Annotated in this window: 52 protein-coding genes, 1 tRNA gene, 1 pseudogene and 1 riboswitch (1 of these 55 running past the window's edge); of the genes and pseudogenes, 31 read left to right on the top strand and 23 right to left on the bottom strand. The window is 71.1% G+C overall.

Features of this window, described 5'->3' with window-relative positions; all coding sequences use genetic code 11:
* The 7 genes from ABD299_RS13880 to ABD299_RS13845 form a co-directional block, all read right to left on the bottom strand.
* A protein-coding gene (locus tag ABD299_RS13880; protein WP_344262061.1) for an MFS transporter crosses the window boundary here: on the bottom strand, positions 1-400 show its 5' portion. 1,037 nt of this gene lie to the left of the window's left edge; only the first 400 of its 1,437 coding nucleotides appear in the window; it begins with the start codon at positions 398-400; the stop codon falls past the left edge of the window.
* A gap of 59 nt (positions 401-459) precedes the next feature.
* A complete protein-coding gene (locus ABD299_RS13875) occupies positions 460-1,173 on the bottom strand; it encodes an HAD family hydrolase (RefSeq protein ID WP_344262058.1) in 714 nt (237 codons plus the stop codon).
* Positions 1,170-2,117, bottom strand: a complete 948-nt coding sequence (locus tag ABD299_RS13870) for a pseudouridine-5'-phosphate glycosidase (protein WP_344262056.1) — start codon at positions 2,115-2,117, stop codon at positions 1,170-1,172. Before ABD299_RS13870 ends, ABD299_RS13875 begins: the two co-directional genes overlap by 4 nt.
* Positions 2,118-2,260: 143 nt before the next feature.
* A complete protein-coding gene (locus ABD299_RS13865) occupies positions 2,261-2,635 on the bottom strand; it encodes an ectoine synthase (protein WP_344262054.1) in 375 nt (124 codons plus the stop codon).
* A gap of 18 nt (positions 2,636-2,653) precedes the next feature.
* Complete coding sequence (locus ABD299_RS13860; protein WP_344262053.1) at positions 2,654-2,902, bottom strand: phosphopantetheine-binding protein; 249 nt, start codon at positions 2,900-2,902, stop codon at positions 2,654-2,656.
* A gap of 473 nt (positions 2,903-3,375) precedes the next feature.
* Positions 3,376-3,984: a hypothetical protein gene (locus ABD299_RS13850; protein WP_344262049.1), complete on the bottom strand. Its 609-nt coding sequence runs from the start codon at positions 3,982-3,984 to the stop codon at positions 3,376-3,378.
* 63 nt (positions 3,985-4,047) lie between these two features.
* Positions 4,048-4,935, bottom strand: a complete 888-nt coding sequence (locus ABD299_RS13845; RefSeq protein WP_344262047.1) for a hypothetical protein — start codon at positions 4,933-4,935, stop codon at positions 4,048-4,050.
* Positions 4,936-5,114: 179 nt separating this feature from the next.
* On the opposite strand from ABD299_RS13845, the gene ABD299_RS13840 reads away from it, so the two are divergent.
* On the top strand, positions 5,115-5,330 hold the full coding sequence (locus ABD299_RS13840; protein ID WP_344262045.1) for a hypothetical protein: 216 nt from the start codon (positions 5,115-5,117) through the stop codon (positions 5,328-5,330).
* 18 nt (positions 5,331-5,348) lie between these two features.
* Here the strand turns inward: ABD299_RS13840 and ABD299_RS13835 are convergent, their stop codons facing one another.
* The 4 genes from ABD299_RS13835 to ABD299_RS13820 form a co-directional block, all read right to left on the bottom strand.
* The gene (locus ABD299_RS13835; protein ID WP_344262043.1) at positions 5,349-8,468 is read right to left on the bottom strand and encodes an AfsR/SARP family transcriptional regulator; all 3,120 of its coding nucleotides are present in this window, start codon (positions 8,466-8,468) and stop codon (positions 5,349-5,351) included.
* A 189-nt stretch (positions 8,469-8,657) separates the two neighbouring features.
* A tRNA-Leu gene (locus ABD299_RS13830) sits at positions 8,658-8,745 on the bottom strand.
* Positions 8,746-8,871: 126 nt separating this feature from the next.
* Positions 8,872-9,537, bottom strand: a complete 666-nt coding sequence (locus tag ABD299_RS13825; protein ID WP_344262042.1) for a YidC/Oxa1 family membrane protein insertase — start codon at positions 9,535-9,537, stop codon at positions 8,872-8,874.
* A gap of 72 nt (positions 9,538-9,609) precedes the next feature.
* Complete coding sequence (locus tag ABD299_RS13820) at positions 9,610-9,912, bottom strand: DUF6412 domain-containing protein (protein WP_344262040.1); 303 nt, start codon at positions 9,910-9,912, stop codon at positions 9,610-9,612.
* Positions 9,913-10,219: 307 nt separating this feature from the next.
* Between ABD299_RS13820 and ABD299_RS13815 the strand changes: the two genes are divergently transcribed.
* The 5 genes from ABD299_RS13815 (at position 10,220) to ABD299_RS13795 (ending at position 13,810) form a co-directional block, all read left to right on the top strand.
* Entirely contained in the window at positions 10,220-10,840 is a 621-nt protein-coding gene (locus ABD299_RS13815; RefSeq protein WP_344262038.1) for a DUF4178 domain-containing protein, read from the top strand.
* Positions 10,837-11,331 carry a DUF2617 family protein gene (locus tag ABD299_RS13810; protein WP_344262036.1) on the top strand — a complete coding sequence of 165 codons (495 nt, stop codon included), beginning with the start codon at positions 10,837-10,839 and terminating at the stop codon, positions 11,329-11,331. Before ABD299_RS13815 ends, ABD299_RS13810 begins: the two co-directional genes overlap by 4 nt.
* A gap of 5 nt (positions 11,332-11,336) precedes the next feature.
* On the top strand, positions 11,337-11,735 hold the full coding sequence (locus tag ABD299_RS13805) for a DUF4247 domain-containing protein (RefSeq protein WP_344262034.1): 399 nt from the start codon (positions 11,337-11,339) through the stop codon (positions 11,733-11,735).
* A 73-nt stretch (positions 11,736-11,808) separates the two neighbouring features.
* Complete coding sequence (locus ABD299_RS13800) at positions 11,809-12,237, top strand: DUF350 domain-containing protein (protein WP_344262032.1); 429 nt, start codon at positions 11,809-11,811, stop codon at positions 12,235-12,237.
* 1 nt (position 12,238) lies between these two features.
* A complete protein-coding gene (locus ABD299_RS13795) occupies positions 12,239-13,810 on the top strand; it encodes a polyamine aminopropyltransferase (RefSeq protein ID WP_425581332.1) in 1,572 nt (523 codons plus the stop codon).
* Here ABD299_RS13795 and ABD299_RS13790 read toward each other — a convergent pair.
* Positions 13,803-14,420, bottom strand: coding sequence for an ATP-binding protein (locus ABD299_RS13790; RefSeq protein WP_344262028.1), 618 nt, complete (start codon positions 14,418-14,420; stop codon positions 13,803-13,805). The two genes, ABD299_RS13795 and ABD299_RS13790, sit on opposite strands and share 8 nt — an antisense overlap.
* Positions 14,421-14,782: 362 nt before the next feature.
* Here ABD299_RS13790 and ABD299_RS13785 point away from each other — a divergent pair, with 362 nt between their 5' ends.
* On the top strand, positions 14,783-15,025 hold the full coding sequence (locus ABD299_RS13785) for a DUF397 domain-containing protein (RefSeq protein WP_344262026.1): 243 nt from the start codon (positions 14,783-14,785) through the stop codon (positions 15,023-15,025).
* A 96-nt stretch (positions 15,026-15,121) separates the two neighbouring features.
* A complete protein-coding gene (locus ABD299_RS13780) occupies positions 15,122-16,045 on the top strand; it encodes a helix-turn-helix domain-containing protein (protein WP_344262024.1) in 924 nt (307 codons plus the stop codon).
* A gap of 66 nt (positions 16,046-16,111) precedes the next feature.
* On the opposite strand, the gene ABD299_RS13775 is transcribed toward ABD299_RS13780, so the two are convergent.
* The 3 genes from ABD299_RS13775 to ABD299_RS13765 all read right to left on the bottom strand — a co-directional run bounded on the left by ABD299_RS13775 (position 16,112) and on the right by ABD299_RS13765 (position 18,602).
* Positions 16,112-16,930 carry an SAM-dependent methyltransferase gene (locus tag ABD299_RS13775; protein WP_344262022.1) on the bottom strand — a complete coding sequence of 273 codons (819 nt, stop codon included), beginning with the start codon at positions 16,928-16,930 and terminating at the stop codon, positions 16,112-16,114.
* Between the two features lie 105 nt (positions 16,931-17,035).
* Complete coding sequence (locus ABD299_RS13770; protein ID WP_344262020.1) at positions 17,036-17,950, bottom strand: alpha/beta fold hydrolase; 915 nt, start codon at positions 17,948-17,950, stop codon at positions 17,036-17,038.
* Entirely contained in the window at positions 17,928-18,602 is a 675-nt protein-coding gene (locus ABD299_RS13765) for a TetR/AcrR family transcriptional regulator (RefSeq protein ID WP_344262018.1), read from the bottom strand. Before ABD299_RS13765 ends, ABD299_RS13770 begins: the two co-directional genes overlap by 23 nt.
* 29 nt (positions 18,603-18,631) lie before the next feature.
* On the opposite strand from ABD299_RS13765, the gene ABD299_RS13760 reads away from it, so the two are divergent.
* The 3 genes from ABD299_RS13760 (at position 18,632) to ABD299_RS13750 (ending at position 21,332) form a co-directional block, all read left to right on the top strand.
* Positions 18,632-19,126, top strand: a complete 495-nt coding sequence (locus tag ABD299_RS13760) for a PH domain-containing protein (protein WP_344262016.1) — start codon at positions 18,632-18,634, stop codon at positions 19,124-19,126.
* Positions 19,123-20,772 carry a PH domain-containing protein gene (locus ABD299_RS13755; RefSeq protein WP_344262014.1) on the top strand — a complete coding sequence of 550 codons (1,650 nt, stop codon included), beginning with the start codon at positions 19,123-19,125 and terminating at the stop codon, positions 20,770-20,772. The genes ABD299_RS13760 and ABD299_RS13755 overlap by 4 nt, the downstream gene beginning before the upstream one ends.
* Before the next feature lie 104 nt (positions 20,773-20,876).
* The gene (locus tag ABD299_RS13750; protein ID WP_344262012.1) at positions 20,877-21,332 is read left to right on the top strand and encodes a Crp/Fnr family transcriptional regulator; all 456 of its coding nucleotides are present in this window, start codon (positions 20,877-20,879) and stop codon (positions 21,330-21,332) included.
* A 65-nt stretch (positions 21,333-21,397) separates the two neighbouring features.
* Here the strand turns inward: ABD299_RS13750 and ABD299_RS13745 are convergent, their stop codons facing one another.
* Positions 21,398-22,204 (bottom strand): hypothetical protein, encoded by an 807-nt coding sequence (locus ABD299_RS13745; protein WP_344262010.1) that lies wholly within the window; start codon positions 22,202-22,204, stop codon positions 21,398-21,400.
* Between the two features lie 355 nt (positions 22,205-22,559).
* Between ABD299_RS13745 and rsgA the strand changes: the two genes are divergently transcribed.
* The 7 genes from rsgA to ABD299_RS13710 all read left to right on the top strand — a co-directional run bounded on the left by rsgA (position 22,560) and on the right by ABD299_RS13710 (position 29,540).
* Positions 22,560-23,654 carry a ribosome small subunit-dependent GTPase A gene (gene rsgA, locus ABD299_RS13740; RefSeq protein WP_344262008.1) on the top strand — a complete coding sequence of 365 codons (1,095 nt, stop codon included), beginning with the start codon at positions 22,560-22,562 and terminating at the stop codon, positions 23,652-23,654.
* A 379-nt stretch (positions 23,655-24,033) separates the two neighbouring features.
* Positions 24,034-25,773 carry a SulP family inorganic anion transporter gene (locus ABD299_RS13735; protein ID WP_344262006.1) on the top strand — a complete coding sequence of 580 codons (1,740 nt, stop codon included), beginning with the start codon at positions 24,034-24,036 and terminating at the stop codon, positions 25,771-25,773.
* Positions 25,770-26,174 carry a pyridoxamine 5'-phosphate oxidase family protein gene (locus ABD299_RS13730; protein WP_344262004.1) on the top strand — a complete coding sequence of 135 codons (405 nt, stop codon included), beginning with the start codon at positions 25,770-25,772 and terminating at the stop codon, positions 26,172-26,174. Before ABD299_RS13735 ends, ABD299_RS13730 begins: the two co-directional genes overlap by 4 nt.
* Before the next feature lie 439 nt (positions 26,175-26,613).
* The gene (locus tag ABD299_RS13725) at positions 26,614-26,976 is read left to right on the top strand and encodes an ArsR/SmtB family transcription factor (protein ID WP_344262002.1); all 363 of its coding nucleotides are present in this window, start codon (positions 26,614-26,616) and stop codon (positions 26,974-26,976) included.
* A gap of 70 nt (positions 26,977-27,046) precedes the next feature.
* Positions 27,047-27,547, top strand: coding sequence for a GH32 C-terminal domain-containing protein (locus ABD299_RS13720; RefSeq protein WP_344262000.1), 501 nt, complete (start codon positions 27,047-27,049; stop codon positions 27,545-27,547).
* Positions 27,548-27,550: 3 nt separating this feature from the next.
* Positions 27,551-28,570 (top strand): carbohydrate kinase family protein, encoded by a 1,020-nt coding sequence (locus ABD299_RS13715; protein ID WP_344261998.1) that lies wholly within the window; start codon positions 27,551-27,553, stop codon positions 28,568-28,570.
* A gap of 352 nt (positions 28,571-28,922) precedes the next feature.
* Complete coding sequence (locus ABD299_RS13710; protein WP_344261996.1) at positions 28,923-29,540, top strand: GTP-binding protein; 618 nt, start codon at positions 28,923-28,925, stop codon at positions 29,538-29,540.
* 9 nt (positions 29,541-29,549) lie between these two features.
* Here ABD299_RS13710 and ABD299_RS13705 read toward each other — a convergent pair whose 3' ends face one another.
* Positions 29,550-29,771, bottom strand: a complete 222-nt coding sequence (locus ABD299_RS13705; protein WP_344261994.1) for a dodecin — start codon at positions 29,769-29,771, stop codon at positions 29,550-29,552.
* An 82-nt stretch (positions 29,772-29,853) separates the two neighbouring features.
* A riboswitch (ZMP/ZTP riboswitch) is annotated at positions 29,854-29,946 on the top strand.
* A 26-nt stretch (positions 29,947-29,972) separates the two neighbouring features.
* Between ABD299_RS13705 and ABD299_RS13700 the strand changes: the two genes are divergently transcribed.
* Entirely contained in the window at positions 29,973-31,424 is a 1,452-nt protein-coding gene (locus ABD299_RS13700) for a glycine hydroxymethyltransferase (protein WP_344261992.1), read from the top strand.
* Positions 31,425-31,511: 87 nt separating this feature from the next.
* On the opposite strand, the gene ABD299_RS13695 is transcribed toward ABD299_RS13700, so the two are convergent.
* Positions 31,512-31,796, bottom strand: a complete 285-nt coding sequence (locus ABD299_RS13695) for a GNAT family N-acetyltransferase (RefSeq protein ID WP_344261990.1) — start codon at positions 31,794-31,796, stop codon at positions 31,512-31,514.
* A 170-nt stretch (positions 31,797-31,966) separates the two neighbouring features.
* Between ABD299_RS13695 and nfi the strand changes: the two genes are divergently transcribed.
* Positions 31,967-32,662: a deoxyribonuclease V gene (gene nfi, locus ABD299_RS13690; protein WP_344261988.1), complete on the top strand. Its 696-nt coding sequence runs from the start codon at positions 31,967-31,969 to the stop codon at positions 32,660-32,662.
* 82 nt (positions 32,663-32,744) lie between these two features.
* Here nfi and ABD299_RS13685 read toward each other — a convergent pair whose 3' ends face one another.
* From ABD299_RS13685 to ABD299_RS13675, 3 genes are all read right to left on the bottom strand, one after another.
* Positions 32,745-33,917, bottom strand: a complete 1,173-nt coding sequence (locus tag ABD299_RS13685) for a saccharopine dehydrogenase family protein (protein WP_344261986.1) — start codon at positions 33,915-33,917, stop codon at positions 32,745-32,747.
* Between the two features lie 92 nt (positions 33,918-34,009).
* Entirely contained in the window at positions 34,010-34,960 is a 951-nt protein-coding gene (locus ABD299_RS13680) for a sterol desaturase family protein (RefSeq protein WP_344261984.1), read from the bottom strand.
* Between the two features lie 90 nt (positions 34,961-35,050).
* The gene (locus ABD299_RS13675) at positions 35,051-36,124 is read right to left on the bottom strand and encodes an aminotransferase class V-fold PLP-dependent enzyme (RefSeq protein ID WP_344261982.1); all 1,074 of its coding nucleotides are present in this window, start codon (positions 36,122-36,124) and stop codon (positions 35,051-35,053) included.
* A gap of 214 nt (positions 36,125-36,338) precedes the next feature.
* Here ABD299_RS13675 and ABD299_RS13670 point away from each other — a divergent pair, with 214 nt between their 5' ends.
* The 3 genes from ABD299_RS13670 to ABD299_RS13660 are packed head-to-tail and all read left to right on the top strand — an operon-like array spanning position 36,339 to position 40,096.
* Positions 36,339-37,154: a hypothetical protein gene (locus ABD299_RS13670; RefSeq protein ID WP_344261980.1), complete on the top strand. Its 816-nt coding sequence runs from the start codon at positions 36,339-36,341 to the stop codon at positions 37,152-37,154.
* Positions 37,151-39,418 (top strand): bifunctional serine/threonine-protein kinase/ABC transporter substrate-binding protein, encoded by a 2,268-nt coding sequence (locus ABD299_RS13665; RefSeq protein WP_344261978.1) that lies wholly within the window; start codon positions 37,151-37,153, stop codon positions 39,416-39,418. The genes ABD299_RS13670 and ABD299_RS13665 overlap by 4 nt, the downstream gene beginning before the upstream one ends.
* A 45-nt stretch (positions 39,419-39,463) precedes the next feature.
* On the top strand, positions 39,464-40,096 hold the full coding sequence (locus ABD299_RS13660; protein ID WP_344261976.1) for a DUF1707 SHOCT-like domain-containing protein: 633 nt from the start codon (positions 39,464-39,466) through the stop codon (positions 40,094-40,096).
* A 32-nt stretch (positions 40,097-40,128) separates the two neighbouring features.
* Here ABD299_RS13660 and ABD299_RS13655 read toward each other — a convergent pair whose 3' ends face one another.
* The gene (locus ABD299_RS13655; RefSeq protein WP_344261974.1) at positions 40,129-40,725 is read right to left on the bottom strand and encodes a helix-turn-helix domain-containing protein; all 597 of its coding nucleotides are present in this window, start codon (positions 40,723-40,725) and stop codon (positions 40,129-40,131) included.
* An 88-nt stretch (positions 40,726-40,813) separates the two neighbouring features.
* On the opposite strand from ABD299_RS13655, the gene ABD299_RS13650 reads away from it, so the two are divergent.
* The 8 genes and pseudogenes from ABD299_RS13650 to ABD299_RS13615 form a co-directional block, all read left to right on the top strand.
* The gene (locus ABD299_RS13650; protein WP_344261972.1) at positions 40,814-41,440 is read left to right on the top strand and encodes an SAM-dependent methyltransferase; all 627 of its coding nucleotides are present in this window, start codon (positions 40,814-40,816) and stop codon (positions 41,438-41,440) included.
* A gap of 38 nt (positions 41,441-41,478) precedes the next feature.
* Complete coding sequence (locus ABD299_RS13645) at positions 41,479-41,979, top strand: DinB family protein (protein ID WP_344261970.1); 501 nt, start codon at positions 41,479-41,481, stop codon at positions 41,977-41,979.
* Between the two features lie 462 nt (positions 41,980-42,441).
* A complete protein-coding gene (locus ABD299_RS13640; protein ID WP_344261968.1) occupies positions 42,442-42,936 on the top strand; it encodes a hypothetical protein in 495 nt (164 codons plus the stop codon).
* Positions 42,937-43,432: 496 nt separating this feature from the next.
* Positions 43,433-44,878, top strand: a complete 1,446-nt coding sequence (locus ABD299_RS13635; RefSeq protein WP_344261966.1) for a DNRLRE domain-containing protein — start codon at positions 43,433-43,435, stop codon at positions 44,876-44,878.
* A 36-nt stretch (positions 44,879-44,914) separates the two neighbouring features.
* Positions 44,915-54,223: a LamG-like jellyroll fold domain-containing protein gene (locus ABD299_RS13630; RefSeq protein ID WP_344261964.1), complete on the top strand. Its 9,309-nt coding sequence runs from the start codon at positions 44,915-44,917 to the stop codon at positions 54,221-54,223.
* Positions 54,202-54,831 carry an SMI1/KNR4 family protein gene (locus ABD299_RS13625; protein WP_344261962.1) on the top strand — a complete coding sequence of 210 codons (630 nt, stop codon included), beginning with the start codon at positions 54,202-54,204 and terminating at the stop codon, positions 54,829-54,831. Before ABD299_RS13630 ends, ABD299_RS13625 begins: the two co-directional genes overlap by 22 nt.
* Before the next feature lie 644 nt (positions 54,832-55,475).
* A complete protein-coding gene (locus ABD299_RS13620) occupies positions 55,476-56,084 on the top strand; it encodes an SMI1/KNR4 family protein (protein ID WP_344261960.1) in 609 nt (202 codons plus the stop codon).
* Positions 56,085-56,108: 24 nt separating this feature from the next.
* Positions 56,109-56,693: pseudogene (locus ABD299_RS13615) on the top strand (transposase family protein); the annotation flags it as partial.
* A 160-nt stretch (positions 56,694-56,853) separates the two neighbouring features.
* Here the strand turns inward: ABD299_RS13615 and ABD299_RS13610 are convergent.
* On the bottom strand, positions 56,854-57,029 hold a 176-nt coding region (locus ABD299_RS13610; RefSeq protein WP_344262200.1), incomplete at its 5' end, for a DUF397 domain-containing protein.

The following is a 57,029-nucleotide window of genomic DNA, read 5'->3' as shown; positions in this document are numbered from 1 at the left end:
ACGTCGTGTTGATCAGCGCGATGATCGCGGGCTGCAGGGCCGCCGCGGCCACGCCCTGCACCGCCCTTGCCACCAGTAGCGTCGGCGTGCCGGAAGCCAGGCCGCCCGCCATGGCGGCGATGCCGAAGAGCAGCATCGCGGCGATGAAGAGTCTGCGGGGACCGAAGCGGTCGGAGGCCCGGCCACCGACGATGAGGAAGCCGGCGAAGAACACGGCGTAGCCGCTGACGACCCACTGGATCGTGCTCTCCGTCAGGTCGAACTCGCCGCCGATGCTGGGGAGCGCGATGTAGACGATGGAGTAGTCGAGCGCGATGAGGAACTGCGCCACGGCGAGAATCGCCAGGGACGCGTTGGCCGAGCGGTGCCGAGCGGCGGCACCGGTGCCCGATGGGGCCATGAGGATCACCCTTGGTCTGAACCGAACGGAAGAGGGGGTCGGTGAGCGGGAACGGGGATTCAGCGAACGGCAGGCGGTCCGGTGGCTGTCAGTCCGGAGGAGGGCCGGTCCGCGCATCCCAGCAGGGCGGGCAGGGCGCCGGCCGAGCCGACGACATCGCGGGCCCCGGCCGTCCGCAGCTCCCCCTCCGTGGCGACGCCGTAGTCGACGCCGTAACCGGTCATGCCGGCGGCCCGCGCCATGCTCATGTCGTCCACCGCGTCCCCGACGACCACGCACCGCCCGGGAGGCGTGTCCAGCGCGGCGGCGGCCAGCAGAGCCAGATCGCCGTGCGGCTTCCCGCGCGCCGCCATCCCGTGGCAGGACAGCGTGTCGAAGGCGTCGGCCAGGCCCGTCGCACCGAGCAGCTCCTCGGCGCTGGTCCTGACCTTGCTGGTGACGATCGCGAGCGGCCGGCCCTGCTCCCGCAGCCGCGCGAGCAGTTCCGGGACGCCGGGGAAGACCAGATCGCGGGCGGTGGGGATCACGGTCTCGGTGAAGAGCTCCCGTGCGCGCCCCACCGCCCGCCCCACATCGCGATGGTCGGCGGGCAGCCCCAGCAGGCCGGCGAACGAGGCGGCCAGTGGCCTGCCGACGGTGGCACGCAGCCGGTCGTCGGCCACTTCCCGGCCGGTCTCCCGCAGCACCGCGCGCAGCACCTGCGTCATCCCGCCGGGAGTGTCCACCAGCGTCCCGTCCAGATCGAAAAGGACCGCTCCCGCCGGCCCGGTCACGCGGCACCCACCGGGGCCGGCCGCCGGCTCATCGCGACGGCCACCTGCGCGGCCAGAGCGCTGGTGGACAGCAGCACCGAGCGGTTGGCCTCGGCCGTCCGCCCCTTGGTGGCCGCCGAGACCTTGCTCAGGATGTGCGGTGTCATCGCCGGCCCGCTGATGCCGGCGCGGGCGGCATCGGTCTGGGTCCGGTGGATCAGACCGTAGATCTCCTCGGACGGCAGGGAGTCCTCCTCGGCGATGGGGTGTGTGACGAGGAAGCCGCCCCGGTTGCCCGCCTGCCAGTGCAGACGGGCGGCCGCGGCCAGCTCGGTGAGGTTGTCGATGCGGCGCGGGTTGCGCTGCCCGCTGGAGACGCAGTAGTAGGCGGGGAAGTCGTCGCAGCGGTAGCCGACGACCGGGACGCCCTGCGTCTCCAGGTACTCCAGGGTGAGGGCGGGGTCCAGCAGCGACTTTGCTCCCGCGCAGACGGTGGTGACCCGGTGCCGGGTGAATTCGATGAGGTCGGCGGAGACGTCGAAGGACTGCTGCGCGCCGAAGTGCACACCGCCGATCCCGGCGACCGCGAAGACCTCGATGCCCACGTGGCCGGCGGCCACCAGAGATGCCGAGACGGTCGTCCCGCCGTGGCCGCCGGAGGCGAGCGCGGGGCCGATGTCCCTGGTGCTGATCTTGGGCATGTCCGGGCTGGTGGCGAACATCTCCAGCTGCTCCGGCGACATGCCGACCGCGAACCTGCCGTTGACGATGGCGGTGCGGGCCGGCACGGCGCCGTTGGCCCGGATGGCGGCATCGATACCGAGGGCGGTCTCCAGGTTCAGCGGGTAGGGAAGGCCCTGCACCACTCCGGAAGACTCCAGCGCCACCACCGGGTGGCCCGACGCCATCGCGTCAGCCACCTCCTCGGAGACCGAGAACAGGGGTGTGGGGTCGGTCACGGGCATGTCGTACCTCCTGGGTCGGGGCGCCGCGAGGGGCGGCGGGAGTGGTGGGCGGCGACCGTGCGCCGTCCGTGGTCGGAGCGCGAGCGGGACCGCCCGGGTGCGGTGTCCCGGAGCAGGGCCGGCCCGTTCGGCGGTTCCGGTATTCAGTAGTGGGAGAACTCGTCGGTGTCGAAGCTGTGCCGCTCGTCGCCCCGCAGGGACGGGCTGAAGACGCTGACCAGCTCCAGGTCGCGGTCGGGGCCGGCGATCAGAAAATGCCGGTCGTGCTGGTCCAGGGCGTACATGACACCGGGCTCGATGTCGTGCGCGGTGCCGTCCTCGGTGATGACCTGTCCACGGCCGGCTATGCAGTAGCAGGCCTCGAGATGCCTTCGGTAGTGAAGCGGGGACTTCGACCCGGCTTTCACCGTGGTGTGGGCCACGGTGAAACCCATCCGGTCGTTCTCGACGAGGAACCGGTAGCTCTCCCCGTTCCCCCAGCTGACACCGGTCATCTCGGACTTGTTGCGAACGATCATGGCGGTCCTCCTGCGGAACTAGACGAAACGTGCTTCGCGAATGAATTCCGCGATGGAATCCACCGAGCTGAACTGGGCGGGAGAGATGTCCTTCTCCATCACCGGTATTCCGTACTCGTCGCCGACCCATGCGATGAGGCGCAGCAGGCCAAGGCTGTCCACCACGCCGGTGTCCAGCAGGTCGAGGTCCGCCGGCAGTTCATCGCTGCTCACGTCGGAGGCGAAACTGGTGATGATGAACCGTGTGATGTCACCTTCAACTGACATGCAAGTCCTCTCGTTCTCCGGAGGGCGGCCGGGGTCCGGGTCCGGGCGGCCGCAGGGCGGGAACGGCGAACGGCCCCTCCGGTGCGCCGGAAGGGCCGTTGACGTCGTGTGGATACAGCTGTGCCGTGAGAAAAGCGTGACACCTCTCCATCGTTTCGGTCAACCCCTTTCCGGGTTTCTGTGGAAGATTTCCTCCTCCTGGGAGGCCGCGTGCGGGCATGCCTTTCAGGCCCGCGGGCGTGCGGGCCTGATATCGGGAGGAAGGGCGTTTCCGGCGGGTTTCCGTTATGAATGAGCTCTGTTCGCTGCGGCGTTTCCGGCGAGGATCCGCAGTTCTTCGAGGTCGTACTCCGCGCGACCGGGACGGCCGTACCGGGTCAGCTTTCCGCGGCTTGCCCATTTCCGTACCGTGGCGGGAGTCACGCCTGCCGCGAGCGCCGCGAGGTCGGTGGGCACCGTCCGGCGGCGGCCGTTCACGCGGTCCCGGCCGGCACCGAGGGCCGGCTCTCCAGCCCCAGCCACTGGGACGGCTGCCAGAGATGGCCCGCGTCGCAGCTCAGCCGGGGACGGCGCCCGGGGCGCTGCGTCGCCCGGACCATCCGGTCACAACCGGGCGCGGGGCATCCGCCCGCGTCCCAGCACCGGACCGGCTCCGGCTCCGTCACCGCGCGTGCGGCCCGGGTGAGTTCCGCGACGCCACGGGCGAAGGAGGGGGCCGATGGCTGGGCCAGCAGCCAGTCCAGTTGCCCGTCCAGGAAAACCACGAGCGGAGCCACCCGGCGGCCGCCGGGAACGGGCAGACATCGCTCCGCGGATACCCGGGCCGACCAGGTGACCAGCGCCCGGAGGATGGCTGTGCGGGTGGCCATCGCGCGCTCGTCCAGGGTGATACCGCCGCGCCGGTTGCCGCTGATCCGCTCGGTGAGCTGAGGCGGAAGGCGGGTCAGTTCGGCCGCGCACCTCTCGTACAGAGCTGTGAGGCTCCGGAGAGATGCCCGTACGCAGCCAGGGCATCCGGTGTCCGGGCCGCAGGTTCCGTTCCGGCAATGGATGGTACCTACCGGTTCCTGCTGTTCCGTCATGCTGTGCTCCTTGTGGGGAAGGGCCGATGGCGCGGGGACGGGAGAACGGGGACCCCGGAGACGTCAGGAAGGGCGGAACGTCCCCAGTCCGTGAAGCAGAGCGGTCCGGTGGATCCGCTGGGCCAGTGTGCGGTCCAGGGCATCGGTGCCCAGCAGCTCCACCAGAAGGATGTGGTCCAGGCCGGTGCGGCCCGGCCTTTCCCCCCGGAGGATCTGACGGAGGTCGGAATCGACGCGTCCGCGCTGTTCCGAGGGGTGGATGCCCGCCTCCGCGTGGTGTACCCGGACGAATCGCCGCTCGCCGGCGCTCCGTAATCGCTCCAGGTCGTCGACGAAGACCCGGCGGACGCCGTGGAGAAGCCCCTCCGGCAGGTCCTGGCCGGAGGCGTTGACCACCACGGCTCCGCTGGCCACGTGGCCGGACCGGAGCCCGGCGGGGTCGGCGCCCGACAAGGCGATGAGGCTGGCGCCGAAGACCGCCTCCTCCATGCGGGGCGTGACGGACAGCCCGATTCCGGCCTGCTCCAGCTCCTCCGCCAGCATCGGTTGGACACTGTCCGCGACCGGGCCTCCGACCGGACAGAGCGTGATGTGGCTGACATCGGGCACGTGCCGGACGATCACCGGGATCAGCAGATCCGCCACCGGCCCCGAGCCGATCACGGACGCGGTCACCACGCCGGGGACCAGCAACTGGCGGGCGGCGAGCGCGGTCAGCGCGGCCGTGCGGCAGGCACGGAGCCCGGCGGCCGGCACGGCGCACCGGGTTCCGGTCCTCTCGTCCCTGAACACGACGTGCTCACCGGCCGGTCCGTACGCGTCCTTCGGCAGGGTGTTCCCGGGGGCGTCCCGGTGGCGGAGCAACTGCTCGACGACGACTTCGAGGAGATCGAGTTTGCGGACGACAGTGAGGAGTTCGTCCGTTCCCAGCCGAAGAATGGGGCCGCTCATACCAGGCTCTTTCTCTCGGGCGCGTCATCTGACGACGACGATGCGCGAGCGGCCTGCCGAAGTTCTCTCGGGTTTCTCCTGACGGGCGGCCGGACCGGGAGAGAACGCCGAGAGACGACCGATGGCGCCCACCCGTCCACTGGAACGTGACCGACACCCGCACTTCACGGAGGAACTTCATGATCCGCACTCGTCAGTTCGCCGTCACAGCCGCCGGTTCACTGTTCTCGGCAGCAGCCCTGGGGGCCGTGCTGATCACAGGACTTCCCGCCGTCGGCGCTGCGACCGGCCAGAGCGCCGCCGGTGGGGGAAGCGCGGTTCTCACCACCGAGTGCCCGCGCGACACCCACTGGATTGCGGAGCTGGGCAAGTGCGTGGAGGACACCCACTGGTGAGTGGCCCCTCCCGGCTCCTCACGGGCGGACCGCTCCTGCTGCGCCGTCCGCCCGGCGGTCGGCCGGCAGGGCGGAACGGGCCGCCCGCAGTTCCGCCAGCACGTGCGCCGCCTCGCGGGAGTCGTTCGCGGCCAGCAGTCGCACCGCCTGCTCCAGGTCCGCCCGTGCCGGGCCGGTCCGCCCCGCGGCGGCTCTGATGTCCGAGAGCAGGATGAGCGTCCTGCTCCGCATGAGTACCGAGCCGAGTTCCCCGAAGAGCCGGTCCGCTTCCGTCAGATGGGCCACCCCGACGGCGTCGTCCCCCCTCGCGGCAGCGATTTCGCCCAGCGTGTACAGAGCCTTCGCCTCGATGAGCTGCTCCCCGAGCCGGCGCGACAGACCCAGGGCGTGGGTCAGTGTCATCTCCGCGGTCTCGGTCCTGCCTTCCCTGTGCCGCAGCACTCCCAGGCCGTAGACCGCGTAGGCCTCCCCGATCCGGTCCCCGGTGTCACGGACGATCCGCAGCACACGGTTCAGGGCCTGCCTGGCGAGATCCATCCGGTGGGTGGCCAGATGGAGTTCGGCGAACCGGTGGACGACCTGGGCCTCGGCGCGCAGACAGGGGGCCTCGCGGCAGATGGCCAGGGCTTCCTCGAGCAGCTGCCGGGCGGCCGCGGTGTCGCCCTCGCTCATCCGGTCGCTCGCCAGGCTGCGCAGGATGTGAGCCTCTCCGATCCGGTCGCCGACGGCCCGCATGGTCTCCAGCGACTCCGCGTACTTCGCCCTCATCGCTGCGACATCGCCCCTCAGCTCGTCGATGTGGGCGGCGTTGCGCAGTACCAGGGCGCAACCGTGCGCGTGGTCCAGGGCCCGGAAGAGGCCCAGCGCGATGGTGAAGCATTCCTCCGCCGAGTCCAGCCGTGTCTGGAACATGTGCAAGGTGCCCAGGGAGTACTGCATGGCAGCTGTGCCGGTGCGGTTGCCCGCCCGTTCGGCGGCCTCCCGGGCGGTGAGTGCGCACTCCAGCCAGTCGTCGAAGTAGCCCTTCATCTCGAACAGGGTCACCGAGGTGAGTGCCAGATCCCAGCACAGCTCGTCCAGACCGGCGTGGGCGGCCTGACGCACCGCGGCGACGAGCGAGCCCCGCTCGGCCTCCCACCACTCGGCGGGATCCCCGGCGGCGTCGGGTGCCTCGCCGCGGGGAGGGCGCCAGCGCGGAGCCCGGCCGTGCAGAATCGTGTAGTCGCCGCCGTACTCCTTGCGGTGGGCCTCCTCGGCGAGGGCCAGCCACGCGCCCAGCAACCGTGTCAGTGCCGCTGCGCTGGGCTCCTCGGGTTCCGCCTCCAGCAGTTTCTCCCGGGCGTAGACGCGGATCAGGGCGTGGAAGCGGTAGCGCGACTGCTGTGAGCCGGGGAACTTCACCACGTCCAGCAGTTGTGCGTCGACCAGGCTCTCCAGTACCTCCTCGGCCTCGCCCAGGGAGCTGTCGAGCAGGGCGGCAGCCGTCCAGCCGGGAAAGTCGGGCGCCTCGACCAGGGCGAAGAGCCGGAACAGCCGCTGTGCCGGCTCGGTGAGAATCCTGTAGGTGAGACCGATGTTCGACCGCAGCTCCAGCCCGTTGTAGGCGAGCTCGTCGAGCCTTCTCGCCTCGTCGCGCAGGCGCCGGACGAGTCCGCCGATCTGCCAGTGCGGACGGGAGGCCAGCCGGGCGCCGGCGATCCGCAGGGCGAGCGGCAGCCCGCCGCAGAAGCCCACGAGCTCCACGACGGCACCGTCCTCCGCCCGCACCCGTTCCGGGCCGACGATCCTGGTGAGCAGTTCGGCCGACCTGTCGACATCGAGCATGCCGACGTCCACCCAGTGGGCGCCGGACAGCGAACCCAGCCGCTCCCGGCTGGTGGTGATCACCGCACAGGTGGGGCTGCCGGGCAGCAGCGGCCGTATCGTGGCCGCCGCCGGAACGTCGTCCAGCACCAACAGCAGCCGCTTCCCGGACACCTTGCTGCGGTACAGCTCCATCCGCTCGTCGGTGTCATCGGGGACCGCGCTGCCCGCCACCCCCAGTGCGCGCAGGAAGCGGGCCAGCAGCCGGGCGGTGCGGTCCTCCCCGCCGGAACCGCTCAGGTCGGCGTAGAGCTGTCCGTCGGGGAAGTGCGCGCTCAGTTCGTGTGCGGCCCGGATCGCCAGGCAGGACTTGCCGCTCCCGCCCTTTCCCGAGATCGCGATGATCGGCATCCCCCAGCGCGCGGAGTGGGTCGCCGAGTCCGTGGTCAGGAGCGCGGTGATCTCGCGCAGCTGCTCGTCTCTGCCGGTGAAGTCCGAGATGCTGGCCGGAAGCTGCTGGGGTATCTGGCTCGGGCCACCAGGAGCGGGGAGCGGGGAGGCGGCTTCCCGGCCGCTGCCGTGGGAGTCGCGGACCGCGGCGGAGGGCAGGTCGAGGGCCGCGTCCCGGTGGAGGATCGCCCGCTCCAGGTCCTGGAGCTCCTGGCCGGGGTCGATGCCGATCTCCTCCACCAGGACCGTCCGGGCGTGACGTGCCGCCTCCAGAGCCTCCGCCTGCCGTCCGGCACGGTAGAGCGCCAGCATCAGGAACCCGTGGAGCTTCTCGCGTAACGGGTGCTCCGCGACCAGCGTCCGTAACTCGCCGCTGAGTTCCTCGTGCCTGCCGAGTACCAGGTCGAGCCGGATCCGCTCGTCGAGCGCCGCCATTCTCCGGTCCTCCAGGAGGGTGGCGCCCCGCTGCACCAGTTCGCTCGTCACTCCGGAGAGGGCCGCACCGCGCCACAGGCCGAGCGCGGTGCCCAAGGTCAGTGTGGCGTCCGCCTCGTCGCCGGCGTCCACCTGCTCCCGGGCCTTCGCCACCAGGGCGCCGAACTGCAGGCTGTCGAGTTCACCCGGGGCGATCTCCAAGGCATAGCCGGGGGAGCGCCGGACGATGACACCGCAGCTGCTGCCGGCTTCGGCCAGGAGCTTCCGCAGCGCGGATATGGAGGTCTGGATCTGGGCGCGGGCGGTGGACGGAGGGGAGGTGTCCCAGACGGCATCGATGAGCTGCTCCACCGGCACCACCCGGTTGGCGTTGAGGGCCAGCAGGGAGAGCACGGTCCGCTGCCTGGGGCCACCGAGGTCGAACGACCGCCGGTCGTTCACGAGTTCCACAGGACCGAGGAGTCTGAGCCCCACTTGTACCCCAGATCAGGCGACGGCACAGCCTCGCGAATTGTATGCTGATGTGCCCGATGAGGACCAGACCCGCTCACCGCTCCCGCGGGCCGTCCGTTCTCCCGCTCCCGCCTCGAAAGGGCCCAAAACGGCGGAAAGACCCCAGATGGACTGGGGTCTTTCCAGTGGTGTCCGAGGGGGGACTTGAACCCCCACGCCCGTAATCGGGCACTAGCACCTCAAGCTAGCGCGTCTGCCATTCCGCCACCCGGACGAGGTGACGCGCGCGGCCCCTGGCCGCGGCGACACCCCAACCATACCAAGCTCCGCGGGATGCTCCGGCCGGGCGTCCGGGGTGACGCTCTGCTCACCGCGGGTGACCGGAGGGCGGCGAGGCGGCTCAGGCCAGCAGGGCTCGCTCGGTGACCGTCCAGGCCAGAGTGGTGGCCAGGTAGAGCCCGGCGGCCAGGGGCACGACCGCTGCGGTGACCAGGCTGCCGAAGGACAGCAGGGGGAGCAGCCGCAGGGGGCCGGTGAGCTCCGGGGAGGCCGCCCTGCGGGCCCGCAGCCAGCTGATCGTGGCCACGGCGCCGATCACGGCGAACAGCGCCAGGAAGACCAGCCCGTGCGGGCCCAGCGGGCCGCCGTCGGACAGGGCGTGGACCCAGCGGCTGCCGAGCGGGGTGCCGAGCAGCGCCTCGTCCAGCAGGCCCGATTCCGGGCGGGTGAACAACTGGAAGAGCACCAGGAAGACGGGAATCTGGAGCAGCACCGGCAGGCAGCCCGCCAGCGGCGAGGTGCCGGTCTCGGCGTGCAGCCGCTGGAGGGCCCGCTGCTGCCGGGCGGGGTCGTCCGGGTGGCGGCGGCGGATCTCCGCGATCCGCGGTGCCAGTGCCGCGCGGGCCTTCTCGCCCCGGATGCCGGCCCGGGCCAGCGGGTGCAGGGCGAGCCGTACGCCCATCGTGCAGGCGACGACGGCGGCGGCCGTCGCCGAGGCTCCGAACAGGGGGGTGAGCAGGTCGGCGAGGCGGGCCAGCAGTTCACCGAGGGTGGTCAGGACAGACATGGGGGAGCCCTCCGCGGGGTCTCGTCATGGGCCGGGAATGGAGTCGGCGTGACGAACCGCGCGGGCGGCGCCCTACGCGGCCGTCCGGAGGGGACGGCCGGGAGCCCGGGGCCGGGGGCGGCCCGCGGCGTCCGGGTCGCGCTGCGGAAGGAAGGCCGTGCGGCGGCGCCGGTCGCGCAGGGCGGTGCGCACCCGGGCGGCCGGCAGCGGAGCCGCGCACCGGGCGGAGAAAAGGGCGCACAGCAGCAGCGCGCCCGCGAGGGTCGCGGTCGCGGCCGCGACGGCCGGTGCGAGCCCGCCCGGCTGGAGGAGCAGTTCCGCCAGCATCAGGAGAACGGCGGCGGAGTGGGCGAGAAGAACCCGGGGGGTGTTCATGCCGTTCCTCCCTCCGCTTCCGCTGTCGCCGCCCGACGGACGTGCCCGCCAGGATACCGGCCGGTGCGCCGGCGTCGGCGGGGGCGCTCGTCCGGGTGCTGCGGACGGCCCGCGCACGGCCCCGGTGTCCGCGGGGCGGGCGTTCTCCCGGCCCTGGGGAACACCCGCCCCCGCCGGCGGCCGGGCGCCGCAGGCTGCCGGAACGTGATCCGGAACAGGGAACCACTGGCCCCCGGACGGCGTGATTGCCGGTGCGTGCGATACTCGTCCGCACATCTGAACGACGGGGGAACGGGGACACATCACCATGGAGTTCGTGCTGACGGTTGCCGTCCTGGCGGGGCTGGCCGCGGCGGTCGTGGTCGTCCTGCGGTCCATGCGCGGGACGGGTCGGACGGAGCCCCCGGTGCCCGCCGATCCTTTCGCCGACGAAGGGGCCACGTCCGGTGATCCCCGGACGCTGAAGGCCGGAGACATGGTCGAGTACCTCGGCGAGCGGCTGTTCGTCCGCGGCTCGCTGCGGCTCACCGAGGGCGGCTTCAGCTGGTCGGAGCACTACCTCGATGCCATGGACGGTCCGGACGGCACCCGGCGCTGGCTATCCGTCGAGGAGGACCCCGATCTGGAGGTCGTCCTGTGGACGCCCCACTCCGATCCGGAACTGGTGCCCAGCCGGAAGGAACTGACGGTCGAGGGCGTCACCTACCGGCGTACCGAGCACGGCACCGCCACCTACAGCTCGGAGGGAACAACCGGTCTCGGCGAGACCGGACGGGTGGAGTACGCCGACTACGAGGGCCCCGGGGGACGAAGCCTGGCCTTCGAACGCTTCATGGGAGCGGAGAGCGGCCGTGGAGGCTGGGAGGCTTCCCTGGGCGAGCGGATACCGAACGGCACGCTGGTCATCTACCCCAGTGGTGACGCGTGAGCGCCGTGGCGCTCGCCGTCCCCTATCTGGACACCGGCGCGGAGCAGCTGGCCTTCGCACTGGACCTGCCGGCCCAGCCGGCCCTCGCGGTGACCGAGGCGGATCTGGGCCGGGGGCGGACCGCCGAACTCAGGCTGCTGGGCGCATCGCACCAGGTGTTCGCCGGGCCCGTCCGCGAGACGGTGGCCTGCCTGCCCGGGTGTCACGGGCCGCTGCCCGCCACGGTGCGCAGCGATGTCCAGGGCTGGGGCTACACCTTCTCCTCGGAGATACGCCAGTACCCGCCGGCCGAGTTCAGCCGGCGGGTGGCGCGGCTGCGGGCGGATCTCGCCGGCCGGCCCGGGGCGCTGTGCGGGGTTTTCCCGGGCTCCCCCGACGCGGTCACCGGCATGTGTGTGACCGCCGGGGCGGCTCCCGGCTGGCGGACCTGGCACGCCTACCCGCAGGAGCACCGGATCGTGTCCACCCGTACCTGCCTGGAGCTGCCGTGAAACGGATGGGACTGCTCGTCGCGCTGCTGATGACGGGGACGCTGCTGACCGGATGCGGCAGTTCCGGCAACGATGTCCCCCGCAGCTGGATCGCCGCCACCTATGACTCCGCTCCGGGCTACAACGCCTGGACCTCCGGCAGGCCGCCCGCGGCCGTGGCGGGGGAGATCGCCGGCCATCGCAGTCCGCGTGCCCGGCGCAACAGCGCCAACAGGCACTACCTGCGCTATCGCGACCACATCGTGGCGGTGACCCCGGGGCTCCGTGGGGGCAGCCGGATCGAGATCGAGACCTACCGCCGGGGACATCAGCGCTGGCACTCCGATGTCGGCAGTTACTGGCCCGCACCCGGCCGCGGCGGCAGCGGCTACCGCGGCGGAGGGCCGGGCTCCGGCGGCAAGTAGGCCGCTTCTCCCGTAGTTCCGCGGCCCGTGCGGGAGCCGGGCCGCACCATCAGAAAGGGACCTCGTGGCAGGTATGTTCGAGACGGCCGGCATCGTCTTGCTGTACGGGCTGGTCGGCGTCGGTGTGATGACGCTGGGGTATCTGGCTCTGGATCTGGTGACCCCGCGCCGCCTCACCCAGGCGGTGTGGACCGAGCGGAACCGCGGCGCGGCCATCGTGCTGAGCGGCCAGCTGCTGGGCGTGGGCATGGTCGTCAGCGCGGCCATCCACGCCAGCGAGTTCCAGAAGGGCCTGGCCCAGGGGCTGGTCAGCACCGCGCTCTACGGCGTCGCGGGCGTGCTGGTGATGACGCTGGTCTTCGCGGTCGTCGGAATCGTCACCCCGGGCCGGATGGGCGCCACGGTCCTGGAGGACTCCGACGGACGTCCGCACCCGGCCGCCTGGGTGCAGGGCGCCCTGTACATCGCCACGGCGCTGATGCTCTCCGCCGCCCTGTCGTGAGCTGAGCGTGAGTCAGGACGCCGCGGGCGCCGCCCTGCGCCCCGGGCCGGCCCGCTTCCTGCTGCTGCTGGCGGTCTTCATCTGTGCGGCCTGCGGCCTGGTGTACGAGCTGGCGCTGGTCGCGCTGGGCAGCTATCTCGTCGGCAACACGGTGCTGCAGACCTCCATCGTGCTGTCGGTGATGGTGTTCGCCATGGGCATCGGCTCGCTGGCCGCCAAGCCGCTGCAGCGGCGGGCGGCCGGTGCCTTCGCGCTGGTCGAGGGGGCGCTCGCGCTGATCGGCGGGCTGTCGGTGCTCATGCTGTACGCGGCCTTCGCCTGGCTGAACATCTACACGGTGGCGATGGTGGCGGTCGCCTTCTGCGTGGGGGTGCTCATCGGCGCGGAGATCCCCTTGCTGATGACGCTGCTCCAGCGCATCCGCCGCCAGGACGCCGGCCGGGCGGTGGCCGACATGTTCGCGGTCGACTACATCGGGGCGCTGATCGGCGGGCTGAGCTTCCCGCTGCTGCTTCTTCCGCTGCTCGGGCAGATCAAGGGCGCCCTGGTGGTCGGCGCGGTCAACGCCGTGGCGGGCATGGTGGTGGTGCTGTGGCTGTTCCGGCACCGGATGCGGCGGGTCGTCCGCGCGGGGCTGTGGGCCGGGATGGCGGGCGTTCTGGCGGTGCTGGGCGCGGCGTTCGTGTTCGCCGACAGCTTCGAGGTGACCGCGCGGCAGCAGCTCTACCGGGACCCGATCGTGCACGCGGAGCGGACGCCGTACCAGGACATCGTGATCACCCGGGCGCCCGGTCTGGCGGGCGGCCCGGACCTGAGGCTGTTCCTGGACGGGGATCTGCAGTTCTCCTCGGTCGACGAGTACCGCTACCACGAGGCGCTGGTGCACCCGGCGCTGGCCGGTGACCGCTCGTCGGTCCTGGTGCTGGGCGGGGGTGACGCCCTGGCGCTGCGCGAGGTGCTGCGCTACGAGGACGTGGAGCGGGTGGTGCTGGTCGATCTCGACCCGGCCATGACGCGGCTGGGGCGCTCCTACGGACCGCTGGTGGAGCTGAACGGCGGCGCCCTGGAGGACCCGCGGGTCACCGTCGTCAACGAGGACGCCTTCCGCTGGCTGCGCGAGGCGCCCCCGGAGAAATTCGATGCGGTGCTCGTCGATCTGCCGGACCCCAAGAGCACGGCGACCGCCAAGCTCTACTCGGTGGAGTTCTACACGCTGATCTCGCGGGCGATGGCACCGGACGGGCGGCTCGTCGTACAGGCGGGCTCGCCGTTCTTCGCCCCGCGCACCTACTGGTCGATCGAGACGAGTCTGCGCGAGGCCGGTTTCGGCACGACGCCGTACCAGGTGGACGTCCCCACGTTCGGGAACTGGGGCTTCGTGCTCGCCGGGCGCCAGGCGGCTCCGCCCGCCCGGCTGGCCGGGCAGGTGCCCGAACTGCGCTTCCTGGACCAGGAGGTCCTGAGCGCGGCCACGGTGTTCCCGCTGGACCGGCGTGCGGAGGAGGTCCAGGCCAGCACCCTGATGCGCCCCAGGGTGCTGGAGTACCGCCGGCAGGAGTGGCGGATCAACTGACCTGGCGGACCTCGGAGGTGCCGCACGCCCCGGTGCCGAGTGCCTTGAGCCAGGACGGACCGCTCAGCAGCTCCAGCAGGAGGAGCAGCCGGGTGAGGGGGTCCCAGCCGACGTCCTGCTCCTCGACGGTGGCCTCCTCGGCCGCACCCGGCGTGGTCAGCAGGGCCCAGACGACCTTGCCGTGCCGGTCCGGGGTCGTCCAGCCCCAGGAGTGGGCGAGAGCCTCCAGGACGTGCAGGCCGCGCCCGGACTCCATGAGGTGGTCCGGGTCCTTCACCACGGGTATTCCGGTGCCGGGGTCGAAGACGGCGCACAGGACGGAACCGCCGCAGTGCACCAGGGTGAGCAGCACGGGCTGGGCCCGGGTGGCCGGCGGCAGCGGACAGTGGTGGGCGGGGGCGGGCAGACCGTAACGCACCGCGTTGGTGACCAGCTCGGAGACGACGACCGCCGCGTCGTCGGTCAGGTCCTCCAGGCCCCAGCCGCGGAGTGTGGAGCGGGTCATGTCGCGCGCGGAAGCCGGAGTGTTGGGCTCACCGCCGAGGGAGAAGGTCGCGTACCCGGCGGCGTCCACCTCGCCCGGGGGCAGTGGGGACGCGGGTCGCCGCACCGCGGATGCGGGGAGCCTCCCGGACGGTGGGAGCAGCGTCAACCCCGCTGGCTTCCATTGAGGTTGAGCTGTCATGACGACCTCCGCAGCGATTCCCTGACCGACCCCTTGGCGGCTGCTCCGCTCGGGTCATCCTCACCGAACCGAACGTGTTCGTGCAAGTACATCTGAAAGAACCGATGCAAGAACGGGTGCAAGAACGGTCTGCAAGGACACCTGTAAGGACATCTGCACGAACGAATGCAAGAACATATGCAAGAACAGATGCAAGAACGCCGGGAGTTGAGGCAGTATGAGACCGGCTCGGCGGCCGCCCGCTACGCGGGGGCCGCGCACGCGCGAAACGGAACGTAGGAGTAGGTATGCCGCAGATCGTCAACGGTGTCCGTGCCACCCGGATCGAGGGCGCGGTCTGGCGCAAGAGCAGCCGGAGCAACCCGAGCGGGAACTGTGTCGAGCTGGCCGGGCTGCCCGGCGGGGGAGTGGCGGTCCGCAACTCCCGGGACCCGGAGGGCCCGGCCCTGGTCTACACGGACGCGGAGATCGAGGCCTTCATCCACGGAGCCAAGGACGGCGACTTCGACGACCTGCTGGTGCGGGGCTGAGGGCGGCCGGTGCCGCAGGGTGCCGGGGCGCGACTGTACGTAGCGCGCGAAGAATGGAAAACTGTGCGGGTACTCAATCCACTCGAGGGACTTGACATGGTGTCAGCACAGTCGGGACGCACGTCGGCGGTACGGGATCTGCTCTCGGACCCTCGCGGCGGGCCCACCGTTCTGCGCATCGTGCTGGGCACTCACCTGCGGCGGCTGCGCGAAGGCTGCAACATCAGCCGCGAGGCGGCCGGTGAGGCCATCAGGGCCTCGCACGCCAAGATCAGCCGGCTGGAACTGGGCCGGGTCGGTGCCAAGGAGCGGGACATCTCCGACCTGCTCACCCTCTACGGAGTGGTCGACCCCGAGCGCCGCGAGATGTTCCTGGCGCTGGCCCGGCAGGCCGGCACGCCCGGCTGGTGGCACAAGTACAGCGACGTGCTGCCCCAGTGGTTCGAGACGCTGATCGGCCTGGAGGAGGCCGCGGCGGTGATCCGCACCTACGAGGTGCAGTTCATCCCCGGCCTGCTCCAGACCCCGGACTACGCCCGTGCCTGTGTCCGGCTGGGTCACCCCCGCGAGTCCGACCGGCAGATCGACCGCCGGGTCGAGCTGCGGATGGAGCGGCAGAAGCTGCTCTACCGACCCAACGCGCCCAAGCTGTGGGCGGTCGTGGACGAGGCCGCGCTGCGGCGCCCGCTGGGCGGCCCCGAGGCGATGCGGGCGCAGATCAAGCACCTGCGCGAGGTCGCCGAGCTGCCCAACATCACGCTCCAGATCGCGCCGTTCAGCATCGGCGGCCTGGCCGCCGCGGGCGGCCCCGTCACCATCCTGCGGTTCCTGGAGCCGGATCTTCCCGACATCGTCTATCTGGAGCAGCTCAACAGCGCCCTCTACCTCGACAAGCGCGAGGACGTGGAGGACTACCTGGCCGTCATGGACAGCCTGTGCGCGACCGCAGAGCCGCACGGCAGGACGCCGGACGTCCTGGACAACCTGAGGTTCCTGGACGGGCTGAAGCGGAGCTCCTGAGGGTGTGCGCCGGACCGGCCGCCGGCCGGCCCGGCGCACACCCTCACCGCGGACGACGGGCCGGTCTCACGGCTTGCGGGCGACGCCGCCGAACTCGATCCACTCGTCGGTGAGCTGGCGGGGCCCGAGCTCGGAGTCCGGACGCCAGGTGCTGATCTCCACCAGCCCCGGGTCCAGGATCTCCAGGCCCGTGAAGTACTGGGAAACCTCGTGACGTTCGCGGACCCGGCCCCAGTTGCCCTGGGTGCTCTTGTCCATGAACGCGCTCATCGACTCGCGCATCTCGGCGCTGTCGCTGACGAGCTGGTTGATGACCAGGAAGCTCCCGGACGGCAGCCGGTCCGCCACCCGGCGCACCAGGGCGCCGGGGTCGTCGGAGTCCGGGATGCAGTGCAGCACGGACACGAACAGGGCGGCCACCGGCTGTCCGAGGTCGATGAGCCGCTCCACCTCGGGATGACCGAAGATCCCGTCCGTGTCCCGCATGTCCGCCTGGATCACTGCGGTGTTCTCGTTCTCCTCCAGCAGCGCCCGCCCGTGCGCCAGCACGATCGGGTCGTAGTCCACATAGACCACGCGCGCTCCGGGGTCCACGCGCTGGGCGATCTGGTGAACGTTGTCCTGGGTGGGCAGGCCTGAGCCGTGGTCCAGGAACTGGCGGATCCCGTACTCCTCGGCCAGCACCCGCGTCGCCCGCTGCAGGAATCGCCGGTTGTTCACCGCCAGCGGCCGGGTGCTGGGGGCCGCTTTCTCCAGCTCGTCGAAGACCGTCCGGTCCACGGCGTAGTTGTCCTTGCCACCCAGTGCGTAGTCATACATCCGGGCCACACTCGGTATGTTGACGTCGATCTGGTGCATCGTTCCCTTGTTGTCGTCCTGGGTCATGGGCGTGCTCGTCCTCCTCGCGGGCGGTGATGATGCGATTACCGGCGCATCCTCGCACGAGTGAACGAGTTTGACGGGACGTCAGCTGAGCAACCCCGGGAACGCTCAGGCCGGGGGCATGCGTTCGTCCAGCCAGGCGAGCAGGTCGGCGCAGACCTCGTCGCGGTTGGTCTCGTTCAGGATCTCGTGCCGGGCTTCGCGGTACGCGCGCCAGGTCAGGTCACGCGTCCCCAGATAGCGGAAGTCCTCCAGCAGTTCGTGGACGAGGATCATGCCGGCGTGGCAGGGGTCCTGGTCGCCGACGGCGATGTGCACCGGGAGGCCGCGTGGGATACGGGCGAGCTGCGCCGGGTCGTTGATCTTGCGGACCCCCAGCACCCAGTCCAGGGCGAGGCCGGTACTGAAGGGGAACCCGCACCGCTCGTCGGCGACATAGGCGTCGACCTCCGCCGGGTCGCGGGAGAGCCACTCGAAGCCGGTGCGGTGCTCGAACGCGTCGTTGAACGAGCCGAACAGCTCCGGGACGAAGGCCGAGGGGGTGTCCCGGCCGGTGCGGGCCGCCTCCTCCTCCAGCTCCCGGACGGCGGAAGCGGTCTCGCATCCGGGCAGGGAGCGGAAGGTGCCCGAGAGGATCAGCCCGGCCAGTGTGCCGCCGTGCTCCTGCGCGTAGTCGCGGGCGAGTTGGGAGCCCATGCTGTGCCCGAGCATCACCACCGGGATGCCGGGGATCCGGTCGCGGGCCCGGTCACCGACCGCCCTGAGGTCGCCGACCGTCGCCCGCCAGCCCGAGTCGCCCGCCACGCCCAGTCCGCCGGTGCCCTCGGCGGTGGCGCCGTGCCCCCGGTTGTCGGAGGCCACCACCGCGTAGCCGTGGGCGTTCAGCACCCGGGCGAAGCGGTCGTAGCGGCCGGAGTGCTCGGCGGCTCCGTGGACCAGCTGGACCCAGGCGCGCGGGGGGCCCGCGGGCAGCCAGGTGCGGGTGGCGATGCGCACGCCGTCAGATGCCGGGGTGTACTCCACGGCCTTCTCCTTCGGGGGAGGGGGGACGGAACAGTCCCCGGGTCAGTGTGCGGGTCACGTGCTCGACGGCCCGGTGCCGGGGCATCGACCCCTCGGTGACGGACTCCCAGCCGGCCGAGGCCATGTACCACAGCGCCCGGACGAACCACTCGGGGTCGTATTCCGGGTCGAGAACCCCCTCGGCGAGACCGCGGCTGAGGAGGTCGGCAACCGGCGCGTGGGCCTCTTCGAAGGCGCGCTCGAAGCCCGCCTCGTCCCATTCGCCTCCCTGCCCCTCGCCGAACAGGAAGGCCATCCGGTCGCTGACCCGGAAGACGGCCTGCACCGCGCGGGGGAAAGCCTCGGCCGGCGCGCCCTGGTCCAGAGCAGCCTCCTCGAACGCCTGCCGGGTGGCCTCGACGGCGTCCCGGGCGAGCTCACGCACCAGGGCGGAGCGGTCGGGGAAGTACCGGTGCAGGGTGCTGCGGCCCACACCGGCGGCCCGGGCCACCTCGCTCAGCGAGGCGGTGCGGTCACGGGCGTAGACGGAGATCGCCGCGTCGAGGATCGCCCGGCGGGTGCGGGCGGTCGTGCCCGGGGCCGTCGAGCCCGGACCGGAACGAGGCGTGCGCGGCATGAGGGCATGGTAGATCACCGTATCGAACTGGAACATGCGTGTCCTTCTGTGGGACAGTCTGTCTCATGAAGGAACAGATACGTCTCCGTCCCCCGCGCCGGCGGGTGGAGCGCAGGGCCGTCCTGTGGTGGACGCTGCGCGCCCTGTTGCCCGTCCTGGCGCTCGCCACCCCCCTCACCTGGGCATACGTGGCCTGGGAGGCGTCCCGTCCCTGGGCCGGGCCGCTGCTCGCCCTGGTGGCGGGCGGCGGCCTGCTGCACACGGCGGTCATGCCTGCCTGGCGCCTGTCGGTCCATCGGTGGGAGGCCACCGACGGAGCCGTGTACGCGCTGACCGGCTGGTTCGTCAGGGAGTGGCGCATCGCCCCGATCTCCCGGGTGCAGACCGTGGACACCGTCCGGGGGCCGTTCGAGCAGCTCCTGGGCCTGGCCACCCTGGTGGTCACCACCGCCTCCTCCAGCGGCGCGGTCCGCATCGGCGGCCTGGATCCGGTGACCGCGTCGGAGGCCGCCGAGCGGCTGACCGAGATCACCCGCCGTACCCCGGGAGACGCGACATGACGGCTGTGCGGCCGGACGGCCCGGTGCGGGAGGACGGCCCGGCGCCGGAGGCCGGTGCGGCACAGCCGTGGCTGCGACTGAACCCCAAGCTGATCTGGGTGGACGCGCTGCGCGTGCTGCTCTCCCTGCTGCCCGCGGCGTTCGCCCTGCTGGTGCTGGACGTGGAGAGCAACGCCGGGGTGGTCGGGTCGGTCGGGGCGATCGCCCTCATGGGTGTCGCCGGTGCGGTCGCGGACCTGGTCCGCTGGGTCAGGACCCGCTACCGGGTGACCGAGGAGTACGTCGAACGCCGCACCGGGCTCTTCGTCCGCAGACACCGCTCCATACGCCGGGACCGGATCCGCAGCGTGGACGCGGAAGCCCGGCTGCTGCACCGGATCACCGGCCTGCGCCGGGTACGCATCGGCGCGGGCCAGGTGGTCACCGCGGGGGAACCGGCACTGGTCCTGGACGCCGTGGACCGGAAGGTGGCCGAGGAGCTGCGCCGGCAGCTGCTCGGCGTCCGCCCCCGGGCGGGTGCGGCGCGGGCGGAGGAGGTGCGGCCGGCGGAGGAGGCCGGACCGTCCGCCCGGGCGCCGCAGCCGGGCGACGCCACCCCGGACGGAGGCCGCGTGCTGGCGGTGCTCCGCTGGTGGTGGGTCGTCTACAACATCGTCGGCGTCTGGGTCTGCGTGGCGGCGGCCGGCGTGCTGTGGGGCGCCTTCTGGACCACCTCCCTTCTCGGCTTCGACGCCGCCGCCTGGATCGGCTCGCTCGCCGACTGGGAGGCGCTCGGACCGGTCCGGACCACCGCCGTCGCCCTGGCCGCCACCGGTGCGCTGGGCGTGCTGTGGATGGCCGGCTCGTTCTTCACCGAGCACGCCCGGTTCCGGCTGGAGCGGCTGCCCGCCGGGGACGGCACCGTGCTGCGAACCACCCAGGGGCTCTTCAAGACAAGGGAGATCACCCGGGACGACAGCCGGCTGCGCGGCGTCAGCATCTCCGAGCCGCTCCTGTGGCGCTGGAGCGGCATGGCCGACACCTCGGTCATCACCACCGGCCTGTCGGTGTGGAGCACCGCCTCCACGGTCCTGCCGCGCGGCCCCCGGCGGGTCGCCTACCCGGTCGCCGCCGAGATCCTCGGCGCACCGCGGAACCCACTGGCCGCCCCGCTGCTTCGCCACCCGCGGGCCGCGCTGCACCGGCGGCTGCTGTGGGCGGTCTCGGCCACCGCGGCCGCCACCGTCCTGATCGCCTGGCTGGGGGCCACCACCGGCTTCGGCGGCCGGGCGTGGTGGATCGCCGCGGCCGTCCTGCTGCCCGCCGCGGCGGGTCTGGCCGTCGCTGCCCACCGGTCGCTGGGCGACGCGGTCGCCGGCGACTACCTGGTGGTGCGGGCGGGAGCGATGACCCGGACCACCTCCGCGCTGCGGCGCGACGCGGTCTGCGGCGTCCGGGTGCGGCAGTCGGTGCTGCAGCGCCGGCTGGGCCTGGCCACGTTCTCGGCGAGTACCGCGGCCGGTTACGGCCGGTACTCGGCGCCGGATGCCGGGGTCCGGCGGGTGGAGGAACTGGCCGCCGCGGTGCTGCCCGAGCACGTGCGGCCCCTGCTGGAGGGCGACCGGGCAGATCACGGCCCGGATCGCAAGGGCCCGGTGGGGGCATAATTGGACCCGAGGGCCTGTTCCTCCCGTTTTCGGATCGTCGCACCATGGTGAGCACGACGTACTGAGGCGGCAGCGCAGTACCGCACGCACGAAGGAGGCGCCCCATGGTCACCACGACCGGACTTCTCGGCAAACTCCCGGCGGAGTACCGTTCCCGTCTGCACGAGCTGGGACGGGAGGTGTCCTTCCCCATCGACACCCGGCTCTTCACCGAGGGTGGCAAGGCGGACCGCTTCTGGGTGTTGCGCACCGGCTCGGTCACCCTGGACGTGCATGTTCCGGGCCGCCGCCCGGTGCCCATCGAGACCCTCGGGCACGGTGAACTGATCGGCTGGTCCTGGCTGTTCCCGCCCTACACGTGGCACCTGGGGGCGCTCACGGCGAGTCCGGTGCGGGCCCTGGAATTCGACGCGCAGGAGGTCCGCGAGCTGTGCGAGCGGGACTCGGGGCTCGGCCAGGCTCTCACCTATGTCTGCGCCGAGGCCATCTCCCACCGCCTCCAGCGGGCCCGGATGCGGCTGGTCGATCTCTACCAGGGCGGGTCCGTCGCCGTCTGGTGACCCGGTCCGGAGAACCCCCGGTGGCCCGCTCGCGGTGCGGGCCACCGGGGCCGGGCCGCTCCGGATCAGTCCTTGTGCACCTTGGTGAAATAGTGCAGAACCGCCTGACCGTAGGCGATCCGGGAGTCGAGCAGCCGGGCGTTCCACCGGTAGCCCGAACGCAGATACCGGAAGTCCAGGGCGTTGCCCACGAACGGAAGGGCCCGGCGCCGCCGCCAGACCACCCGACGCGGAGCGCCCCACACCAGCAGCTCGCTGACCTCGCCCAGGGACACCATGGTCACCAGCAGCGAGCCGGCGAAGAAGAGCAGCCAGAACGGCAGCAGCAGCACGAAGCCGAGCCAGCCGGCCAGTGTGCCGCGGTGGCCGATGAGCGGCGGTCCGCCGTCGGCGGGGTCGATGCGCCAGTGGGAGCGGCGGCCGATCCGCCCCGGAGTGCGGGTGATGCGGCACAGCGCCGCGCCCTGGTCGTCCACCATCCGGAAGGAACCGGGCTCGGCGACGCCGGGCACCTCCGGGGACACGGTGGCCACCGTCTTGCCGTCCATGTCGTGCAGCACCAGCACCGGGTGCGCGGCGAAGGGGTTGCCCGGCCGCGTGCGCGTCTCCACCTCGGCCACCGTGACCTCCGGCAGCGCGGTGCCCGGTCCGGCACCGTCCCGTTTCCCGGGGCGCGGTCCGGCCGCCGGGGTCCCGCCTCCCGGGCGGTCCTCCCGGGGCGGGCCGTCCTGGGCGCACAGCCGGACCCGGCACGCGGCGTCCTCGTGTCGCTGCCGCCCGTCGGGAAGGATGAGGAACTCCTCGCCCTCCGCCCACTCGCCGCTGCGCATGCCGGTGGTCCCGGTGATGTCCACGGTGAAACCTGTCGTCACAGTCCGCTCCCGTTCGGCCCGTTCGGCGTACCGCGCCGATTCTCCCAAGCGTCCGCCGCCACCGGGGCGGTTCCCCCGATCCGCCGAGGTGCCGCGGGAAAAACCCCGTGGACGGGCGCGCGGCCCGTGCTAGCGTGAAGGGCACGGGTGACAACCACGTCGACCGTGACGACGATCTGGGAGGTGAGTTGATGACTGCCGTGAAGGCCGCTGCCGTGCGCAGCGCTCCCCGGACCATCCTCACGTCCCGGGCGCCGGTCTGACCTGACGACCTCCGCTCCCGCCCGAGCCTGCCGGCTCGCGGGAGACGGGACGGGCCTCTCGTCGGCCGGGCCCCTGTTCAAGGGTCTTCACGTTGTCACGTTCTCTCTCTCCCTCTTCCTCCGGAGCCTCCCCGACGCTCGCCGACTACGGCTGGGACACGGCGTGCGAGGACGCCTTCGTCCCACACCGCTCCGCCGGCCTTCTCCCGGCCCGGATCGTCCGGGCCGAGCGCGGCCTGTGCGACGCCGTCACCGATGCCGGACCGGTCCGGGCTCGCATGCGGCCCGCCGGCCCCGACGGCCCGCCACCGGCCACGGGTGACTGGGCCGCCCTGAGCCCTGCCGTCCCCGGTCACCCGCCCGTGGTGGAAGCCGTGCTGGAGCGGCGCACCGCGCTGGTGCGTTCCTCCGCCTCGCGGAACTCGCACGGCCACGTCCTGGCCGCCAATGTCGACACCGTCGCGGTGACGGTGTCGCTGGCGGCACCTCTCAGACACGGACGGACCGAACGCATGCTCGCCCTGGCCTGGGAGTGCGGCGCACAGCCGGTCGTGGTGCTCACCAAGGCCGACCTGTGCCCGGACCCCGGGGCCGCGGCGGCCGAGGTGGCCGGCGTGGCCCCGGGCGCCGACGTCCTGGTCACCAGTGCCGGCACCGGGGAGGGCATGGACACCCTGGCCGCCGTCCTGCACGGCACCGTCGTGCTGCTCGGCCCCTCGGGCGCGGGCAAGTCCACCCTGGGCAACCGGCTGCTGGGCGAGGACAGGCTCGCCACCGGCGCCGTACGCGACACCGACGGCAGAGGGCGGCACACCACCGCGTGGCGGGAGATGGTCCCGCTGCCCGGCGGCGGAGTCCTTCTGGACACCCCCGGCCTGCGGGCGATCGGCCTGCACGACGCCCGGGACGGGCTGGAGATGGCCTTCTCCGACATCGACGACCTCGCTCAGGGCTGCAGGTTCACCGACTGCGGGCACGCGGCCGAACCGGGCTGCGCCGTCCTGGCGGCCGTGGAGGCGGGCGAACTGCCCGGGCGCCGCCTGGACAGCTACCGGCGGCTGCAGCGGGAGAATGCCTGGGCGGCCTCGCGCACGGACGCGCGCCTGCGGGCGGACCGGGAGGCCGTCAGGAAGGACATCTCGCGGAAGATCCGCGCCATCTACACCTTCCGGGAGCGTCAGCGGTGAGCCGTGAACCGACCCCCGTGCCCGGGGGGACCCGCTGGGTGATGGCGCCGGCCCTGGACGGGACCCGCCCGGGCCCCTGCGGAACCATCCGGTATCCGGCCCGCCGCCGTCACTCGCCCTCCCGCCGGGTCCGGGGCTTCCCGCCCCCGGACCCGGCGGCGTATGCAGAATTGCAAAATTCGGCAATTCATAACATGATGCATTGCTGTGTCCGCGGGACAGCCGCGGATGCGTACCACTCGGCCACTGCCCCGACCGCGGGGCGAGAGCAGTAAGGATCTCCGGGCGTGCTCGTTCCGCTGTATCAGGCCAAGGCAGGGTTCTTCTGGATGCGAGGGCCACGGATGCGGGGCCTGCCGGAAGCCGGAGTCACGGCGAAGTGAGCGCGGTTCTTTCCCGGGCGTGGAGCACGGTACGTTCCCTGCTGCCTTCCCGCGCGGACCTGGCCGAGATGGGACGCAGCCCGCGCCGGGACCTGCTGGCAGGGCTGACGGTGGCGATCGTGGCGCTTCCGCTGGCGCTCGGTTTCGGGGTCTCCTCCGGCCTCGGAGCGGAGGCAGGTCTGGTCACCGCGGTGGTGGCCGGGGCGCTGGCCGCGCTGTTCGGCGGGTCAAATCTGCAGGTGTCCGGCCCCACGGGTGCGATGACGGTGGTGCTGGTGCCGATCGTGGCCCAGTACGGTCCGGGCGGCGTACTCGCGGTCGGGCTGATCGCCGGGCTGATACTGGTGGCGCTGGCAGTGGCGAAGGCCGGCCGGTACATGAGCTTCGTGCCGGCCCCGGTCGTGGAGGGGTTCACACTGGGCATCGCCTGCGTGATCTTCCTGCAGCAGGTACCGAACGCTCTGGGGGTGGCCGAGCCGGAGGGCGAGCGGGTGCTGACGGTGGCCTGGCGAGCCCTGCGGGACTTCGCCGCGTCGCCGAACTGGACGGCGCTCGGTCTGGCGGTGGGGGTGGCGGCGCTCATGCTGGCGGGGGCGCGATGGCGTCCGACCGTCCCGTTCTCGATCGTTGCGGTGATCCTCGCCACCGTGGTTGCACAGGTGTTCCGCCTGGACTCCGCCGCTCCCATCGGGGACCTGCCCGCCGGACTCCCGGCGCCGTCGCTGGCGTTCCTCGACGTCCCGGCGCTGGGGTCGCTGCTGGCTCCGGCGCTGGCGGTGGCCGCTCTGGCGGCCCTGGAGTCGCTGCTGTCGGCTCAGGTGGCCGACGGGATGACGGTGGGGCAGAAGCATGACCCGGACAAGGAACTGTTCGGCCAGGGGCTGGCGAACATCGCCGCGCCGATGTTCGGCGGCGTCCCGGCGACGGGCGCGATCGCCCGGACCGCGGTCAACGTCCGCAGCGGTGCCTCCTCGCGGCTGGCCGCGCTTGCCCACGCCGCCGTACTCGCCGGGATCGTCTTCGCAGCGGCCCCGCTGGTCTCCCGGATTCCTCTCGCCGCGCTGGCCGGGGTGCTGCTGGCCACCGCGATCCGCATGGTCGAGGTGGGCTCGCTGCGGGCGATGACCAGGGCCACCCGCTCGGATGCCGCCGTCCTTGTGCTCACGGCCGCCGCCACCCTCGTCCTGGACCTCGTTCTCGCGGTCCTCATAGGGCTGGCGGTGGCCGGGGTGCTGGCCTTGCGGGCGGTGGCCAAGCAGGCCCGGCTGGCCCAGGTCGACTTCCGCCCCGACCTGCCCGGTGAGCACAGCGAGGAGGAGCACGCGCTGCTGGAGCAGCACATCGTCGCGTACCGGATCGACGGGCCGCTGTTCTTCGCAGCCGCGCACCGCTTCCTCCTGGAGCTGTCGGAGGTGGCCGACGTGCGCGTGGTGATTCTGCGCATGTCGCGGATCACGACCATGGACGCGACCGGTGCGCTGGTGCTCAAGGACGCGGTGGAGAAGCTGCACCGGCGCGGCATCGTGGTGATGACCTCCGGGATCCGGCACGGCCAGCGCCGGGTCCTGGAGTCTGTCGGCGTGCTGGAACTGCTGCGCCGGGAGGGCCGGGAGTACGCCACGACGCCGGAAGCCATCGGCGCCGCCCGCGCCCTTCTGCATCTGGACGGGGTGCTGCCCGCACCTCCCGCCCGAGCGCCTGCCCCCGCACCCGTCACAGGAGAGACATCGCGATGAATCCCTCCGATGCCCCGCGTCTGGTGGAGGTCACCGGTGCGGAGGCGCTGTGGCTGCTGGAGAGCGCGGCCCGGGGAAGGCTGGTGTACGTGGAGCGGGGGGCGGTGTGTGTGCGGCCCGCCGTTCACGTGCTGGAGCGCGGGTGGCTTGTCGTCCGTGCGCCCGCGCGGGCCGCCGCGCTCTCCGACGGTGCCGTACTCGCGTACCACACCGACGAGGCGGGGCAAGGCGACGGCACCGGGTGGACCGTCACCGCAGCCGGGCCCGCCGACTTCGTGACCGACCCGCACGAGGCCGCCCACTACCGGCGCACCCTGTGCGGCTGGACGCACGGCCCGCACGACACCCTGCTGCGGATGAGCCCGCGGGTCGTGACCGGCTTCCGTGTCCCGCGGCTCTGACCGCAGGGGGGACAACCTTCGGCGGCTGTCCCCGGAGCCCTCTCAGCGCGAGGCGGCGCCGGAGGGACACGAGCGGCGGGCCGTGACCGCCAGATGGCGCAGCCGGCCCCCGTCGATGGCCACACTCAGCAGACGCTCCTGCCCGCATCGCGGGCACCCCCCGTCCGGACCGACGGCGGCCGGCAAGCACGTGAGACGGCACGCCGGGCATGTCAGCAGCGTTCCGCCCCCGCGCAGACGTGGAATGCGCACCCGCACCTCCTTCGTCGAACTTTCATACTTGCTAATGTTAGCAATTCGAGAGGTTGTCGCGCAGGGAGCGGCGACGCGAGGATGGACCCATGGCGAACACGGTTTTGCGGACGCGACGCGCAGCACACACACGGCGATGGGCCGGCGGGCTGCCGGCGGGGGCCGCCTGCGGCAGGAAGCCGGTCCGGTGACCGCGCCCCTGTACCAGTTGAAGGCGGAGTTCTTCAAGACGCTTGGGCATCCGGTGCGGATCCGGGTGCTGGAGCTGCTGAGCGTGCGCGAGCACGCGGTGGCCGAGATCCTGCCTCAGGTCGGGGTCGAACCGGCACATCTGTCCCAGCAGCTGGCGGTGCTGCGCCGCGCGAATCTGGTGGCGACACGCAAGGAGGGGTCCACCGTGTACTACTCGCTGACGAGCGACCACGTGGCCGAGCTGCTGGCCGTGGCGCGCAGGATTCTGTCCGGAGTGCTGGCCGGGCAGGCCGAGCTGCTGGCCGACCTGCGGGCCGACGGGCCGGCGGGCCCCCCCACGCGGCACGGCTCGCCCTGAGGGCTGTACCCCTGGCGGGCGGCCGTCTTCTCGCGGGATGGGCAGCGCCTTGACCGCAGGAGGTGGCCGGGTGCGGCAGTCACCGGCCCGGGAACTGGCCGGGCTCCGCACCGGTGAGCCGCGCGGAGGGGAGCTGCGGGTGTCCCCCGGAGAGGACACCGGCATCGCGTCCCTGCCGGCCGCCGCCGAACTGGAGCTCCGGGTCGACTTCGGCCGGGACGCCGCGTGGAGTCTGCGGCTGACCGCTCCGGGCGGCGGGGAGCACCTCGGTCTGCTGCTGAGCGACGGCGTGCTGACCGTGGACCGGGACCACGCCTCCCGGGACCCGCGTGCCCGCGGCGGTTCCTACCGGATGCCGCTGCCGGGCTGCCGGCCCCACGGCACCGCCGGGCTGCGGCTGGTCCTGGACCACTCGGTACTCGAACTGTTCACCGACGAGGGGGAGGCTCTCACGCTGCGCTGTTATCCCACCGGGGGGAGCGGCTGGACCTTGCGGTCCCGGGGAGCGGCCGCCGACGATGTCAGGGTCGGATGGCGGGCGTACGAGCTGTGCGTCCCGGAGGAAGGGTGAACCGTGCCGGGCAGCCGTGAGAACCCCGCCGGCCCGCGGGTGACCGTGGTCGGAGAGGCCCTGGTGGACCTGCTGTGGCGCAGCGGCGCACGCGAGGCCCACGCCGTGGCGGGCGGCAGCCCGGCCAACGTCGCGGTCGGCCTGCGACGCCTGGGACGTCCCGTCACCCTCCTCACCACCTGGGGCGACGACCCGCCCGGGGAACTGGTCCGGGACCGGCTGGCGCGCACCGGAGTGGAGGTGGTCCGGGTCCCCTCCGGCTCCCCCCGCACCACCGTGGCGCTGGCCTTCCTCGACGGACAGGGGGCTGCCGACTACGACTTCGTCGCCTCCTGGGACCCTCTCCGGCTGCCGGTGCCCGAGGGCACCGCCGTGCTGCACACCGGGTCGCTCGCCGTCGTGGTGCCGCCGGGAGCGGAGCGGGTGCTGCGGTTGTGCCGGGAGCAGCGGGAGCGGGGCCGGACGATCGTCACGGATCTCAACGTGCGGCCCGCCGTCCAGCCGGACCGTGCCGCCTACCTGACGGCCTGTCACCGGGTCGCGGAGGTCAGCGACATCGTCAAGGCCAGCGACGAGGACCTGGCCTGGCTGCTCCCCGGGCTCTCCGCGCGGGAGGCGGCCCGGTCGCTGCTCGCCCGGGGACCGCGGCTGGCGGTGGTGACCGAGGGCCGCCGGGGCGCCTTCGCCCTGACCACGACGGCGGAGGCCCGGGTGTCCGCGCCCCGCGTCACGGTGGCGGACAGCGTGGGGGCCGGTGACACTTTCCAGGCCGCGCTGCTCGACGCGGTCGCCGCCCGCGGCGGCCCGCCCGAAGGCCCCGGGGAACTGGAGGCCGTGCTGACCCGCTGCGCCACGGCAGCGGCGATCACCTGCACCCGGACCGGAGCCGATCCCCCGACCCGTGAGGACCTGGCGCGGGCCCTGGAGCACGATGTGCGGTCCGTACCCTGTGACGCTCCGGGCCCGGCGGTCACCGACCGAGCCGCCGGGCCCGGCGGGCGGCCGGGCCGTCCGGCTCATTGATCGTTGCGGAAGATCGGGTATACGCTGTGCCGCCTGACCGGGGGGAACGGTGAGCAGCCGGCTTCGGCCGGACATCCGGTGGTGCCCGCGAGGGCATCCCGGACCATGCCGCAGCACCCGTCGCGACACGCATGTGTCCGGTGGTGGTGCGCGGGCCGTCCGGGGGCGGACGCGGAGACCTGCCCCCGTCCGGCCCGGGTGGGGAAAGGCCGGTCTCGCCGCTGTCGGTGTTCGGTGTACGTGAACATGAACATGGACATGGGTGGCTCACCTTCCGGATGCAGCGGCTCGCCGGCCGGTACGGCGAGGTGCCGGGCTCCGCGTCGGGAGACTGGTGCCCGGGAGGTTCTGGATGGACTGCATGCCGGCTTCGGACAAGTCGAGATACCTGAGCGAGGCGGTGCAGCGGGCGGCCAAAATACTCGTGGTGGGGCACTTCGCCGTGGGGAAGACCACCTTCATCGGGACGCTCTCGGAGATCCCTCCGCTGCGGACCGAGGAGAGAATGACGCAGGTCGGTGACCGCATCGGAGAGGTGGAGGGGGCCCCGGCCGCACGGGGGAGCGCGACCGCGGCGAAGTCCACCACGACCGTCGCCATGGACTGCGGCCGTATCACCCTCAGCGAGCGCCTCGTCCTGTACCTGTTCGGCACGCCGGGCCAGCAGCGCTTCGTCCAGGTGTGGGAGGACGTGACCCGCGGGGCCCTGGGCGCGCTCGCGCTGGTGGACCCGCAGCGGCTCCAGGAGTCCTTCGCCGTGATCGATCTGCTCGAGAAGTACGGCGTGCCCTACGCGGTCGCGGTCAACCGGTTCGACGAGTCGCCCCCCTTCGATGCCGAGCAGCTGCGCGAGGCACTGGACCTGCTGCCGGACATCCCGCTGGTGACCTGCGACGTCCGCGACCGGAACTCCTCGGTCCTGGCGCTGATGGAACTCATCGGCTACCTGCAGGAGCGCGCCGAGGACTGACCGCGGTGGTCAGCCGGCCTCGGGTTCCTCCAGCCGGAAGCCGACCTTCAGACCCACCTGGTAGTGCTCGACGGTGCCGTCCGAGATGTTGCCCCGGATCTGCGTCACCTCGAACCAGTCCAGGTGCCGCAGGGTCCGGGTGGCGCGGCTGATCGCGTTGTTCAGGGCGGCGTCCACCCCCTCGTGGGAGGAGCCGACGATCTCCGTCACCCGGTAGGTGTGCTCGGTCATGGCTGCGCCTTTCGCTGCGGTCCGACGTGGGGTCCTGATTCCACGGTGCCCCGGTTCCGGCGGACACGCGAGTGCTACGCTCCCAGCGGGCCGTGACTGGCGCGTCAGGATGGGATGGACCATCGGGAAGCGGCCCTCGCTCCGCGATCAGTTGCCGTGCGCCTGGGCCGTCCCGACGTCTGTGCTGGATGGAGGCCCTTCATGGCTGCTGAACCACATTCCCTCAACAACGAGTCCATGGCGTTCCGGAGTGCCCTCGACGTGGTCCGCGGGGTCGAACCGCGCATCGCCGAGGCGATCGGCGCCGAACTCGCCGACCAGCGGGAATCCCTCAAGCTCATCGCCAGCGAGAACTACGCCTCCCCGGCGGTCCTGCTGACGATGGGCAACTGGTTCAGCGACAAGTATGCCGAAGGGACGATCGGCCGCCGCTTCTACGCCGGATGCCGCAACGTCGACACCGTCGAGTCGCTGGGCGCCGAGCACGCCCGCGAGCTGTTCGGTGCCCGCCACGCCTATCTTCAGCCGCACTCCGGTATCGATGCCAACCTCGTCGCCTTCTGGGCGGTGCTCTCGCAGCGGGTGGAGAGCCCGGCGCTGGAGCGGGCCGGGGTCCGGCAGGTCGGCGAGCTCACCGAGGAGGACTGGGCGGTGCTGCGCCGCGACCTGGGCGGCCAGCGGATGCTGGGCATGTCCCTGGACGCCGGGGGGCACCTCACGCACGGCTTCCGTCCCAACATCTCCGGGAAGATGTTCGAGCAGCGCAGCTACGGCACCGACCCGGAGACCGGGCTGCTCGACTACGACGCGGTGCGGGCCGCCGCCCGGGAGTTCCGGCCGCTCATCCTCATCGCCGGTTACTCCGCCTACCCCCGCAAGGTGAACTTCCGCATCATGCGGGAGATCGCCGACGAGGTCGGTGCCACCCTCATGGTGGACATGGCCCACTTCGCCGGGCTGGTCGCAGGCAAGGTCTTCACCGGCGACTTCGACCCGGTTCCGCACGCCCAGATCGTCACCACCACCACGCACAAGTCGCTGCGCGGCCCGCGCGGCGGCATGGTGCTGTGCGACGACGACCTCGCCCCGCACGTCGACCGGGGCTGCCCGATGGTGCTCGGCGGGCCGCTGCCGCACGTCATGGCGGCCAAGGCCGTGGCCCTGGCCGAGGCCCGGCAGCCGGCCTTCGCCGACTACGCCCAGCGGGTGGTGGACAACGCCCGCGCGCTGGGGGAGGGGCTGATGCGCCGAGGCGCGCGCCTGGTCACCGGCGGCACCGACAACCACCTGGTCCTGCTGGACGTCACCGGCTACGGGCTGACGGGCCGGCAGGCCGAGGCGGCCCTGCTGGACGCCGGCATCGTCACCAACCGCAACTCCGTCCCCCGGGACCCCAACGGCGCCTGGTACACCTCCGGCATCCGGCTCGGCACCCCGGCGCTCACCACCCGCGGCCTGGACACCGCGGGAATGGATCAGGTCGCCGACCTGATCCACACGGTGCTGGACTCCACCTCGCCCGGCACCACCCGGGACGGCAAGCCGTCCAAGGCGAACTACGTCCTGGCCGACGGCGTGGCGGAGCGGGTCGCCGGCCGCTCCGCGGAACTGCTCGCGAAGCACCCGCTGTACCCGGGCGTCGACCTGGGCTGAGCCATGGTGCCCGGCCGGCGCGGATGCCGTGCCGGCCGGGACCGGACCCGCTGTCCCGCTCCGCCTCCTGCCGGCCGGGGGAGGCGGTCAGCTCACCAGCTCCCGGTAGCCCGGGTGCTGCTCGATCCACTCCTTGACGAAGCCGCAGACCGGCTCGACCTTCAGCCCCCGGTGCCGGGCGTCCTCCATGGCGCCGCGCACCAGTTCGCCGCCGATGCCCTGCCTCCGGGAGCTGCGGGAGACGAACGTGTGGGTGTACCGGACGGTGTCGTCGCCCCGCTCGTAGTCCAGGTAGCCGGTCAGACCGCCGTCCGCCCTGGCCTCGAACCGGCTGCGCCCCTCCGCGTCGATGATGCTGACGTCCACGCTCATGTGCTGCGCTCCCCTCGGGTCGATCGGGTGAGGTGCTCCTGTTCGCACGATAAGCCGTTTTCGCCCCCACCTGCCCCCGCCACGACCGGGCGGCGCGTCGCCCGCCGTTCCGCCGCCCCGGGCGCGGGGCGAGGGCCCGCCCCGGCGGACCTGCCGCTAACGTGACCGGGATGACGCCGCACCCGCTCCGTCCCCGCCGCGCGCCAACGACCGAGGAGGAGGCGCTCGCCCTTCAGCGGAAGCTGCGCCGGTATGTGCTGCTGGAGGACTCCGGGCCCGAGCCCGGCACCGCCTCGACGGTGGCGGGCGTGGACGTGGCCTACGACGACGAACGGGACGCGGTAGCCGCGGCGGCCGTGGTGCTGGACGCCCGGACCCTCGATGTTGTCGACGAGGCCACCGCCGTGGGCCGCGTCGCCTTCCCCTATGTGCCCGGGCTGCTGGCCTTCCGGGAGCTGCCCGCCGTGCTGGAGGCACTGAACGGGCTGGCCCGCACCCCGGATCTGGTGGTGTGCGACGGATACGGCTTCGCTCATCCGCGCCGCTTCGGACTGGCCTGCCACCTGGGGGTGCTCACCGGACTGCCGACGATCGGGGTGGCGAAGACCCCTTTCACCTTCCGTTACGAGCCGCCGGGGCACGGGCGCGGCAGCAGTGCGCCGCTCATGGACGGTGACGAGGAGGTGGGGCGGGCGCTGCGGACCCAGGACGGCGTCAAGCCTGTCTTCGTCTCGGCGGGCCACCGCACCACCGCCCGGACAGCGTGCGCCCATACCCTTCAGCTGGCCCGCGACTACCGGCTCCCCGAGACCACCCGCCGCGCCGACCGGCTCTGCCGCCGGGCGCTCCGGGCCCGCCACGTCTGAACGCACCCGGCCGGACCGCCTCTGGAAGGGCAGGCGAGCAGGCCGCCGGAGCCGGTGTGGCCCGCGGCCTGCCCCGTCCCGCTCAGGCCCGCTTCAGCACGCGGAAGGTGATGCCGGCGCGCTCCAGGCGGGCGATCAGCGGCTCGCCCATCGCGACCGCCGTGGTCACCTGCCCGGAGGTGCGGGGCAGGTCGTCCATGGCCAGGCAGAGAGCGGACTCGGCGAGCATCTTGGCGGTCTCCTCGTAGCCGGGATCACCCCCGGCCACCTCGGTGAGGACACGGCGGCCGCCGGCCTCCCCGACGAACCGCGCCGAGAACCAGCTGCGGGAGCGGCGTTCGGGGCTCGGGCCCTGGCCCGAGCCCAGCCGGCCGGTCAGCGCGCGGCGCACGGCGGGGATCTGCGCCAGTACGGCCAGCTTGACGGCCCCGATCATGCCGGCCAGGGCGACGGGGAGCCGTTTGACCGCTGCGAAGTGCCGGTACTGGAAGACCGGCCCGTACGCGTCCAGCGCGGCGGCCGAGCGGCCGACCACCTGGGGGTCGAGGGTCGGCAGCGGCACGCCCCAGGCCCGCAGCACGTGGCTGCGGTGCAGCCGCCCGCGCGGGGTGCGCACGGTGCGCCCTTCGGGGCGCGGGTCAGCCTCCCGCCGCTCCCGGGCGGTGCGGGCCACCTGCTGGGTGCGGGAGAACATCAGCAGCGCCGAGGCCAGGGTGCCGCCGGACAGCATGCCGGACGCCCGCACGTACCCGTCCACCCGGACGGGCTCGCCCTGCGGTAGCTTGCCGAGGGTGTAGAGGACCCCGAGGTCGTAGGGGACGGAGTCGAAGCCGCAGGCGTGCACCAGGCGGGCCCCGGTCTCCTGCGCCCGCCGGTGGTGCCGCAGGTACATGAGGTCGACGAACTCCGGTTCGCCGGTGATGTCGAGGTAGTCCGTACCGGCCTCCGCGCACGCGGCCACCAGCGCGGCACCGTGGAGGATGAAGGGGCCGACCGTGCTGGCCAGCACCCGGGTGTCCTCGGCCACCGCCTTCAGGGAGGCGGGGTCGGTGACGTCGGCGTGCAGCAGCGGGAGCTCCGCGTGGCGCGGGTCGATGGCGGCGAGCTTCTCCCGCAGGCGCTCCAGCTTGCTCCGGTTGCGTCCGGCGATCGCCCACCGGCAGTCGGCCGGTGCGTGGCGGGCGAGGTACTCAGCGGTCAGGGTGCCGGTGAAGCCGGTGGCGCCGACCAGGACGAGATCATGGGTACGGGGCATGAACGCACGCTAAGCAGCGGGAGTTGCCACGTCAACGAACACCCGTGCGCTCCGGCGTGGCGTCGTGCCGCCCGCGGCCGGGCCCACAAGCCTCAGGCCACCGGGGAGCGCCGCTCGGCGGCAGGGGGAGTGGCGGCGGTCAGCGCTTCGCCGCCGGACGGGACGGCCGCCGCGGCCGGTGCCGTGTCCCCCGGGGCCGGGGCACCGGAGAGGGCCCCGGGCTGCCAGCCCGGGCCGCGCAGCAGATACCCGGCGCGCTCCCTCCAGTTGCGGGCCCCGGCGAGGTCCCGGGCGAGGGAGACGTACTCGTGGGTGGCCACCCGCAGCGGGTTGTAGGTGTCGATGTTCTTGGTGAGCCCGTAGACGCAGGGCGCCGTCTCCGGGGTGAACGTCTTGAACAGCCGGTCCCAGACGATGAGGATGCCGCCGAAGTTGCGGTCCAGGTAGCTGCCCTGGGAGGCGTGGTGCACCCGGTGGTGGGAGGGGGTGTTGAAGAGGAACTCGACCGGCCGCGAGAGCTTCCCGACCCGTTCGGTGTGGATGCCGAACTGGTAGACCAGGTTCACCGAGTGGAGGAAGGCGAGGGCCGCCGGGTGGACGCCGGCGGCCACCAGCGGCACGTAGAAGATCCACGAGGACCAGCTCGTCCACGGCTGACGCAGGGCCGTGGTCAGGTTGAACTTCTGGCTGGAGTGGTGCACCACGTGGCAGGCCCACAGGATCCTGATGACGTGGTGGCCCCGGTGCGACCAGTAGTAGAAGAAGTCCTGGGCGACCAGCATCAGCAGCAGCGTCCACCACAGCACCGGGATCTCCAGCGGGGAGAACTCGTAGACCGCCGCGTAGATGACGACCACCGGGATCTTCCACAGCAGGTCGAAGAAGAGGCTGCCGAGGCCCATCGTGATGCTGGTGGCGGCGTCCTTGGGCTCGTATCCGGCGGACCTGTCGTCCGGGCGGAGCCGGTAGCTCACCACCTCCACGACGGTGAGCAGGAGGAAGGCCGGGATCGACCACAGCACGACATCGGGCAGGTTCGGCATGACGGAACCATAGGGCTGGTGCGTGTGCCCTGCATAGATGTCGTTACCGGTCGGTATGCGAGCCGTCGGGGATCCCGGCCTCCGCGGCCCCTACGGCCTCTTGCGCCCCACCGGGCCCGCCAGGGCGTCCAGGGCGCGGTCCACGTCCCCGGCCGTGTTGTACAGGTGGAAGGACACCCGCAGGCTGCCGCCCCGGACAGAGGCGCGCACACCGGCCCGGTTCAGCTCTTCCGCGACGTCACCGGTCCCCGGCACGGACACGATGGGGGAGTCGGCCGGCACCGGCGTCATCCCGAGGTCCGCCAGGCCGGCCCGGAAGCGCCCGGCCAGGGCCAGGTCGTGAGCGGCGATCGCGGACCGGCCGACCCGCTCGATGAGCTCCAGGGACCGCACGGCCCCCAGATAGGACAGGAACGGCGGCCCCTCGTCGAAGCGCCGCGCGTCGGAGGCGAGCACCTTCACCGGGCCGTAGCAGCTGTCCCACGGTTCCTGGCCGGCCAGCCAGCCCGCGTGCAGGGAGCGCAGGCCCCCGCCGTCCTCGGGGACGGTCAGGAACGACGTCCCCCGCGGACACAGCAGCCACTTGTAGGCCCCGCAGACCGTGAAGTCGAAGTCCTCGGCGGACACCGGGAGCCAGCCCGCGGCCTGGGTGAGGTCCACCAGTGTCCGGGCGCCGTGCTGTGCGGCGGCCGTACGCAGCGCCGTCAGGTCCGCGACGCGCCCGTCCAGCGACTGCGCGGCCGACACCGCCACCAGCGCGGTCTCCGGGCGGACCGCGTCGGCGATCTTCTCCAGCGGGACCTGCCGCAGGCGCAGGTCCCCCCGGGTGGTGAACGGCGTCACCAGCGAACTGAACTCGTCCTGCGCCACCAGAACCTCGGCACCCGGCGGCAGCGAACCGGCGACCAGCGCGGTGTGCACCGCGACCGTGGAGCCCGTCGCCACGCGGTGCGCGCCCACCCCCAGCAGCCGGGCGTAGGAGGCCCGCGCCTCCTCCACCGCACGGTAGTAGGCCACCTGGTCCAGCAGCCCGCCGGCCATCTCGTCGGCCGCAGTGCGGATCGCGGTGACGGTGCCGGCCGGCAGAAGCCCGTGCGCCGCGGTGTTGAGGTAGGTCGTATCCGGTGCGAACTGAGGCCGTTCACCCTGCAGAAGTGATTCCATGAGGCGAGTCTGGCCGCCCCGCCCCGGACAGTCCACCGCATATGGGCCCTGCGGCGCCCTGTGGCCGGACGCCGCCGCGGGGACGGCGCCAATGCGCTCCGGAACGAGCTGTGTCCTTTCCGTGACAACGATGCGCTCCCGCAGGCCGGGGGCCGCGGGCTAGGGTGTGGCCGTCCGGAGACGGTCCAAGAGTGCGAGCAAGGGGGCCCCGACCGTGCGGCACGGCAAGTCTGTTCGGGGGATGTGCGCGGCCCTGGCCTCGGCCGCGCTGCTGCTGGGCTGCGGCCCGGGCCCCTCGGCGGACGGCCCGGCCCCGGCCACCCCCGGGACCACCGAGGACACCCCGCCGCCCGCCGGCGCAGCGGGAGACGGCACGGTCCCCCTGCCGGGCGGCGTGCCCGCTCCCGCCACGGACGGCCTGCGCACCCCCCGGAGCGCCGCCGAGGCGCGCGAGGTGGTGCGCGCGGTGGCGGTGGCCCCCGAGGACTTCGGCAGCGGCTTCCGGCCCCAGGACCCCTACGAGGCGGACCCGGACACCTGGGCGGTCCTCGGCGACGACTGCGTGTGGCTCCGCGAGCCGCTGCCGCCGCAGGTGCTGGCCGGACTCACCCGCTACGTCGAGAGCCCCGCCGTCACCGAGGGCGGCGGCCCACTCCAGGTGATGTACTCCATCACGGTCCATGACGGGGAGGACAGCGCCGACGCCCGCATGGCGGACATCCTGGAGGAGGTCCTGCGCTGCCCCGAACAGCAGCTGCGTTCCGACGAACGCGTCACCTCCCTCACCTCCGCCGGGACCTCCGGGGACCACCCCGCCGTGGACGACCTGATCGACGAGCGCGGTCTGTTCCACAGCGATCTCCACGGCGGCCCCTACGCCTACCAGTGGCTGGTCTCCCGGGCCGGTCCCGTCATCGTCGCGCTGTCGGTGAAGGGCAGTGCGGACCACCCCGACCACGCCGCCCTGCGGGAGGTGTCCGGCCCGGTCCTGACCCTCATGCAGGCGGCCATCGAGAAGGAGCTCCGGTGAGCGCCGCCCTCCGTCCGTCCGGAAAGCCGCCGGGGAGGCCGCTGCGCCCCTCCGACCCCTCCCGGATCGACGTCTACCGGCTGCAGCGGCGGCTGAGCGGGGGAGGACCGGGTGTACAGGTGTACCTCGCGCGCTCCCCGGGAGGCGCCATGGTCACCGTGCGGACGATCGGGGGCCACTGGGCCTGCGACCCCGGTTTCCGCACGCGCTTCACCCGTGAGACGGCCGCCGCCAGGGCGGTGCGCCACCCGTTCATCGTGCCGGTCATTGCCGCCGACGCCCTCGCGGCGACGCACCCCGGCTGCCTCTGGCTCGCCTCCCCCTACCTGCCCGAACCCTCCCTCACCACGGTCGTCCAGCGGAACGGAGCCCTGCCCCGCCGGTCGGTGCAGGCGCTGGGCGCCATGCTGGCCGACGCGCTGGCCACCGTGCACCGGGCGGAGATGATCCACGGCGACGTCGCGCCCGACAAGGTGCTGCTGACGGGCGACGGCCCCCGGCTGACGGGCCTGGGCATCGGCGGGGCCCAGCAGGAGATGGCACTGGCGGGCGGCGGCACCGAAGGCGACGCGGGCGCCACCTGCTACCTGCTTTCTCCCGAGCGGGCCGCGGCCGACCCCCCGGGGCCCGGACCGGCCGCCGACATCTTCGCGCTCGGCTGCGTGCTCGCCTACGCGTCGTCCGGACGGCCCCCCTTCCGCAGCGGCAGCACCGAGACCGTCCGGAACCGCCTCAGGTTCGACGCGGCCGACCTGGCCGACGTCCCCCGCAGCCTGCTGGAGGTCGTCCAGGCGTGCCTGGCCCGGGCCCCCGAAGTCAGGCCCACGGCGGCGGAGCTGCACCGCGAACTGACCACCGGTGCGGAGGGCGACGGCTGGCTGCCCGACCCCTTCGCCCGCACCGTCCGGGACCACGCCGAGGAACGTGCCGACACACCGGGCCCCGTGGCACCCCCGCCGCCCTCGGTCGCGTCCGCCGCCGGCGCCGGCGCGTCCGGGGCCGAAGCCTCTCCGGCCCGGTCCGGCGGCCGTGGTCGTTCGCGCCACCGGGCGCCCGTTCCCACCCGCCGCCGGCTGCTGACCGCGGCGTCCGCCGGAGGCCTGTTCCTCGTCGGCGGTCTCACCGCGTGGCTGGCCTCCCGCTCGGGAGCGGACGCCGACCCCGGCGGAGGCCGCAGCTGGGTGCTGGGCCTGCACGCCGACCTCAGCGGGCCGGGTGCCCGGCACGGCAGGGCACAGCAGCTCGGGGCGGAGCTCGCCGTCACGGAGTACACCGTCGTGGAGAACCCGCCCTTCGATGTCGTCCTGCGGGTGGTCGATGACAGCGGCGACCCCGCGCGGGCGGCTGCCGTCGCGGCCGAACTCGCCGCCGACCCCGCCGTCGCGGCCGTCATCGGCCCGTCCGCCGAGAGCTCCGCCGAACGCGCGGCGGTGGTGTACGAGGACGAGCGGCTTCCTTTCGTGTCGCTGTCCGTCGGCTCGTTCTCCGACGAGAACTCGGACCGGGAGTACCACTCCCTTCTCCAGGCCAGGCCGCCGACGGCCTGGCAGGGCTTCGCACTTCAGATCTATCTGGAGGAGGAGCTGGAGGCCCGCCGGATCGGCCTGATCGACGACCGCACCGCCGAGACCTACAGCTGGGAACTGACCCGGGCGCTCACCGGTGCCCTGGACCGGGACCGCGTCGGCCTGGTGCCGCGCGTCGTGCCCCGCGGCACTGAGGACTTCGCCCCCGTGGTGGCCCACTTCATGGACCGCGGAGTCGACACCGTCGTCTACGGCGGCCACGCCAAGGGGGCCGCGCGGCTGGCCCGCGCCCTGCGCCGGCACGGATTCGACGGCACGTGCCTGGCCGGCGACGCGGTGCTGAGCCCGGAGTTCCTGGACGGCGCGGGCGGCGCGGGGGAGGGCTGGCTGCTCATCGCGCCCTTCACCGATCCGGCGGCCGACCCACGGGTGGCCGGCTTCACCTCCGTGTTCCGCGAGCGCTTCGACGAGGCACCGGGCCCCTACGCCGCGGAGGCGTACGACGCGGCCCGGATGCTGCTGGAGGCGGTGCGCGGCATGATCGAGGACGGCGGCACCCCCGACCTGCGGCCGGGCCTGCCGGGCCGCCTGAAGGAGGACAGCCACCGCGGCGTGGCCAAGGAGCTGGCCTTCGATCCCGCCGGCCGGTACGCCCACGGCGGCGACGGACTGTACCTCTACCGGGTGGAGGGCGGGACGTTCCGCTTCCTCGGCCGCGCCCCGTCGCTGGCCGACTGACGGGTCGGGATATCCGCGCGCGCCGGGGCACGTAAGCTGCGTCACATGACATCTGAGCTGCCGGAGATGCGGGCGTCCGACGCGGAACGGGAGCGGTGCGCGGAGGTGCTGCGGGAGGCGGTCTCCGAAGGCCGCCTGACCATGGAGGAGTTCGACCAGCGCCTGGACTCCGTGTACCGGGCGCGCACCCGTGGCGAGCTGGAGCCCCTCACCCGGGACCTTCCTGAGGCCTCCGGGCGGACCGCGACGGAGGCGGTCGCACCCGCCCGGGGCGGCTGGGCGGCCCGCATCGGGCGGCGGGCCTCCTCGCGGACGGGCATCGCCATCATGGGCGGGTTCTCCCGCAGGGGCCCGTGGACGGTGCCCCGCAGATTCCGCTGCCTGGCCCTGATGGGCGGTGGCGACATCGACCTTCGCGAGGCCTGGTTCGAGGAGCGTGAGGTCGTCATCTCCGCCTACGCCATCATGGGCGGCGTCAGCGTGACGGTCCCGCCGGGCGTCGAGGTGGAGGTCCGTGGCGTGGGAATCATGGGCGGCTTCGACCAGAGCAACAGCGGCCCGGGTGATCCCGGGGCGCCCCGGGTGGTCGTCACCGGCCTGGCCTTCTGGGGCGGCGTCGACGTCCGGAGCAAGCCCCTTCCGGACAAGGACAAGGACAAGGACAAGAAGACTTCCTGACCCCCTCGCCCGCTCCACCCGGGGCGGGCAGGTCAGGACTCGCCGGCAGGCCGGTGCGGGTCGGCGTGGATGTGGGTGCGCATCCCCTGTGGGTCGAAGAGGATGAGCAGTTCGACCGCGCAGCCGTCGGCGCTGCTCAGCCGGTGCGGCACGGACGTGTCGAACTCGGCCGCCTGCCCCGGGGGCAGCGTCAGGTCACGGTCGCCGAGAACGAGCCGCAGGTGACCGTTGAGGACATACAGCCACTCGAACCCGTCGTGCGTCTGCGGAGGCGGCTCGGGGGTCTTCGGCCGGCCGGGAATGATCATCTTGAACGCCTGCACCCCGCCCGGCCGCCGGGACAGCGGCACGAAGGTCATCCCGAACCGCTTCATCGGCTTGAGGTGAATGCGGGGGTCACCGGTGCGCGGCGCACCGACGAGGTCGTCCAGCGGAACGTTGTAGGCACGCGCCAGCGGCAGCAGCAACTCCAGGGTCGCGCGGCGCTGCCCGCTCTCCAGCCGGGACAGGGTGCTTTCCGACACACCTGTCGTCGTCGCCAGGTCGGCGAGGGTGAGGCCGCGGTGCCGTCGCAGCGCACGAAGGCGCGGCCCCACCGCGTCGAGCACGTCGTTGGTTTCCCGGTCCACGGGACCATCTTGCCGGAACGGCAACTTTCCGTGCCGGATCGCGACGCGGGGGAGATGGTGGGCCTCACACCGACGGAGGGAAACCCGGATGAACGCCACCGACGCCATCACGTTCTGGGACGAGGTCCACGCGGCGCGCGAGCCCGCCACCGAACCGCGCCCCAACGCCCGGCTCACCGAGTACCTCACCGGCCTGACGCCCGGCGACGCCCTGGACCTCGGGTGCGGAGAGGGCGGCGACGCGCTGTGGCTCGCAGGCGAGGGGTGGCGCGTGACCGCAGTCGACATCTCGGCCGTGGCCGTCGAGCGGCTCGCCGCCCTGGCCGGCGCCCGCGGCCTCGGCGACCGCCTCACCGCAGCGCGGCACGACCTGCACACGTCGTTCCCGCCCGGCGAGTTCGACCTGGTCAGCGCCCACTACCTGCACACCCCCCTCGACCTGGACAGAGCGGCCGTCCTGCGGTCGGCCGCGCACGCGCTGCGTCCGGGCGGGCGGCTGCTGGTGGTCGACCACGGCTCGGCGGCGCCGTGGTCGTGGAACCGCGACCCGGACATCAGGTTCCCGACCCCGCGGGAGATCGCCGAGGGCATCGCTCTGGACCCGGCCGGGTGGACGGTCGAGCGGGCCGACACGCGGCGCAGGGTCGCGACCGGACCGGGCGGGCAGACCGCCGAGGTCACCGACCACGTCCTGCTCCTCCGCCGCACCGCCTGACCGCGCATCAGCCGTCTTCTGAAGAAAGGGAAACCCCCGTGTCCGCCACCACGCGCCGCAACCGCCGCCGTGACACACCGCCGCCCCGCACCGGGAGCAGCGAGACCGAGGTCCTGCGCGGCTTCCTCGACTACCTTCGCGCCTCGGTCGCCGTGAAGGTGGAGGGCGCGCCCGAACCGCGGGTCCGCGCAGCCGCGGTGCCGTCCGGCACCAACCTGCTCGGCCTGCTCAACCACCTGACGTTCGTCGAACGCTCGCTCTTCCTCGGCGAGAACGTCACCGACTGGCAGGCGACGTTCCACGCCGCGCCGGCGGACAGCGTCGCCGACGTCGTCGCCCGCTACCGGGAGACGGCCGGGCGCGCGAACGAGGTGCTCGACAACTGCACCGATCTCTCCGCGCCGGTACCCCGTCCCCGGCCGGGCGGCCCCGCCCCCAGCGTCCGCTGGGCACTCACCCACATGATCGAGGAGACGGGCCGGCACGCGGGCCACGCCGACATCCTCCGCGAACTCATCGACGGCACCACCGGCCGCTGACTCCGCCGTGTCCGTGAAGGCAGGGCCCGTGCTGCCCGGGCCAGGGGGTGCTCAGCTGTGCCTGCCCCCTGGCGGCGATCACACGGCGGGAATACGAAAGTCCTCGCGCGATGGTGGGCGGTTCCGCTCCGCCGGTCAACGGTGAAGTGGGAAGCGGGATGCCGTTTCGGTCAGTTGCGGGCAGGGGGCCGAGCGAGACGCACCCCATGATGTCCGGATACGTCTCCCGGCGGGATCGCCTGCGGGCACCGCCTTCACGCCGCCGCCAAGCGGGACGGAAGCCGTGCACGGGATCTTCACGGAAGACGGCCGGAGTGCGACCGCGAGGAATGGGTGTTCATTGCCGATCATCACATGTGATGTGAGCATGACTGGCCCGGTGATCGTCGCAGCCGACGAGCGGAGCGATGCGACGACCGGCCGGTTCCCCTTCCGTTGCGCTCTGCACAAGGAGTCCGTCACATGAAGCGATCAAGGATCCGCACCGCCGTCGCCGCGGCGGCCGGGGTGGCAGCGCTCGCCCTCGGCGCTCTGACCGCCTCGCCCGCAGGTGCCACGACCTCCGTCGCGCCCGCGGCCCTGGGAAGCGGCGTGGAGGCCTCCGGCTTCTGGGCATGCACCGTCCCGGCCGGAAAGACCTACAGCAACACCGACCGCCGATTCCGCGGTAGCTGCAACCCCAGTGGGTGGGGCACCAGTTATTACGTCGTGGACCCGGCCGACGGCATCTGGGCGTGTACCGTCCCTTCGGGCTACACCTACACCAACACCGACCGTCGCGACCGTGGTGCCTGCAACCCGTCGGGCTGGGGGACCGCCTACCTGCTCGCCGTACCGCGCACCGGCATCTGGGCGTGCACCATCCCGCCCGGCTTCTCGTACACGGACACCGACCGCCGCTACCGCGGGAACTGCAACCCGACGGACTGGGGAACCGCCTACCGCCTGGTGGGCTGACACCCGCGCCCCTGCCCGCGCCTCCGCCGTGCCCCGGCCCGCCTCTCCGAAGCGGGCCGGGGCACGTGTCCTGCTGCGCTTCATGGGTGGCCGGAATCTGAGAAGTCTGCCGCCCTTGCGGGCCGCCGACTCCGCTCAGGTGAAGCACAGGTGGGAGTGGTCCGGGTTCTTCGAATCCCGGACGCCCGCGTCGCCTCCGGGCAACGGCGCGAGCTCGAAGTATTCACCCGGGTTGGCTGGGGGCTGCTCTTCTGCCGGCTCGGCTCGTTCCGGTCGTCGGCGTTACAGGTCTTGTTGTGCCATCAGCTTCCCCCTCTGATGTGAGTGCGACAAGGTGCCCGTTCAAGTCGGCGGAGGCGGCGAGGGCTTGTGGTGCAGGTCATAGGGAGGCATGGATTTTCGTGTGATCGACTTGGGGATGTTAGGTGCGCATGGCGCCACGGGGCGTTATTCGTGATGACTGGGAGTACTTGTGCGCGCCTGGCGACCACTCGCTGTGACTGCTGCCTTCCTGATGGTCTTTCTCACCGGCACGGAGATGGTCGCTGCCACGGTGCGCACCTGGGGTCCCCCTGCTTCCTCAACTGCCTCGGCAAAGCCCGTCCAGAAGTGGGGAGGTGCCGAGGGTCTGTCGCATCGGGTGCCCGCCGGTGCGACCACCGCCGAGGCGGAAGGGAATGGAGGGCCGCCTCAGGAGGCGCCCGGTCAGTTGCCCCCGGAGGAGCCCCGTGAGCGCTGGACGCCCGGCAACACGGCTCGTGAGCCGGAGACCGGGAAGGCCGAGGTTCTCGATGAAGCGGGAAGCGACGCCGGGGAACCGGAAGTTCCCGGTTTCGACGAGCGCACCAGCGAGGAGCTGGTCGAGGAGCGTGACGCCCGCTCGCGGACCTTCCGGAACGAGGACGGCACCCGTACCACCCGCTTCTACGATGAACAGGTCAATTTCCGGCTCCGCGACGGAAGTTGGCAGGAGATCGACGCCACTCTTCGTGCCGAGCGACCGGCAGGCCTGACCGCACACTCCGGAACGGGCTGGGTCACCACCTCCACCGAAGTGGACATCCGGTTCGCCGCCGACGCCCGTTCCGAGCCCCTGGCGGAGTTGCGCCTGGATGACGAGCACGCGGTGGCGTACTCCCTGCGGGACGCCGAGGCAGCCGAGGGAATCGCCGAGGGCGCGGTCATCACCTACCCCGAGGCCCTTCCGGGCGCCGATCTGGAGTTCATCGCGGCCGGCGACGGGATCAAGGAAACCATGATCCTGCACGGCCCCGACGCGCCTCGGCAGTGGACCTTCCTCCTCCGGCTGGAAGGGCTCACCGCTGGGCTCGACGAGGACGGCAACGTCGCCTTTGTGGACGCGGACGGCGGTGTGCGAGCGATCATGCCGGCCGGGTGGATGGAGGACTCCGCTTTCGGAGAGCACTCGGGGCAGGGCGAGATATCCGGCGGTGTGGAGTACGAGCTCGTCGAGGAGGGCAACGGTCACACGGTCCTGATCGTCACGCTCGACGATGAGTGGCTGGATGACACCGAGCGTGTGTACCCCGTGAAGGTGGATCCCTCGATCACCCGGGTGGAGGCCACTTCCTCGACCTACGTCCAGAAGCCCTACAACCAGAATTTCTCCACCGACACTGTTCTGAAGGTCGGCACCTACGACGGCGGAACGCACACCGCCGCGTCCTTCCTCCGTTTCGCCGGTGTGGAGACCACTCTGAAGGATGCCTGGGTCCTCGACGCGCGCCTGGCGCTCTACAACACCTGGTCCTACTCCTGCACCGCGCGGCCGGTCACGGTTCACCCCATCACACAGAACTGGTCCGCCGCGACGCTGAAGAACTACCCGGGGCCCTCCACCGGCGCGGCGCTCGGGTCCAGGAGCTTCGCCAACGCCTGGCGTCCCTCGGGTACCACCAGTTGGTCCTGCGCCCCCAAGTGAGAAACCATCCCCCTGGGCTCCGCAGGCCGGAAGCTGGTGGACGACTGGACCCACGGGCGGAAGAAGAACTACGGCCTGGCGGTGAAGGCTTTCACCACCGACTCAAGAGGCTGGAAGCAGTTCGGGTCGACCCGGTACCCCAACGGCAAGCCCAGCCTGGACATCACGTGGTCGAAGTACGGGGCCGTCTACAAGCCGGGACAGCTCATCACCCCGGTGACCGCCACCGGCGAGGGAGCCCAGCGGATCACGGTCACCAACCAGGGCCGCGAGACCTGGCGAAAGGACGGCAACTACCAGCTCACCTACAGGCTCTACGACTCGGCGGGCACCGAACTCACGAGTTCCTCGCTGCGCCGCTACACGACCATGCCCCGCGATGTCGCCCCGGGGAGCAGCGTCACACTGGACGCGAAGATCGCTCCCCTGAACCCCGGCACCTACACACTGGTGTGGACCATGACCGACTACGGGGTCAGGCGTTTCACCACGGAGGGCATACCCGGCGCAGCCGTCCGCATCTCCACCTCCAACATCCCTCCGCAACTGGTGGCCGCGGCTCCCGGCAGCGGGGCCGTCTTCGACACGCTGACCCCCACCCTGTGGGCCAGGGGCACCGATCCCGACCACTACCCCTCGGCGCTCCGGTACACCTTCGAGGTCTGCGATGTGGAGGGCGACAACGCGCGGAAGAACTGCAGGCAGAGCAGCCGAATCACATCCCAGCAGTGGGCGGTGCCCTCCGAGTGGTTGGCCTGGGAGAAGAGCTACGCCTGGTACGCCTACGTCTACGACGGCAAGGACACCTCTCTCAGGCCCAATCCGGCGTTCTTCACCACCCGGGTACCTCAACCCGCCGTGACCGGCCACCTGGGCGGGGAGAACGGTAAGGACTTCGGCGCGAGAACGGGCAACTACTCCACTGCGGCGACCGACGCCTCGGTGACCACGGTGGGTCCGGAACTCGCCGTGCACCGTGCGTACAACTCCCTGGACCCCCGCACGGACACGGCCTTCGGACGCGGCTGGTCCTCCCGCTGGGACATGCGGGCCGTGGCGGAGAACACCGGCAACGTGGTCGTCACCCTCGCCAGCGGTCGCCGGGTCCGCTTCGGCAGGAACGCGAACGGTACCTACACCAGCCCGGCGGGGAGCGGCGACACCCTGGTCGCAACCTCCGGCGGTGGCTGGACACTGCGCACCTCCTCGGCCACCACGTACACCTTCGACTCCACGGGATCGTTGACCCGCATCACCGACGGCGCCGGACGCGAACAGCGTCTGACCCACGAAAGCGGAAAGCTCACCACCGCGCATGATGTCGCCTCGGAGCGCACCCTCGCCTTCACCTGGGAGGGCGATCGGGTCTCCTCGGTGACGACCAGCGCTGTGGGACCCGACGAGCCCGGTCTCACCTGGACCTACACCTACCGTGACGGCCTGCTGGCGGAAGTCTGTCCACCCGAACCGCAGCGCGGTTGCACCGAGTACGAGTACGACGAGGGCTCCCTGTACCGAAGCACGGTTCTGGACGCGAACCCCGTGGCCTACTGGCCGCTGGGTGAGAGCACGGGAGAGACCGCCGAGAGCGTCGCTCCCTCCCGCACCGGCCTCGGCCACGCGGCCCACTACGACGTGGAGTACGGCGTTCCCGGCGCCCTGGCGGGCAGCACCGACACCGCCATCGCCTTCAACGGAACCGACTCCCACGTGGAGTTGCCCCACGACATCCTGAGTGCTTCCACCTTCCTCAGCATCGAGCTCTGGTTCCGTACCACGGACTCGGGCGTGCTCGTCGGTTTCCAGAACTCACCCCTCGACGAGGGCTCTCCCGAGCAGAGGAACCCTCCGCTCACCGTTGACGCGGACGGCAAGCTCAGCGGATTCCTCTACACCGGCTCGGTCGATGCCATCGACCCGATCAAGAGCGCCGAGACGGTCACCGACAATGAGTGGCACCACGCGGTCCTCACCGCTGCCGGCACCACCCAGACGCTTTATCTGGACGGCCGCAGGGTCGGTTCCCGTGAGGGGCCGCTGGATCACCGGGAACTCTCCTACACCTATCTCGGCGCCGGGTGGTCGGACTCCCGCTGGGACGGCGGCCCCTCCGAAGTGCGCCGCTTCACCGGCCACATGGACGATGTCGCCGTCTACCACCACCCCCTCGACGCGACCACGGTGGCCGAGCACCACGCGGCGGGACGTTCCACCGGCCGACTGATACGGGTCTCCCCGCCCTCGGGGCGCGCCCACGCCGAGGTCGAGTACGACACCGTCACCGGCCGGTTGCGCGAGTACACCGACGAGAACGGCGGCACCTGGCAGGTCTCGGACCCCGCGTACGGCAACGGGTCCCGCGGCTTCGCGGACACCGTACTCACCGACGCCCCGACCGGGTACTGGCGTCTGGACGACCGGGCCTCGGCAGTCGCCCACAGCGAGACGGGTGACGACGTCAACGGCGTCTACAACAACCTTCCGCGTCGAGGAGCCGGGCCGTTCGCCGAGGGGGACACCAGCGCTCCCGTCTTCGACGGCTCCACAGTGGTGGAGGTGCCCAACGAGGCCTGGGGCGAGACCGACGAGCAGGCCGTGGAGCTGTGGTTCCGGACCGAGGAGTCCGGAGTCCTCGTGGCCATGCAGGACGCCGAGTTCGGGGAAACCCCGACCGGCTGGTGGCCGATGCTCCTCGTGGATGACGACGGAAGGCTCCGCGGCCGGTTCCGCTATCCCGGGGACTCCACCTCCCTGGTCTCCACCCACTACGTCGACGACGGCAAATGGCACCATGTGATCCTCGCCGCCACGGCGGACAGCCAGGTGCTCTACATCGACGGTGTCCGGCACGGCTGGAACTCCCACGGCACGGACAGCAACAGGCTCACCCACACCTACATCGGTGGCGGGTACGCCTCCGCGAGCTGGAACGGCCGGGCCGGGGGCTATCACAACTTCTCCGGTCAGATCGCGGATGTCGCCTTCTACGACCACTCCCTGATCAGCCCCCGCACCAACTGGTGGGACGGCCGTACGAAGGTGCTGGAACGATGGAGACTGCGTTCCTCACTGCTCAGCGGTACAGGCACCGCCTACCGGAACACCGTGATCGGCAGTGCTCCCGCCGCCTACTGGCGTTTCGAGGAGACCTCCGGCGTCCGGGCGGCCGACGAGACCGGCCGGCATCCGGCGGTGGCCTCGGAGTCCGGCGTGCTCCACACCTACTGGGGCCCCTTCGGGGGCGGGGGCACCACCGCGGCCCGGTTCACCAGCGAGGGCCAGTACGTCGAGATCCCCGGAGACATCCTCGCCGGCACCCGTGACCTGACCGCAGAGCTGTGGTTCCGCACCAACCGACCCCGGGGCGTCCTCCTGGGCTTCCAGAACCAACCCATAGGACAGACGCCCTCCTCCTGGCGCGCTGTGCTGAACATCGATGTCGACGGCAAACTCCGGGGTGAGTGGTACGCGCCCCTGTCCGGTGGAGGCGCCCGCACCATCACGTCCCCCCAGACCGTCACCGACGACCAGTGGCACCATGTGGTGCTGTCCGGCTCGGGGAACACCCAGACGCTCTACCTGGACGGAGTGAAGGTCGGCACCCTCGAGGGCACCATCCTGGAACAGTCCCGCCCCTACGCCTACCTCGGAGGTGGGCATGGCAGCAGCGGATGGATGGGCGCACCGGGGAACACCTATTACTTCAACGGTGCCCTCGACGAGGTCGCGCTCTACCGTCACAGCCTCACCGAGGAGCAGGTGACGGCCCACTACCTGGCACGCAGCAACCCCGAACACCACTCACTCGGTGCGACCGTGACGGTCACCGACCCGATGGGGGAGACCAGCTCCACCACCTACGCTCCTCTCAACGGCTGGCGCACGGTGGCCTCCACGGACGCCGAGGGCGGGGTGACGACCTTCGCCTACGACACCGGCGGGTTCCTTCACACGGTGACCGACCCCAACGGCAACTCCACCATCACGGGGCATGATGCCGCAGGCAACGCCGTCTCCACCACCACCTGCCGTGCGCCGAACGACTGTCAGACGTCCTTCGCCTCGTACCACCACGACGCCTCCGAGCTGTTGGACCCGCGCAACGGCAAGCCCTTGTCGACGAGCGACGCGCGTTCCTCCGGCCCTGCTGACACCACCTACCGGACCTCGATGACCTACACGGCGTCCGGCCTGCCGGCCACGACGACCCTGGCCGACGGGCGGACCTCGACCCGCACCTACACGACGGGTACCGAACCGGCGATCGGTGGCGGCACCGTTCCGCCCGACCTGGTGGCGAGCATCCGCGCCTTCGGGGGTTCGGCCACCCACTATGAGTACTTCGCCACCGGCGACGTGGCCCGGGTGACCGAGGCCTCGGGGATCGTCACCGATTTCACCTACGACGGGCTGGGGCGCAAGCTGTCGGAAACCGTCGTGTCCGAGGACCACCCCGACGGGCTGACCTCCACCTTTGTCCACGATTCCCTCTCCCGGATCGTCACCGAGACGGGTGTGCCCGTGGAGAACGAGGTCACGGGCGAGACCCACACCATGGAGATCCGCCGCACCTTCGACGGCGATGGCCGTCTGCGCACCGAGACCGTGGCGGACTCGACGGGTGGCGACGCAGAGCGGACCACCAGCTACCGATACGACGCACACGGTCTGAACCGCGAGGTCATCGACGCGGAGGGCAACTCGACCTTCTTCGTCCACGACGATCTGGGCCGGGTGGCCCGGGTGACGGACGCTTCGGGCGTTTCCGTCCGCTCCACCTACACCCCGCGTGGCCGGCTCGCGGAGACGACCCTGGAGGACTGGGAGGGCGACCCGGAGGGCGGCGTCCGCGATCTCGTCCTGGAGTCACGGGCCTACGACCCCGCCGGCCGGCTCGCCTCGGTCACCGACGCTCTGGGCGCCACCGTCGTGCACACCTACTTCGACGACGGTCTCCCGGCCACCATCACGGCGCTCGACGTGGTCGACAAGGACGGAAATCCCCGGGACATCGTCCTGGAGGAGAACCTCTACGACCCGGCGGGCCAGCTGGTGCGGCAGGTGACGGGAGACGGCGCCACTGAGGTCGCTCGCGCACTCGATGCCACAGGACGGGTCACCGCGACAGTTCTCGACCCCGAGGGACTGAACCGGCGCACCACCTTCACCCATGACGACGAGGACCGCCTCCTGACCCGCACCCGCCACGGTTCGGACGGCGATCTCGTCGACACCTTCACCTACGACCATCTGGGCAACCTGCTCACGGAGACGATCGCCGGCCCCGGCGACTCCACCACCGTCGCCCACAGCTACAACCAGCTGGGTCTTCGCACGGCCACCGTCGCCCCGCTCGGAATGGTGGAGGACGCCGATCCGGCCCCGCACACCACCGAATTCCGTTACGACGCCCTCGGTCGCGAAGCAGCGGTGCTCTCCCCGGAGGTCACCGTGGAGCGCCATGGGGAACCGGCGGCCGACACCCGCCTGGAGACCCTCGTCGGGTACAACACCTTCGGAGAGGTGACAGCGGCCCGGAACGCCGATGGTGAGCTTTCCCAGGTCACCACCGACAGGCTCGGCCGTCCTCTGACCACCACGGCGCCCTCCCACGAGCGTCCCGACGGTGTCACGGTGACTGCCGTGACCGAGGTCGCCTACGACGCCGTGGGCCGGATCGTGGCCGAGACCGACCCGATGGGCCGGACCACCGAGTACCGCTACGACCAACTCGGCCACCCCGTGCTGAGGATCGATCCGCCCGCAGAGTCCTCGAGCCCGCTCTCCACCGGCCACGGGGTCACCGGCCTGCTGGGACGCCCCGCGGACAGGCTCGTTCCGTCCGCCGAGCTCACGAGTCCACTCATCACCGACTCCGAAGCGTTCGGCCCCCCGGTGACCACGACCGACGGACGGGGCATCCACCGCTACACCTGGACCCCGACCGGCCTGCAACTGTCGGCAGTCGACCCGACCGGCGCCCGGGTGGAGGCCACCTATGACGAACTCGGCCGGCAACTGACGAGCACCGTGGTGGAGCGTCACCCGGAGTTGGTGCACCTGACCACCGACTACCGGTGGGACGCGGCGGGCAACCGGACAGCGACCGTCCTGCCCGGCACGGGCTCCCGCTACTCGAACACCACCGAGTACAACGCTGCCGGCGAACCCGTCCTCGTGTACGACGCCTGGGTCGACCTGGCGCAATACGAGTACGACGACTTCGGCCGACGCATTGCCCTCACGGCTCACGAGAAGCACCGCACGGTCTTCCACCACGACCACGTGGGCAACGTGGTGCGCGTCGACGAGTACGGCGCGGAGGAGGACGTACAGCGGTCCACCCTCATGGAGTTCGATGCGGCAGGCAATCGCACCGCCCTCGTGTCGCCGACGGGTATCCGCCGTACCTACCGCCACGACGCCCTGGGACGGTTGACCGAGCAGAACGAACCGGTGAACGGAACCGAGACGATCACCACGACGTTCGGTCACGACGCCGCGGGCAACCGCACCCGCCTCACGGACGGACGCGGCAACACGACCCACTACACCTTCACCCCGGCGGGCCTGCTGGAATCGACCATCGAGGCCGCCACCGACGCCCATCCCGATCCCGCGGACCGCACCTGGACCGTCCTGCACGACGAGGCCGGACAGCCGGTCACCACGTGGCTGCCGGGCGGCGTCGTTCGTGAAAGGACCTACGACGGCCTGGGACGCCTGGTCCGGGAAACCGGCAGCGGGGCCGAGGCACCCACCGAGGAACGCCGCTTCACCTACGACCTGGCAGGACGGATGACCTCCCAGGGCACGGAGGCCCTCGGAACGAACACCTACACCTACAACGACCGAGGAGTCCTGCTCACCGCCACGGGCCCGGGCGGAAACGTGGCCTACTCCTACACCCGTGCTGGACAGATGGCGAGCCGCACCGACGCCCGCGGCACCACGACCTTCCTGTACAACTACGCCGGCGACCTCTCCCATGTCAGTGACGGCGCCATGGGCGCCGAGGTCTGGTACTCCCACGACCTCACGGGACGGCCCATCAGTGAGGGCTACGAACTCCCCACCGACGAGGACGACGAGGACCCGAACGCCACGAAGGCCGGCGAGCAAGCCTCCGCGCTCTCCTGGCGGCCGGAGTACGACGCCGAACGCGTCTACCACTACGACACCCTGGGCCAACTGGTCGGCGACCAGCTCTTCGACGGCAACGAGGATGACGAGGACAGCGAGGAACTGGCCGCGGTCGAGTACGAGTACGGCCTCGACGGGCAGCTGATCCGCAAGTCCACCCGCGGGTTCGCGGGCGAAGGCACCGACGACTACACCTACGACGACGCCGGTCGCCTCACCTCCTGGACCCGCGACGGCACCACCGTCGCCTACGCCTGGGACGCCTCGGGCAACCGGATCCGCCACGGGGAGGAGACCGCCGCCTACGACGAGCGCAATCGCCTGCTCGCCGACGGCGAGCGCACCTACACCTACACGCCCCGGGGCACCCTCACCACCGTCACCGCTCCGGACGAGGCAGACCGGGCACTGACCTTCGACGCCTTCGAGCGCAAGGTCACCGACGGCGACACGCCCTTCCGCTACGACTCCCTGGACCGGGTCACCCACCACGGAAACACGCGATTCACCTACGACGGAGGCTCCAGCAACCTCCTCTTCGACGGCACCACGCACTACGTGCGCAACCCAGGAGGGGGACTCCTCGCCTCGGTGAACGGCGCGAACGAGGAGGGTCGTTGGCTGATCACCGACCAGCACACCGATGTGATCGCCGGATTCTCCCTCGACGGGGCCGAGCTGGTCGGTTCCCGCGCCTTTGACCCCTTCGGCCGATCCTTGGCCGAGGACGGCACCAACCCGGCGGTGGGGTACCAGTCCGGATGGACGGACCCGGAGAGCGGCGACGTCAACATGGCCGCCCGCTGGTACCAGCCCGGCACCGGGGCCTTCGCCTCCCGCGACACCTCGCTGCTCGACCCCACCCCGTCGGTCCACGCCAATCGCTACACCTACGGCGCCGGCTCACCGCTGATGTATGTCGACCCGGATGGGCATGCGGCGGTGTGCGCCACGGTGGTGACCGCTCCGGCTTGTGCGGGGGGTGCGGCAGGGTCGTTCTTCGGCCCATGGGGAACAGCGATCGGGGCAGGAGCCGGACTGGCGGTCGGCGGAGTACTGGCATGGAACAAGTACATGGGGGGGGCTTCCTCCTCCTCTTCCAGTGGGTCGGCGAACGTCTTCGGAAACAACAACTCGGCCCTGGCCAAGGCGACGCGTCAGCAGGCGCAGAGGCAGGCGGCTGCCGCCCAGGCGTTTGCCTGGGCGGCCGAGCTCAACTTCTTGTGGCGAAGCCAGGCCAACGCATCGCGCTCCTCGACGAGCCGTACCGGTGGTCGTTCCTACTGCACCGTTGGGTGTGGGACCAACGGGCGCTATTCTCCCTCTCCGCCGGGCGGCCGTCCGGGCTACGTGTCCGCTGCTCTCGGCGCTGGAGGAAGCCGGAAGTCTTCACCGGTTGTCCGCTACATCCCGCCGCAGAACCCGAACCGCGGCCCCAACCCCGTCCCGGCCCCCGACCTCCCCGCCCCCCGGCCCGACTACGATCGCGATGCCGGGGAATGGGACCCGACGAAGGGGTGGAGCAGCGAAATAACCGTCGATGACGTCGTGGCCTACTTCGAAAGTGAGGCCTACGATCCGGAAGCCCTCATGACCGTCGATACCCCCGGCGGGAAAAATGGCGGCAGGAACAGAGAAGACGGGCTCTGTGACGTCGGCCCGGGGGTGGGCTATCGTGGGCATCAGTTGTACATGCCTCGGGAGCGATACTTGGACATGTACGACAGCGATGTCCCCCAGGAGCAGTGCAGGGCAACGGGAGTCGTCGCCAGACTCGACAAAGGCGACCATAATCCGCGACGCAGGGCACCGGGAACGAATACGAACGGATACACGCAACCGCCGGGCCTGAGGGAGATAGAAAAGCAAGGTCATAACTTTGCCAATGGCCATCTTGTCTCCGCTGCGGCTCATGGTTCGGGAATTGACTTGAGGAACCTGGTGGCTGAGTACCAGAAGACAAATATGCCCTACCTCAGTGCTGGAATCGAAGCTGAGATATGGAGGAATTTCACCAAAGATAAGGTCACCTACCTGTCGGTGGTTCCCGTGTATGAGCGGCCGAATTCCGGTGTACCTACGAAGCTTGTCTACTCGTACTCTGTTCCTGAGGAAGGAATGTCCAAGGTGTGTATTGTCACGCAGAACCCTAACGGGGGCACCACTACGGGCTCCCCTACATGTCCGAGGTATCAGCAGTGATGAGTAATTTTTCTTTTCTGTCCCGTGTGCTCGAAATGCTGGGCCCAGCTTCCGGCGCCGGTGAGGATGTGTATGCGTGGGAAAGACTTGAGAGTGAACTTGGATTTGGTTTCCCCGAGGATTATCGGAAGATCATCGACAGCTACGCCCCCGTGATGTTGAACCATCACCTCTATCTGCATCACCCTGCCACTTCGCGATGGAATCTCGGGGAAAGTATCGAGAGGAGTGCGACGGCTTTTTCTGAGGTAGATTGGGAAGATGTGGGGGTCGAGTGGGATCCGCGTGGTGCACTGGGGTTGGAGAAGCTTGAGTTCGGAACTCCTCGAGGGCTTGTTGAGATTGCGGGGAGCGACAGGTCGGAAGTGGTTTTCTGGGCGCCTTCTCTAGATTGGCCTAGGGGTAGAATATTTTGCCTTTGGGGTATGGAAGGGTTCTATGAGTATCGGTTTACCTTCTCTGAGTGGCTCTATCGCTATTTGGTGGGGGAGGACATGATAGGGCCCAATAGTGCGGCTTTTTATCCGGGTCCCGTACATTTTCGGAGATTGCCAATGAGTCCCGAGGATAAGAGCGTCACATGGGTGGGTCCGGATCGAGGTATGTGAGGTCCGGGGTTGAGTGTGTCTTCCATTCGTAGGCGCGTGGTTGCCTCGGTGGGAGTCTGTCTGGGGGTTGTCAGGCGGATCGGATTTTGCTGGTGGTGCCAGGGAGAGATTCGAGGCTATGACACCACCAGCCCTTGGCCGACGTGATGTGTCAGCAGGTTTAGAGGCAGGCGGCTGCCGCCCAGGCTGTTTGCCTGGGCGGCCGAGCTCAACTCTTGTGGCGTATCAGGTCAACACGTCGCGCTTCGTGACCAGCATTTCCGATGGTTGTTCCTGCTGCTCCTCGGTTGGATGAGTTCAACGAGTGCCCCCTCTCTCTCGTCGGACGGCCCTCCAGATTTCGTGTCCGTTGCTGTCGGCGCTGAAGAAGCCAGATACTCGTCGTGGATTGGCTGAGTACAAGGGAGGGCGCGCCGCATTTCAGTGCTGAAATTGAAGCCGAGATATGAAGGAATTCACCAGGGCATAATCGCCTACCTGTCGGTGGTTCCAGTGTATGAGCGGTCGAACTCCGGTGTTCTTACGAAGATTGTCTACTCGTACTCTGTTCCCGAGGAAGGGCTGTCGAAGGTGTGTATAATCACGCAAAATCCTACTGGGGGCACCACTGAGGGCTCCCCTACTTGCCCGAGGTATCAGCAGTGATGAGTGAATTCCCTTTTCTGTCCCGTGTGCTCGAAATGTTGGGTCCTGCTTCTGGTGTCGGCGAGGATGCTGGTGCGTGGGAAAGGCTTCAGGGTGAGCTCGGATTCGAGCTGCCCAAGGATTACCGGAAGATTATCGACGACTATGCGCCTGTGGTGCTGAACTACCACTTCTATTTGGGTCATCCCGCCACTCACCGATGGAATCTGAGAGAGAGCATAGAAACGACTTCGAAGGACCTTTCGGGCGTGGATTGGGAAGACGTGGAGGGTGAAGAGGGGGTGCGTGCTGCATTGGGTCTGGAGAGGCTTGAGTTTGGAACCCCTCGAGGACTGGTGGAGCTTATGGGGAGTAACAGGTCGGAAACGGTTCTCTGGGCCCCCTCTCTAGATAGGCCTGAAGGGCGAATTTTTTGCCTTGTGGGCACGGAGGCGTTTTTCGAGTATCGTTGCACTTTCTCTGAGTGGCTCTATCGCTATTTGGTGGGGGAGGATATGTTTGGGCCCAATAGTGCGGCTTTTTATCCGGGGCCCGTGCATTTTCGGAGATTGCCAATGACTTCCGGGGACAAGAAGGTCACGTGGGTGGGGCCGGATCGAGGTATGTGAGGTTCGTGGCGTAGCGGTGCCCCGCTGCTCGGAAGCTCGGCGGGCGCCCGTTCGGGTGGCTGCCAGGAGGCCCGGTCGCCTTGGCGTCATGCCCCCGCCGCCGGGCGGTCGGCGCAGAGCGAAGCACAAACTGGTTTTTGTCGACCGGTTGTCGGCCGCGCTCGTGCACCTCCGCCACGGTGCCACCCCATTGACCACCTCGGCGCAACCGGGCAGACCGGAATAATCGACGGCACCGGGATCCGGGTCCGGCGCCCGGCAGCTGGGCACAAGGATCGGGCGGGGTTCGTCTCCGGCAAGAGCAAGCAGAACGCGGTCAAGTCCATGGTCGCCACCGGCGCCGAGGAGCGACTGCTGTTCTGCAGCCCGGCCGTGCCGTCGAGCTGCGTGGACATCACGCATGCCCGGAAGCTGGGGCTGGTCAGGATCTTGGCCAACGGTCCGGCCGTGGAGGTCCTGGCCGATGCCGGCTACCAAGGACTGGGGGCCCAGACCGGCGGGCGCGTAGTGACACCGCCGCACCGGAAGTTCAGGAGGAACCCGCCCGAGTGGTACGAGGAAATGCACGAACGGCAGCGCAGGGCCTACTCCTCACACCGCATCCGAGTCGGGCATGGCATCGGCCACCTGAAGAACTGGCGGGCCCTCGCCCGGACCTTCGGCTTGTCCGGCAGCTCCTTCACGCTGACAAGCTGCGTTCGATCGCGCCTGGACTCAGTGTCTGCCCTCGTGTCCACCGCAGACTCACCACATGAGAGGACGTCTTGGCTCAGCTGCGGAGGATGTGGTGGAGGAAGTGAGCCCACGAATCGGCTGGTACGGGCTTCATCGAGAGTCCTCGGTTCTTGGTGTCCCGGACGCGCACTGCCCCGGCGGTAAGGGCTGCTTCGAGGCAGGCGCCGCCTTCACTGAGCCTTTTCCAACCTGGTTGGTGAGGGCTGGTGT

It is taken from the genome of Streptomyces sodiiphilus, assembly GCF_039529215.1.
GTDB classification, from domain to species: domain Bacteria; phylum Actinomycetota; class Actinomycetes; order Streptomycetales; family Streptomycetaceae; genus Streptomyces; species Streptomyces sodiiphilus.
The sequence above is the reverse complement of the archived record's forward strand: the minus strand, read 5'-3'. Positions and strand labels throughout refer to the sequence as shown.

Bases quoted from the DNA above. Each gene is read 5' to 3' on its own strand.
- ABD299_RS13870 (WP_344262056.1), bottom strand. From the start codon at position 2,117: ATGCCCGTGACCGACCCCACACCCCTGTTCTCGGTCTCCGAGGAGGTG.
- ABD299_RS13865 (WP_344262054.1), bottom strand. From the start codon at position 2,635: ATGATCGTTCGCAACAAGTCCGAGATGACCGGTGTCAGCTGGGGGAAC.
- ABD299_RS13860 (WP_344262053.1), bottom strand. From the start codon at position 2,902: ATGTCAGTTGAAGGTGACATCACACGGTTCATCATCACCAGTTTCGCC.
- ABD299_RS13850 (WP_344262049.1), bottom strand. From the start codon at position 3,984: ATGACGGAACAGCAGGAACCGGTAGGTACCATCCATTGCCGGAACGGA.
- ABD299_RS13845 (WP_344262047.1), bottom strand. From the start codon at position 4,935: ATGAGCGGCCCCATTCTTCGGCTGGGAACGGACGAACTCCTCACTGTC.
- ABD299_RS13840 (WP_344262045.1), top strand. From the start codon at position 5,115: ATGATCCGCACTCGTCAGTTCGCCGTCACAGCCGCCGGTTCACTGTTC.
- ABD299_RS13825 (WP_344262042.1), bottom strand. From the start codon at position 9,537: ATGTCTGTCCTGACCACCCTCGGTGAACTGCTGGCCCGCCTCGCCGAC.
- ABD299_RS13820 (WP_344262040.1), bottom strand. From the start codon at position 9,912: ATGAACACCCCCCGGGTTCTTCTCGCCCACTCCGCCGCCGTTCTCCTG.
- ABD299_RS13815 (WP_344262038.1), top strand. From the start codon at position 10,220: ATGGAGTTCGTGCTGACGGTTGCCGTCCTGGCGGGGCTGGCCGCGGCG.
- ABD299_RS13805 (WP_344262034.1), top strand. From the start codon at position 11,337: ATGGGACTGCTCGTCGCGCTGCTGATGACGGGGACGCTGCTGACCGGA.
- ABD299_RS13800 (WP_344262032.1), top strand. From the start codon at position 11,809: ATGTTCGAGACGGCCGGCATCGTCTTGCTGTACGGGCTGGTCGGCGTC.
- ABD299_RS13785 (WP_344262026.1), top strand. From the start codon at position 14,783: ATGCCGCAGATCGTCAACGGTGTCCGTGCCACCCGGATCGAGGGCGCG.
- ABD299_RS13780 (WP_344262024.1), top strand. From the start codon at position 15,122: ATGGTGTCAGCACAGTCGGGACGCACGTCGGCGGTACGGGATCTGCTC.
- ABD299_RS13775 (WP_344262022.1), bottom strand. From the start codon at position 16,930: ATGACCCAGGACGACAACAAGGGAACGATGCACCAGATCGACGTCAAC.
- ABD299_RS13765 (WP_344262018.1), bottom strand. From the start codon at position 18,602: ATGTTCCAGTTCGATACGGTGATCTACCATGCCCTCATGCCGCGCACG.
- ABD299_RS13760 (WP_344262016.1), top strand. From the start codon at position 18,632: ATGAAGGAACAGATACGTCTCCGTCCCCCGCGCCGGCGGGTGGAGCGC.
- ABD299_RS13755 (WP_344262014.1), top strand. From the start codon at position 19,123: ATGACGGCTGTGCGGCCGGACGGCCCGGTGCGGGAGGACGGCCCGGCG.
- ABD299_RS13750 (WP_344262012.1), top strand. From the start codon at position 20,877: ATGGTCACCACGACCGGACTTCTCGGCAAACTCCCGGCGGAGTACCGT.
- ABD299_RS13730 (WP_344262004.1), top strand. From the start codon at position 25,770: ATGAATCCCTCCGATGCCCCGCGTCTGGTGGAGGTCACCGGTGCGGAG.
- ABD299_RS13710 (WP_344261996.1), top strand. From the start codon at position 28,923: ATGGACTGCATGCCGGCTTCGGACAAGTCGAGATACCTGAGCGAGGCG.
- ABD299_RS13705 (WP_344261994.1), bottom strand. From the start codon at position 29,771: ATGACCGAGCACACCTACCGGGTGACGGAGATCGTCGGCTCCTCCCAC.
- ABD299_RS13700 (WP_344261992.1), top strand. From the start codon at position 29,973: ATGGCTGCTGAACCACATTCCCTCAACAACGAGTCCATGGCGTTCCGG.
- ABD299_RS13695 (WP_344261990.1), bottom strand. From the start codon at position 31,796: ATGAGCGTGGACGTCAGCATCATCGACGCGGAGGGGCGCAGCCGGTTC.
- nfi (WP_344261988.1), top strand. From the start codon at position 31,967: ATGACGCCGCACCCGCTCCGTCCCCGCCGCGCGCCAACGACCGAGGAG.
- ABD299_RS13685 (WP_344261986.1), bottom strand. From the start codon at position 33,917: ATGCCCCGTACCCATGATCTCGTCCTGGTCGGCGCCACCGGCTTCACC.
- ABD299_RS13680 (WP_344261984.1), bottom strand. From the start codon at position 34,960: ATGCCGAACCTGCCCGATGTCGTGCTGTGGTCGATCCCGGCCTTCCTC.
- ABD299_RS13675 (WP_344261982.1), bottom strand. From the start codon at position 36,124: ATGGAATCACTTCTGCAGGGTGAACGGCCTCAGTTCGCACCGGATACG.
- ABD299_RS13660 (WP_344261976.1), top strand. From the start codon at position 39,464: ATGACATCTGAGCTGCCGGAGATGCGGGCGTCCGACGCGGAACGGGAG.
- ABD299_RS13650 (WP_344261972.1), top strand. From the start codon at position 40,814: ATGAACGCCACCGACGCCATCACGTTCTGGGACGAGGTCCACGCGGCG.
- ABD299_RS13640 (WP_344261968.1), top strand. From the start codon at position 42,442: ATGAAGCGATCAAGGATCCGCACCGCCGTCGCCGCGGCGGCCGGGGTG.
- ABD299_RS13625 (WP_344261962.1), top strand. From the start codon at position 54,202: ATGTCCGAGGTATCAGCAGTGATGAGTAATTTTTCTTTTCTGTCCCGT.
- ABD299_RS13620 (WP_344261960.1), top strand. From the start codon at position 55,476: ATGAGTGAATTCCCTTTTCTGTCCCGTGTGCTCGAAATGTTGGGTCCT.